Origin of the sequence: Micromonospora sp. NPDC049559 (genome assembly GCF_040676675.1) — a bacterium.
GTDB lineage: Bacteria > Actinomycetota > Actinomycetes > Mycobacteriales > Micromonosporaceae > JBFAPK01.
The window spans coordinates 1-41584 of sequence record NZ_JBFAPK010000057.1; the positions used below are offsets into that span (position 1 = coordinate 1).

The following is a 41584-nucleotide window of genomic DNA, read 5'->3' on the forward strand; positions in this document are numbered from 1 at the left end:
GCCAGGGCGGCGGTCGTCTCGGCGAGCCGTTCGGGGTCGTCGGTGGGCCGGAACGACGCGACGAAGAGCACCGCCGCGTCGGTCAGCTCGGCGGCCGGCCGGGGGAGCGCTCGCCGGGATGCCGCCCGACCCGACGCCGCCGGCGGGCGCGCCGCCCGGTCCGGCGCCGAAGGTCGCAACGCCGCCGGGGGCGAAGCCGGCCGGGGGAGCGCTCGCCGGGGCCGGTGCCGGCGGGGTCGGGGCGGCCGTGGCCGTCCGGCCCCGGCTCACCGCGGCCCCCAGGAGCAGGCCGATGCCGCCCGCGTGCCAGACCCCCAGCAGGGCTCCCACGCCGATGCTGATCGGCCCGAACTGGCTCGCCGAGAGGTGCCGGTCTGTGATGATCCAGGGGACCGCGATCTGCCAGGCCGACGTCATCAGCGTGCCGATCAGCAGCATCCCGATGCCGGCGACGGCGAGCGAGAAGGGCCGCCCGGGCCGGTTCCGGCGGCGTACGACGACCAGGACCAGCCCCGCCAGCAGTACCAGCATCATCGGCGACTGCACGACCAACTGCGTGGCCAGGGCGCTCAGTTCCAGCACTCTTTCTCCGTTCTGTCCCGTGCTCGGTGACCCGTCCGGCCGGGGGTGTCGTACCGGGCGCGCCGCGCCCGCGGCCGGCACCGCCGAGTGGCCGGGGTCACCGTACCGAGGGGATGCCACGGGCGCGGAACCCGGGCGCGGCGCGCCGTGCCCACCCGCTGGGACCGGCGGCTGTGCGAGGCCGCGTACGGTCCGGGCCAGGGCCTAGCATGTGCCGATGAGCCTGACCTTCGTTACCGAGCCGGTGCGGGTACGGGCGCCGGCGACCAGTGCGAATCTCGGGCCGGGCTTCGACGCGCTGGGCCTCGCGCTCGCGCTCTACGACGACGTGACCGCCCGGGTGGCGCCGGCCGGCTGCCGGGTGCGGGTGACCGGCGAGGGCGCCGAGGAGCTGCCCGGCGACGACACCCACCTGGTGGTGCGGGCGATGCGGGCCACCTTCGACGTGCTCGGGGGCCAGCCGCGCGGCCTGGTGGTGGAGTGCGTCAACCGGATCCCGCAGGCGCGCGGCCTCGGCTCCTCCTCGGCCGCGATCGTCGCCGGGGTGCTGCTGGCCCGCGCCCTGGTCCGCGACGGCGAGCGGCTGCTGGACGAGGCGGCGACGCTGCGGCTCGCGGCGCGGCTGGAGGGCCATCCGGACAACGTCGCGCCCTGCCTGCTCGGCGGCTTCACCATCGCCTGGACCGAGGGGGAGCGGACGGCTGCTCGGCCCGAGGGGGAGCGGGCGGCCGGGGTCGCCGGTGCCGCCGGGGCCGCTGTGGCGCCCGTGACGGAGGGGACCGTTGGGACGCCGGCCGTCTCGCTCGCCTCGCCAGCGGGGGCCGCCGGGGCGCGGGCGGTCTCGCTCGCGCCGGCGGCGGGGGTGCGGCCCGTGGTCTTCGTACCCGTGGAGCGGGGGCTGACCGCCCATGCCCGGGCGGCGTTGCCGGCGTCCGTGCCGCATCCGGACGCCGCCCGCAACGCGGGACGCGCGGCGCTGTTGGTGCACGCGCTCACCGCCGCTCCCGGGTTGCTCTATCCGGCCACCGAGGATCACCTGCACCAGCGGTACCGCGCAGCGGGCATGCCGGGAACGTACGCGCTGGTCACGGCGTTGCGTACGGAGGGAGTGGCCGCGGTGGTGAGCGGCGCCGGACCCACGGTGCTGGCGCTCTCCGAACTGCCCGAGGGATTCGAACCGGGAATGGGTTGGACCGCCCTGCCGTTGCCGATAGACGTCAACGGTGCCCGGGTCTATGGGGGTAGACTGGGACACGCCGAGCGGGACCCTGTTGCCGCAGGTCGGAAGAGTTGATTACGCTCTAGACTTAGCACAGCCGCGAAGCACCGCGATCTCTGCGGGTCGGCGCACCCCCGAAGCTTTCGGCGGTTAGCGCGTCTCACCCCTGCCTAGGCCCACGCCGCACCGCAGTTCTCCACAGGTCGCCGCAGACGGCGAGACCTGCTCACCGATGTCTGGTGAGTCGGGAAACCGACCGGCTGCTGTGTTACAGACTCCCGCGACGCGTCATGCGAGGCGGGTGCACCGAGGCCGCCCGGCCACCTAGCTTCCAGTCCCGGGCAGCCCCGGCCTATCGAGGGAAGGAATCCATTGAGCGACACCACCGACGTGACGTCGGATGTTTCCAACGTCGCTGGCGAAGCCACCGCAGGTCCCGCCCGCCGTCGGCGGACCGGCACCGGTCTGTCGGCGATGCTGCTGCCAGAGCTGCAGAGCCTGGCCGCGTCGCTCGGCATCTCCGGTACGGCCCGGATGCGCAAGGGCGAGCTGATCGCCGCCATCTCCGAGCGGCAGGGCGGCAACGCCGCGGCCGCCGGTAGCGCCCCGCGTCCGCGTGCAGAGGTCGCGGCAGCCGCCGCTCCGGCTCGGGACGAGGTACGCGCCGAGGTGCGCGACAGCGGGGACCGGGCGGAGGTCGATCGGCGCGGTGCCGACGCGGCCGCAGTGCAGACCGCGGAGCCGACCGAGGCCGTCGAGGGGCGCACCCGCGGATCCCGCCGGTCGCGGAGTTCGGTCGCGACGGCCGAGCCGCGTACCGACGAGGCGCCGGCGGCCACCGAGCCGGCCGAGCGGAACGAGCGCGGCGAGCGCGGCGAGGGCCGCAACGGCCGGGAGCGGGGCGAGCGCGGTGAGCGCGGCGACCGGGGCGAGCGCGCGGAGCGCGGCGACCGGAACGAGCGTGGTGGCCAGCGCGACAACCGCGACAACCGGGACAACGACGGCGAGGACGACGGCGAGGGCGGCGGACGCCGCAGCCGGCGCAGCCGGTTCCGGGACCGTCGGCGTGGCCGGGGCGAGCGCGCCGAGGGCGGCGAGAGCGGCCGGGAGCCGCAGGTCAACGAGGACGACGTCCTCGTACCGGTGGCCGGCATCATCGACGTGCTCGACAACTACGCGTTCGTGCGCACCACCGGGTACCTCTCCGGCCCGAACGACGTGTACGTCTCCATGTCGCAGGTGAAGAAGTACGGCCTGCGCCGCGGCGACGCGGTCACGGGCGCGGTACGGACGGCCCGCGAGGGCGAGCAGCGGCGGGACAAGTACAACCCGCTGGTCCGGCTCGACACCATCAACGGGATGGACCCGGACGAGGCCAAGCGGCGCCCGGAGTTCTACAAGCTGACCCCGCTCTACCCGCAGGAGCGCCTGCGGCTGGAGACGGAGCCGCACATCCTCACCACCCGCGTGATCGACCTGGTCATGCCGATCGGCAAGGGCCAGCGGGCGCTGATCGTCTCCCCGCCCAAGGCGGGTAAGACGATGGTGTTGCAGGCGATCGCGAACGCGATCACCCACAACAACCCGGAATGTCACCTGATGGTGGTGCTCGTCGACGAGCGCCCCGAAGAGGTGACCGACATGCAGCGCTCGGTCAAGGGCGAGGTGATCGCCGCGACGTTCGACCGGCCGCCGCAGGACCACACCACGGTCGCGGAGCTGGCGATCGAGCGGGCGAAGCGGCTGGTCGAGCTGGGTCACGACGTGGTCGTCCTGCTCGACTCGGTGACGCGGCTCGGCCGGTCGTACAACCTGGCCGCGCCGGCCAGCGGCCGGATCATGTCCGGCGGTATCGACTCGACCGCGCTCTACCCGCCGAAGCGGTTCCTCGGCGCGGCGCGCAACATCGAGAACGGCGGCTCCCTGACCATCCTCGCCACCGCGCTGGTGGAGACCGGATCCATGATGGACACGGTCATCTTCGAGGAGTTCAAGGGCACCGGCAACGCGGAGCTGAAGCTGGACCGGAAGATCGCCGACAAGCGGGTCTTCCCGGCGATCGACATCCACCCGTCCGGCACCCGCAAGGAGGAGATCCTGCTGGCGCCGGAGGAGTTGGCGATCACGCACAAGCTGCGCAAGGTGCTGCACTCGCTGGACTCGCAGGCGGCGCTGGATCTCCTGCTGGACCGGCTCAAGCAGTCCCGGACCAACATCGAGTTCCTGATGCAGATCGCCAAGTCGACACCGGGGGAGTAGTCCGCCGGGTGACCACGCCGGAGGGGCGTGGACCGGATCGCCGTTCGCGATCGGGTCCGCGCCCCTTCTGCCGTCCGCCCCCGCCACCCGCCCCCGCCCCGTCGATCTAGGGCAAATCCACGTGATTGGAGATCAGCTAACGCGGATTTGCCCTAGATCGACGGGGCGGGGGCCGGGGTCAGAAGTCGCCCTCGGCGACCTGGAAGACCGTCAGCCCGAGGTCCCGCCACATGCGGACCACCTGCTGGCGGTCGTCGAAGACCCCGACCACCCGGTAACGGTCCCGGATCTCCCGATCGAAGATCTCGCGCTTGACGACGGAGTCCTTGCGCCGGTCGCCCTCCGCCCGCATGTAGAGCGCGAGGTACGGCACCCCCACGTGCAGGTCGAGCCACGCCTCGGTCGTCTCCCGGCAGGAGTCGTCCCGCCCGGAGCAGAAGACCACGCCGTACCCGGCGGAGTGCATGGCCCGTACCGCCGCGATCACCGACTGGTTCGGCAGGTCCTCGCCGACCCGGCTCATGTCGTACGGGCTGCGCCCGTGCATCAACGCGACCGTGCCGTCGATGTCGACCAGCACCACCTCCGGCGCGTCGCCGGGCGGGGTGTAGACCCGCGCCGGCCCGCCCGGCTGGACGTACGGGACGGGCAGCGGCAGACTCCGGCCGGCCAGGTACCGCTCGTGCATCCGCCGGATCGCCGCCTCGCCGACCCGGTCCTCTTCCGGCCGGTCGGCGTCCCGGCGGACGCACTCGTCGACCGGTACGTCGGTGAAGTCGTGCACCTCGAAGCTGGCGCCGAAGCGCGCGGCCAGCTCGGCCCACTCCCGTACCGTCTTGGCGCGCAGGTTGGTGTCGTCCACGCAGACGTCCACCCGCGCCCGCAGCAGCGCCTCGACCTGCGCGCGCTGGGCGGTGGTGACCTGCCCCTCGGCCCACTGGGTGAAGAGCCGCTCGCCGTGCAGCATGCGCCGCAGGTCGTCCCGGTTGACCCGGACCACGCCCGGCTGGAGCTTGCGGGCGAAGGTGGTCTTGCCGGAGGCCGGCAGGCCGCGGGTGACGATCAGTCGGGTCATCAGGAGTCCTGCTCGGAGTCGTACGGGGTCAGCTCGGCGGCCGGACGGACCTGGCGCCAGAGCAGCGGCCGGTAGTCCTTGCCGTCCAGCCGCAGGAAGAGGGCCTTGCGGTCCGGGTAGCTCCGGACCCGCTCGGCGAAGTCCCGCCGGCTCCAGCCCGCCGGCAGGGTGCCCAGGATCTCACCGTACGCCGCCTCGATCCGGGCGGCGTGCGCCTCCACGGAGGCGGTCAGCTCCTCGGCCACCCCGCGTACCCAGGCGTGGAACTCGTCGGGCAGCGGCTCGGCGAGCGCGTCGAGGCTGCCGCCGCTGACGAGGACGTCCCAGACGGCGCGGGCGTTGAGGCCGGTCACCAGCCGGTGCAGCCGCAGGTACTCGGCGTACTTGATCTTCACTCGCTGGTCGGTGTCCGGCCAGTGCACCACCAGCCCCTCCCGGTTCGGGCGGGGCGGGGCCGCGAGCGCCTCGGCCAGCGTGCCGTACGGCAGCCGCTCGACCACCGGACCCGGCCAGTCCGGCACGGCCTCCGGGCCGTACGTGCGGCCGGTGGCGATCTCGACGGCGCCCAGCAGCACCAGGTCGTCCAGGCCCTGGTAGTCGAGCACGATCCGGTTCGCCGGGTAGATCACCTCGGTGAGCACGGTGAGGCCCGGCGGCGGCGCGAATCCGGCGTACCGCTCGCGCAGCAGCCGGGTCGCGTGCCGCGCCTGGGCGGAGGCGAACGACCCGCGGGTGGCCACCGCGAGGCCGTCGCGGGCGGGGTAGAGGATGCCGAGCGAGCCGTCGGACTTGTCCGTCACCACGGCCGGCGCCTGCCAGCGCGGCAGCGGCGCGCCGGGCTGGTCGTGGTTGAAGAACTTCGGGAAGGGCCGCGCCAGGACCGCCCCGGTCACCTCGTCGACGATCAGGCCGCGGCAGGCGAGGGTCACGGGCGTCCAGGCGTTCGTGTACGTGCACGCCTCGGTGTAGTTGTAGATCAGCAGCGGTGCGTCGGGATGGCGCTGGGCGCGTACGAGACCGGCCGCGACGGCCTCGGCCAGGGCGGCGGGATCGAGTACGGCGTGCAGCGGGGTCACCGGGGTGAGGGCGGCGGTCACGGGGCATGCCTTCCGGCGGGGCGGGAATGCTGTCGGGGTTGATCACGTTATCCATGCCGGACCAGGAGTGTCAGCCCGATTTCGTCCGGGCCGGCGCCCTCTGGCAGACTGGCCAGTCGGCCACCGGTTCCGGTTCACGCCAGAGTTCGGCACGCGATCGTGACGAGCGGTGACGGCGACCCGGCGACCACCGCAGAGAGGACCGAAGCGACATGAAGCCCAACATCCACCCCGAGTACGTCACCACCGAGGTCTCGTGCTCGTGCGGCAACACCTTCACGACCCGCAGCACGGCCAAGGGCGGGCAGATCCACGTCGAGACCTGCAGCGCCTGCCACCCGTTCTACACCGGCAAGCAGCGTGTCCTCGACACCGCCGGTCGGGTCGCCAAGTTCCAGCAGAAGTACGCGAACGTCCAGGCCAAGAAGGCCAAGTAGCAACTCCGACGGCGCCCGTGTCCGGTTTCGCACCGGACACGGGCGCCGTCCGTATGGCGGCGGGTTTCGGGTGTCGGCGCTTTCCGCCCAGGACGGGTGCCGAGCCACCCAGGGCGGGTGTCGAGTAGGGCGAGGGAGTACGAGCGTGAGCGAGCGGGTCAACCGGCCCCGGGCCGGCGGCGAGCGGACCGGGGCGCGGCGATGAGCAGCGAGCGGCTCGCCGCGCTCCTGGAGGAGTACGCGGAACTGGAGAAGCGGCTCGCCGATCCGGCGATCCACGCCGACCAGAACACCGCCCGCCGGGTCGGCCGGCGCTTCGCCGAGCTCACCCCGATCCACAAGGCCGCCGGCGAGTTGGACCAGGCCCGGGCCGACCTGGCCGCCGCCCGCGAGCTGGCGGCTGAGGACCCGTCCTTCGCCACCGAGGCGGAGACCCTCGCGGCCGGACTGCCGGCGCTGGAGCAGCGCCTCGCCGAGCTGCTCATGCCGCGCGACCCGCACGACGCCAAGGATGTGATCGTCGAGATCAAGGCGGGCGAGGGCGGCGAGGAGTCGGCGCTCTTCGCGGGCGACCTGCTCCGGATGTACCTGCGCTACGCCGAGCGGCGCGGCTGGGTCACCGAGGTGCTGGACGCGCAGGACTCGGACCTCGGCGGGGTCAAGGACGTCTCGCTCGCGGTCAAGACGCGCGGCGTCCCGGAGGGCGGCAACGGCGTCTGGTCACGGTTGAAGTGGGAGGGCGGCGTGCACCGGGTCCAGCGGGTTCCGGTGACCGAGTCGCAGGGGCGCATCCACACCAGCGCCGCCGGGGTGCTGGTGCTGCCCGAGGCCGAGGAGGTCGACGTCACCATCGACCCCAACGACCTGCGCATCGACGTCTACCGTTCGTCCGGTCCGGGCGGGCAGTCCGTCAACACCACCGACTCGGCGGTACGGATCACCCACCTGCCGACCGGGATCGTGGTCTCCTGCCAGAACGAGAAGAGCCAGCTGCAGAACCGGGAGCAGGCGATGCGGATCCTGCGTGCCCGGCTGCTGGCCGCGGCCCAGGAGCAGGCCGACGCCGCGGCCTCCGACGCGCGCCGCTCGCAGGTGCGTACCGTCGACCGCTCCGAGCGGATCCGCACCTACAACTTCCCGCAGAACCGGATCACCGATCACCGGATCGGCTACACCGCCTACAACCTGGACCTGGTGCTCGCGGGCGACCTCGACGGGGTGCTCGACGCGCTGAGCGAGGCGGACCGGTCGGCGCGGCTCGCCGGGGAGACGGAGCTGGCCCGCCGCTGAGCCGGGCAGGGACGTACCGCGCGGCCGGGTAGCGGTCGGGCGCGCGGCTGGGTGGCGGTCCGCACCGCCGAGCCGGGTAGCGGTCTGGCGCGCCGGTCCGCGCCGCCGAGCGGGGTCTCGGCGCGGGGGTGCCTCGGCCCGGCGCGCTCAGGAGGCGAGGCGGGGGCGGGCCTTGGCCCGGAGCATCTCCCGGTCGGCCAGCTCGAAGGCGGTACGTAGCCCGCCCGGCCCGGCGACCTCGGCGAAGCCGACGGTGACGCCGACCGGCGTACCGGGGACCAGCGACTCCCAGTCCTCCGCGTGCACGGCCGCCGTGATTCGCCGGCTCACCTCCGCGGCCTCGGCCATGCCGGCGCCGGGCAGCACCACCACGAACTCGTCGCCGCCGTAGCGCGCCACGAAGTCGCCCCGGCGCATCACCCGGTTGATCACGCCCGCCACCCGTTGCAGTACCAGATCGCCGGAGTGGTGGCCGTGGGCGGTGTTCACGGCCTTGAACCCGTCCAGGTCGCAGACCCCGAGCGCGGCGCGTTCGCCCCGGCCCACCATCGCCGCCACGTACCGTTCCAGCCGGCGCCGGTTGGGCAGGCCGGTGAGCGGATCGGTCAGCGCCTCACCCTCGTACCGGGCCGCCTCGCGGCGCATCTCCTCGTGGTCGAGCCGGGCGGCGATCCCGTCCACGTAGACGTCGCGCAGCCGGTCCAGCCGCTGGGCGGCGAGCCGGAAGGCGTGCCGGTCGGCCGCGTGCGCCGCCGCGTGGTCGCCCGCCCGGGCGTAGGTCAGGCTCAACAGCCGGGCGTGCTCGGCCGCGCCGAGCGTCTCCGCGCCGACGGTGGCGGTCCGCAGCCGGGCCATCGCCTCGATCGGTCGCCCGCCGGCGATGGCGAGGCAGGCCGCACCGAGCAGGCGCATGTCGCGTACCCGGGAGCTGTCCCCGCCCCGGGAGAGCAGGGTGGCCGGCTCGGCGCCGGCGGCGGACTCCCGCGCGTCGCCGAGCGCGGCCCGGCGGGCCACCGAGTAGCCGTACGCGGCGAGGCCGCTGGGGCGCAGCCGGTCGGTGGTCCCGCTCTCCAGGAAGCGTTCGAGGTCGCTGCCCATGTCGCGGAGCACCCGCAGGCAGCCGTCGCTGTCGCCGTTGTGGTCGAGCGCGACGGCGTTGCGCAGCCGGATCCCGGGCGCCGCGAACGTCTCCTCCGGGATGCCGGCGGCGAGGCCGAGCTGGCGGGCGCGTTCGATCGCGCTCAGCGCGTAGCCGTGGAAGCTGAGGTACGAGTACGCCATGGCGAGGTCGTGCCAGCCCCAGGCGGTCTCCCGGTCCGGGTCCTCGACCGCGCCGAGCGCCCGGGCGCCCTGGACCAGGTGGGTGACGCAGCGGTCGAGCGCGCCCTGGTGGTGCGCGGCGAGCGCGGCCAGCGCGTGCAGGTGCCCGTGCAGGTACGGCTCGGTGAGGTCGCGGGCGGCGTCGAAGGCCTGCTCGACGGCGGTGGTGAACTCCGCCGTGCGGCCCAGGTTGATCACCGCGGAGAGCCGCTGGAGCAACGCGTCGGCCCGCGTGTACGGGTCGTCGGAGGTCTTCAGCACCTGGTCGAGCAGGAGCGACGCGTCGGCGGACCGGCTGCTCTCCTGGAGCGCACGGGCCTGCCGGAGGACATCGGCCTGGTCGACGACCCGGTCGAGCCAGCTCACGCAACCTCCTGAAGATCCGGCGAGCCAGAGCGTGCGGTACCCACGGGGCGACGGTGCCGGCCGCCGTCCATGATTATGTCGTGACCCGTATCGTCGAACAGCCCGCCGAAGGGCCGAAAAGGCAGCGGCCGCAGGGGCCGGTGGCCCGCTCGGCCGAGGTGCTGGCCAGGGCCGGGATCGGCCCGGCGCGGGTGGAGGCGGAGCTGCTGGCGGCGCACGTGCTGGCGGTGCCCCGGGGCCGGCTCTTGCTCGCGGACGGCTTCACGCCGGAGCAGCTCGCCGGCTACGAGGAACTGGTCTCCCGCCGGGCGCGCCGCGAGCCCCTGCAACACCTGCTCGGTTCGGCGGCCTTCCGGTACCTGGAGCTGGCGGTCGGGCCGGGCGTCTTCGTACCGCGCCCGGAGACCGAGCTGCTCGCCGGCTGGGGGATCGACCGGGCCCGGGAGGTGCTGGCGGAGCGGGGCGAGGTCACCGTGGTCGACCTGTGCAGCGGTACGGGGGCGATCGCGCTGTCGGTGGCGCACGAGGTACCGGCCGCGGCGGTGACCGCCGTCGAGCGGGCCGCCCCGGCGCTGGAGTGGCTGCGCCGCAACGCCGCCGAGCGGGCGGCCGCCGGCGACCGGCCGGTCGAGGTGGTCGCCGCGGACGTGACCCGGCCCGGGCTGTTGGCGGGGCTCGCGGGGCGGGTCGACGTGGTGCTCTGCAACCCGCCGTACGTCCCGGAGGGAACCGTCGTGGGACCGGAGGTGGCCGGGTACGACCCGGCGGACGCCGTCTTCGGCGGCCCGGACGGGCTGGCGGTGATCCGGCCGCTGGTCGACCGGGTGGCCGAGCTGCTCCGCCCCGGCGGCGCGTTCGGCGTGGAGCACGACGACACCCACGGCGAGGCGGTACCGGCCCTGCTGGGGGTGGGCGGGCGGTTCGTCGGGATCGAGGAGCGGCACGACCTTGCCGGTCGTCCCCGGTTCGTCACCGCCGTCCGGGCCGGCGCGCCCACCGCGTGACCGGGTCGCCGCGCGGGCGTGGCAGACTGACTTCCCGTGATGCTCTATGACTGTCGGTCCCTCGCGGAGCGGGACCGTGGCATCGCCGCGGCGATCGAGGCGGTCAAGAACGGCGAGCTCGTCGTCCTCCCGACCGACACGGTGTACGGCATCGGGGCCGATGCCTTCACCCCGTACGCGGTCACGGCGCTGCTGAACGCGAAGGGTCGCGGCCGCAACGTGCCGCCCCCGGTGCTGGTGGGCTCCCGGCACACCCTCGACGGACTGGTCTTCTCGCTCCCGCCGGTCGCCCGCGACCTGGTCGAGGCCTTCTGGCCCGGCGCGCTCACGGTGGTGGTCGAGCACTCGCCGAGCCTGCAGTGGGACCTCGGCGACACCGGAGGCACGGTGGCGGTGCGGATGCCGCTGCACCCGGTCGCGCTGGAGGTGCTCCGGGAGACCGGTCCGATGGCCGTCTCGTCGGCCAACAAGCACGGTCAGCCGGCCGCGGTCACCGCCGAGGAGGCCCGCGACCAGCTCGGCTACTCGGTGCGTACCTACCTGGAGGCGGGGCCCTGCCCCGACCCGGTGCCCAGCACGATCGTCGACGTCACCGGCGAGGTGCCGCGGGTACTGCGGGCCGGCGCGATCCCGTTGCAGAAGCTGCGGGACGTCGTGCCGGACATCCAGGGCCAGGAGTCCTGAGTGCCGCCCTTCACCGTCCTGCACGTCTGCATGGGGAACATCTGCCGCTCCCCGATGGCGGAGCGGCTGCTCGCCCTCGCGGTACTGCGCCGGGTGGAGCGGCTCGCGGGCGAGGGCGGGCCGGCCGGCGGCGCCCCGGGCGGAACCGAGCCGGCCGACCTGGCCGAGACGCTGGTGCACAGCCACAGCGCCGGTACCGGTGGCTGGCACGCGGGCGAGGAGATGAACCCGCCCGCGGCCCGGCAGGTCCAGCGGCGCGGGGGCGACGTGACCGGCTTTCTCGCCCGCAAGCTGCGCTCCGACCAGATCGACGCCGCCGACCTGGTGCTGACGGCCACGGCCGACCAGCAGGAGTACGTGCTGGCGCTGCGGCCCGACGCCGCCGACCGGACCTTCGTGCTCGGCGAGTTCGGCCGGTTGCTCGCCGCGCTGGACCCGGCGGCGCTGCCGCCGGCGGAGCCGACCCCCGAGGAGGTCTACGCGCGCGGGGTCGCCCTGGTCGCGGCGGCGGCCGCGGCCCGGCAGGGCGAGTCGCCGCTGCCCGGGGACGACCTCGACGACCCGTGGGGGCGGGGCGACCAGTGTTTCACCCGGGTGGCCGACGAGATCGAGACCACCGTGCAGCCGCTGGCGGCCGTGCTCCTGCCCTGACCGGGTCGCCGCCCGGCGGCAACCCGCCCGCGCGGGGAGCGTGCCGCTGGGTGCGGCTGTGACGGTCCTGTGTACCGGCCCACAATCTGCTGGTTATTGCGCAGAAAGCGGGCGCAAGGCGGCCATTCTCGGGCACTGTTGACGAGTTCTCACCTTGGAACCCGTCCGAGAGGTGACGCATGTCCGCCCGATCCCGCTCCGGCAAGCTGGCCACGCTGCTCCTGACCGGGGCGCTGGCCGGCCTGGTCGTGGCCGCCGTCGCGCTCCCGGCCAACCTGCTGGTGGGGCGGGGGCTGAACCTGATGAGCATGGCGTACGAGGACCTGCCGAGCGACCTGAAGACGCCGCCGACGGCGCAGCGCTCGTACCTCTACGCCAACGACGGCAAGACCCTGGTCACCTCCTTCTACACGGAGAACCGGACGGACGTGCCGCTGGACGCCGTCGCGCCGACCATGCGGCAGGCGATGGTGGCCGCCGAGGACACCCGCTTCTACCAGCACGGCGGGGTCGACCTGCGCAGCGTGGTCCGGGCCCTGGTGGCCAACCGGGGCGGCGAGGTACGCCAGGGCGCCTCGACCCTGACCATGCAGTACGTCCGCAACGTGCTCAAGACCGACCCGAACCTGACGCCCGAGCAGCGGGAGGCGGCCACCGCCACCACGTTCGGCCGCAAGGTCCAGGAGATGCGGTACGCGCTGACGCTGGAGAAGGAGCTCTCCAAGGACGAGATCCTGAACCGCTACCTGAACATCGCCTACTTCGGGGCCGGGGCGTACGGCATCTCGGCGGCGAGCGAACGCTACTTCTCCAAGCCACCGGGTCAGCTGACCCTTGCCGAGTCGGCGACGCTCGCCGGGCTGGTGCAGTCCCCGGACACCGACGACCCGATCGACAACGACCCGGCGGCGGCGCTGGGGCGCCGGTCGTACGTGCTGGACCAGATGGCTCGGATGAAGGTGATCTCGCCGGCCGACGCGGAGCGGGCCAAGGCCGGGCCGCTCGGACTGCACCCGAAGAACGAGCCGAGCGGCTGCGCCGCCACCGGCGTCGAGCACCCCGACTGGGGCTTCTTCTGCGACTACTTCGTGCAGTGGTGGGACACCCAGCCGGCCTTCGGCAAGACGGTGGCCGAGCGGGAGCAGGCGCTGCGGCAGGGCGGCTACACGATCGTCAGCTCGCTCGACCCGGACATCCAGGCCAAGGCCGTGCAGCAGGCGCTGACGGTGTACGGCTACAACAACAAGCGGGCGGTACCGATGGCGGTGGTGCAGCCCGGTACCGGCCGGGTGCTGTCGCTCGCGGTGAACCGGCACTACAGTCTCGACCCCAACCCGAAGGGGCAGAAGACCTACCCGAACACGGTCAACCAGCTCGTGGCCGGTGGCGGCACCATCGAGGGGTACCAGGCGGGCTCGACGTTCAAGATGTTCACCATGCTCGCCGCGCTGGAGGCCGGCGCGCCGCTGAACACCGGCTTCGACTCGCCGTCGCGGCTGCTCACGAACTACCCGGTGAGCGGGCCCGCGAGCTGCGGCGGTTACTGGTGCCCGTCGAACGCCAACCCGTCGTGGATGGACGGGTACCGCACCATGTGGACGGGCTTCGGGCGCTCGGTCAACACGTACTTCGTCCAGCTGGAGCAGCAGGTCGGCGCCGACAAGGCGGTGGCGATGGCGCAGCGGCTGGGGATCAGGTTCCGTGCCGCGAACGACGCCAAGCTGGCCCGGGACGGGGCGCGCGGCTGGGGCGCCTTCACCCTCGGCGTGGCCGCCACGACCCCGCTCGACCTCGCCAACGCGTACGCGACCGTGGCGGCCGAGGGGACGTACTGCGCGCCGCTGCCGGTCAACTCGATCACCGACTCGGCCGGTCACGTCGCCGCCGCCGGCAACCCGTCCTGCAAGCGGGTGCTCGAACCGGACATCGCCCGGGCCGCGACCGACGCCGCCCGCTGCCCGGTGGGCGACCAGTCGACGTACCGCACCTGTGACGGCGGCACCGCCACCCAGGTGCACGACATCATGGGCGGGCGCCCGGTGGCCGGCAAGACCGGCAGCTCGGAGGAGAACGCGACCGAGACGTTCGCGATGTTCACCCCGCAGCTCGCGGCGGCGGCCATCGCGGCGAACCCGGACGACCCGGGCGACCACGTCGGGTCGGCGATCCAGCTCAACGTGGTCGACGCGGTCGCCCGTACGCTGGCCGCCGCGCTGAAGGGCGAGCCGCAGGTGGACTTCAAGTCGCCGAGCATGGCCACCGCGTTCGGGCTGAACTGAGCCCGGTCGGGACACCACCTAGACTCGTCGCTGTGAACCCGACCAGCACCGACACCTTCTGGGGGCCGGACTTCGAGCAGCTGCGGGCGACCGACCCGGAGATCGCCTCGGTGGTCCTCGGCGAGTTGGACCGCCTCCGCGGCGGCCTGCAGCTGATCGCCAGCGAGAACCTCACCTCGCCCGCGGTGCTGGCCGCGCTCGGCTCGACCCTGACGAACAAGTACGCCGAGGGCTATCCCGGCCGGCGCTACTACGGCGGTTGCGCCGAGGTCGACCGGGCCGAGGAGATCGGCGTGGCGCGGGCCCGCGAGCTCTTCGACGCCGAGCACGCCAACCTGCAGCCGCACTCGGGCGCGAGCGCCAACCTGGCCGCGTACGCCGCGCTGGTGCAGCCGGGGGACACGGTGCTGGCGATGGACCTGCCGCACGGCGGGCACCTGACCCACGGCAGCCGGGTGAACTTCTCGGGTCGGTGGTTCGCCACGGTCGGCTACCACGTCCGGCAGGACACCGAGTTGATCGACTACGACGAGGTGCGGGACCTGGCCCTCGAACACCGGCCGAAGATGATCATCTGCGGCGCCACCGCGTATCCGCGTCTGATCGACTTCGCCCGGTTCCGGGAGATCGCCGACGAGGTCGACGCGTACCTGATGGTCGACGCCGCGCATTTCATCGGGCTGGTCGCCGGGCGCGCGATCCCCTCTCCGGTGCCGTACGCCGACGTCGTCTGTGCCACCACCCACAAGGTGCTGCGCGGCCCGCGCGGCGGCATGATCCTCTGCCGCGAGTCGCTGGCCGAGCGGATCGACAAGGCGGTCTTCCCGTTCACCCAGGGCGGTCCGCTGATGCACGCGGTCGCGGCGAAGGCGGTCGCGTTGCGCGAGGCCGCGCTGCCGGAGTTCCAGGCGTACGCCGCCCAGGTGGTCCGCAACGCCCAGGCGCTCGCCGCCGGGCTGGCGGCCGAGGGGATGCGTCCCGTCTCCGGCGGTACCGACACCCACCTGACCCTGGTCGACCTGCGCGAGCTGGGGGTGACCGGGCGGCTCGCCGAGGAGCGCTGCGACGCCGCGCGGATCACGCTGAACAAGAACGCCATCCCGTACGACCCGCAGAAGCCGATGACGGCCTCGGGGATCCGGGTCGGTACCGCGAGCGTCACCACCCAGGGGATGCGGGAGCCGGAGATGCGCCAGATCGCCACCCTGATCTCCCGCGCGGTGCGCACCGATCCGGCCGGGCCGGGCGGTACCGAGACGCTGGCCGACCTGGCCAGCGAGGTCGGCGAGCTGGTGGCGCGCTTCCCGGTGTACCCGCGTGGCTGAGCGCGCGGGCACCGACGTGCGGGCCGCCGGCTCGATCGACCCGGCGGCGTCGGACGACCGCCGGTGGAGATTGCGACATTTGCCGGTTCTACTGGGCGTGTCGGGCGTCGCGCTGGTCGTGGCGGCCGTTCTCGGCGGACTGCTCGCCGGCGGCGTCGGCGCGGTCGGGGCCCCGATCGGCGTCGCGATCGTCACTCTCAGCTACACGCTCTCCACGCTCGTGATCGCCTGGGCCGACTCGGTCAACCCGCAACTGGTGCTCGCCGTCGGGCTCGCCGCGTACGCCACGAAGTTCACCCTGCTCGGGGTGATCATGAGCGTGGTGGCGTCCTCCGGCTGGGCGGGGTTGGTGCCGCTCTGCCTGGGTGTGGCCGCCGGCGTGGTGCTCTGGACCGGTACCCACATCTGGTGGATCAGCACCGTACACGCCCGGCGCGTCCGGGGCGGAGAAATGTCGCGCTGACGCGCCGCGTTGACCAGCGCTTGTCCCACGATCCGGACGGCACTCAGAAAACTGTCAGTGATCGGTCATTTCTTGAGTGGCCGAAGCGGAGTAGCGTGCCCCAGAGACGACGCGACCGCCCGAGGCCCACACAACTTAGGTTGTGCGGGGGGCGAGTCACAGCCTCATCTTCCCGGCTGATATCGTTCGCCCCGTCATGGCCGGTGACCAAACCCCCCAACCCGCTGGCACTCCGGACGACGTTCCGCCCGGTGCCGGTCAGGGCTGGACTGCGCTCGCGTACCTGATGACCGGGATGTTGTTCTGGGGCTTCATCGGCTGGCTGGTCGACCGCTGGTTCGACACCGGGGGCGTTGCCACCGGGATCGGAACGGTGGTCGGTGCGGCCGCGGGCATCTACCTGGTTGTCCGCCGGCTCGGCACGCCGAACTAGGGAAGGGACGCGGTGATCGGACAGGCGCTCGCTCTCAAGAGTGAGGTTCCGTTTCCACCTAGCGTGGAAGATTTCTACCTGCCCAGCATCCTGCCCTGGGGTGAGCACAACAACTACTGGGTCACCAAGATCACCGTCCTGGTCTGGCTCGCGGCCGCGGCGATCATCATCTACTTCCTGCTGAGCTACCGGAACCCGCAACTGGTCCCGACCAAGAAGCAGTGGATCGCCGAGTCGATCTACGGCTTCGTCCGGAACAACGTCGCGGTCGACATGCTCGGCCACCGGGGCGTGGCCTTCGCGCCGTACTTCACGACGCTCTTCTGCTTCGTGCTGCTGACGAACTTCTTCAGCATCCTGCCGGTGGTGCAGATCTCGCCGAACTCGCACATCGCCTTCCCGACGGTGCTCGCGGTGATCAGCTACGTGCTCTTCATCTACGTGGGCATCCGGCATCACGGGTTCGTCAAGTTCTTCCGCAACGCGCTGATCCCGCCGGCGCCGTGGTTCATCCTGCCGCTGCTGATCCCGATCGAGTTCTTCTCGACCTTCATCGTTCGGCCGATCACGCTGGCGCTGCGTCTCTTCGCGAACATGTTCGCCGGGCACATGATCCTGCTGGTCTTCACGCTCGGTGGCTTCGTACTGCTCAACTCGGAGAGCCTCTTCATCAAGCCCGCCTCGGTGGTCTCCTGGGCGATGTCGATCGCCCTGACCTTCCTCGAGCTGCTGGTGATCGTCCTGCAGGCGTACGTCTTCGTGGTGCTGACCGCGAGCTACGTGCAGGGCGCGCTCGCCGACGAGCACTGATCCACAACCGCACCATCGTTGCCGTCCCGCGTGACAGTCACGCGAGATAACCAGGAGGAACCAACTAATGGAACTCGCCGCAGTTAGTGGCAGCCTCGCCGCCATCGGTTACGGCCTCGCCGCCATCGGTCCCGGCATCGGCGTCGGCCTGGTCTTCGCCGCCTACATCCAGTCGACCGCGCGTCAGCCCGAGTCGTCCCGGATGACCCTGCCGTACGTCTGGATCGGCTTCGCCGTCATCGAGGCGCTGGCGCTGCTCGGCATCGCGTTCGGCTTCATCTGGGCCCAGGGCCAGTAACCTCCGCGACTTTCCGAACGGGAGGTGTCAATGCTCAACACCGCCATCAACCTCGCCGCCGAGGGCGGCAGCCAGGAACACAACCCGATCATCCCGCTCTGGCAGGAGATCGTGGTCGGCTCGATCGCCTTCGCGCTGCTCTGCTTCGTGCTGATGAAGTTCGTCTTCCCGCGCATGGAGCAGACCTTCCAGGCCCGGGTCGACGCGATCGAGGGTGGCATCAAGCGGGCCGAGGCCGCCCAGGCCGAGGCGAACAAGCTGCTGGAGCAGTACCGCGCCCAGCTCGCCGAGGCGCGTACCGACGCCGCCAAGATCCGCGACGACGCGCGGGCCGACGCCGAGGGCATCCGGCAGGACGTCCTGGCCAAGGCGCGCGAGGAAGCGGACCGGATCATCGCGGCCGGCAAGGAGCAGCTCGCCGCCGAGCGGCAGACCATCGTGCGCGAGCTGCGCACGGAGGTCGGCACGATCGCGGTCGACCTGGCCAGCCGGATCGTCGGTGAGTCCCTGGCCGACGAGGCGCGCCGTCGGGGCACCGTCGAGCGGTTCCTCACCGACCTCGAGAGCGCGGGGGCCCGCTGATGCAGGCCGCCAGCCGGGAGTCGTACGGGGCCGCCGCGGAGCGTCTCAACGCGTACGCCCAGGGCGCCGAGCCGTCGGCGATCAGCACCACGGCCGACGAGATCCTCGCCTTCGCCGGACTGCTCGGGCGGGAGGCACGGCTGCGCCGGGCGCTCTCCGACCCGGCCCGCAGCGGCGAGGACCGGGCGGGCCTGCTCGGCAACCTGCTCGGCGGCAAGCTCAGCGCGGACGCGGCGCAGCTGCTCTCCCAGCTCGTCGTCGGCCGCTGGTCGGCGCCGGGCGAGCTGCTCGACGCCGCCGAGCGGCTCGGCGTGGAGGCGCTGCTCGCCAGCGCCGACCGCGCCGGCGACCTCGGCGAGGTAGAGGACGAGTTGTTCCGTTTCGGCCAGGTGGTGGCCGCGGACCTGGAGCTGAGCAACGTGCTCTCCGACCAGGTCGCGCCGGCCACCCAGCGGGCCGAACTGGCCAGGACGCTGTTGGTGGGCAAGGCCAAGCCGATAACGGTACGGTTGGTGGAGGTAGCCCTCACCGGCTTCGGTGGGCGCTCGTTCTCCGGGGCGCTGACCCGGCTCGTGGAGTTGGCCGCCGACCGCCGGAACCGGCAGGTGGCCTACGTCACCGCGGCGGCGCCGCTCGGCGAGGAGGAGGAGCGTCGCCTCGTCGCGAAGCTCTCCGAGCTGTACGGCCGCGAGGTCACCGTCAAGCAGACGGTGGATCCCGGGGTGCTCGGCGGACTCAGCGTGCAGGTCGGTTCCGATCTCTACGACGGCACGGTCCTGCGCCGGCTCACCGACACCCGTAACGCGCTCACGGGACGCTGACGAGCGCGCCGACCCACTAGTCGTACCTGACCTGCCGCTCTGAGGTAACTCCGGGCCCTGAATAGAGGAAGCAGAGGATGGCCGAGCTGACCATCTCGTCGGAGGAGATCCGCGGCGCCCTTGAGCGCTACGTCTCCTCCTACTCGCCCGACGTCTCCCGTGAGGAGGTCGGCACCGTCGCTGACGCCGGCGACGGCATCGCCCACGTCGAGGGCCTGCCCTCGACCATGACCAACGAGCTGCTGGAGTTCGAGGACGGCACGCTCGGTGTGGCGCTGAACCTCGACGTGCGCGAGATCGGTGTCGTGGTGCTCGGCGAGTTCGCCGGCATCGAGGAGGGGCAGCGCGTCAAGCGGACCGGCCGGGTGCTCTCGGTGCCGATCGGCGACGCGTTCCTCGGCCGCGTGGTGAACGCGCTCGGCCAGCCGCTGGACGGCCTGGGCGAGATCGCCAACGAGGGGTACCGCGAGCTGGAGCTGCAGGCGCCGAACGTGATGGCGCGGCAGAGCGTCAGCGAGCCGCTGCAGACCGGCATCAAGGCGATCGACGCGATGACGCCGATCGGTCGGGGCCAGCGGCAGCTGATCATCGGTGACCGCAAGACCGGTAAGACCACGGTCGCGCTGGACGCCATCCTGAACCAGCGGGAGAACTGGCGCTCCGGGGACCCGAAGAAGCAGGTCCGCTGCATCTACGTGGCGATCGGCCAGAAGGCCTCCACCATCGCCTCGGTGAAGGGCCTGCTGGAGGAGCAGGGCGCGATGGAGTACACCACCATCGTCGCCTCGCCCGCCTCCGACCCGGCCGGCTTCAAGTACATCGCCCCGTACGCCGGCTCGGCCATCGGCCAGCACTGGATGTACAACGGCAAGCACGTCCTGATCGTCTTCGACGACCTGACCAAGCAGGCCGAGGCGTACCGCGCCGTGTCGCTGCTGCTGCGCCGCCCGCCGGGCCGCGAGGCGTACCCGGGTGACGTCTTCTACCTGCACTCCCGCCTGCTGGAGCGCTGCGCGAAGCTCTCCGACGAGATGGGCGCGGGCTCGATGACCGGTCTGCCGATCATCGAAACCAAGGGCAACGACATCTCCGCGTTCATCCCGACGAACGTCATTTCGATCACCGACGGCCAGATCTTCCTGGAGACGGACCTCTTCAACCAGGGTGTCCGTCCCGCGATCAACGTCGGTACCTCGGTCTCCCGGGTCGGCGGTGCCGCCCAGGTCAAGCCGATGCGGAAGGTCGCCGGCCGGCTCCGGCTGGACCTGGCCCAGTTCCGTGAGATGGAGGCGTTCGCCGCCTTCGCCTCCGACCTGGACGCGGCCTCCCGCCGCCAGCTGGAGCGGGGTGTCCGCCTGGTCGAGCTGCTGAAGCAGCAGAACTACTCGCCGCTGCCGGTCGAGGAGCAGGCGGTGTCGGTCTGGGCCGGCACCGAGGGCAAGCTCGACGACGTACCGGTGGGCGAGGTGCGCCGCTTCGAGTCGGAGTTCCTCCAGTTCATCCGGCACCAGTACGCGGAGACCCTGGCCACCATCGCGGGCAACACCTGGGACGACGACGTCGTCGCCAAGCTCGACGAGGCGATCGGCCGGTTCAAGCAGGTCTTCCTCGGCAAGGAGGACGAGGTGCGGGTGAACGAGGCCGCCGCCGAGCCGCTCCAGGGCGAGGAGAACCGCGAGACCGTGACCCGCTTCCGCGACGGGGCGACCGACCGCCCGACCGAGCAGTAGGGCTGATCGATGGCGGCCCAGGTTCGCGTTCTTCGCCAGCGGATCCGCTCGGCGAAGGGGATGAAGAAGATCACCAAGGCGATGGAGCTCGTGGCGACGAGCCGCATCGCCAAGGCCCAGGCCCGGGTGGCGGCGTCCCTGCCGTACGCCCAGGCCATCACCGGTGTGCTCACGGCGCTGGCGTCGAACGCGCGCATCGACCACCCGCTGCTCACTCCGCGGCAGCGGGTGCGGCGGGCGGGCGTCGTGGTCGTCACCAGCGACCGCGGCCTGGCCGGCGGTTACAGCTCCAACGCGATCAAGGCCGCCGAGTCGCTCCTGGCCCGCCTCAAGGAGGACGGCAAGGAGCCGGTGCTGTACGTGGTCGGCCGTAAGGGCGTCGGGTACTACCGGTTCCGCCAGCGGCCGATCGAGGCGAGCTGGACCGGCTTCTCCGAGCAGCCGACCTTCGCCGACGCCCGGACCGTGGGCGAGACGCTGATCAAGGCGTTCGGCCACGGTGCGGACGACGAGGCCGGCGACGGCGGGATCGACGGCGTCCGGGGCGTGGACGAGCTGCACATCGTCTACACCGAGTTCAAGTCGCTGATGACGCAGCTCCCGGTGGCCAAGATCATTGGCCCGATGGAGGTCGAGGACCGGCCCCGCTCCGAGGGCCTGCTCCCGGCGTACGAGTTCGAGCCGGAGGCCGAGGCGCTGCTCGACGCGCTGCTGCCGAAGTACATCAACACCCGCATCTACGCGGCGTTGATCGAGTCGGCGGCGAGCGAGTCGGCGGCGCGGCGGCGGGCGATGAAGGCCGCGACCGACAACGCCGAAGAGATGATCGAGACCTACACGCGCGAGATGAACTCGGCCCGGCAGGCCGGGATCACCCAGGAGATCAGCGAGATCGTCGGCGGCGCTAACGCGTTGGCCGCGTCGGGAAGTGAAGTGTGATGACTGTAACCGCAGGCGAAACCAAGACCGCGACGGGCCGTGTGGTCCGGGTCATCGGCCCGGTCGTCGACGCCGAGTTCCCGCGCGACGCGATGCCCGAAATCTTCAACGCGCTGCACGTCGATGTCGACCTCTCCGGCGGCCGGAAGACCCTGACCCTGGAGGTCGCCCAGCACCTGGGCGACAACATGGTCCGGGCCATCTCCATGCAGCCGACCGACGGTGTGGTCCGGGGCGCCGAGGTGCGCGACACCGGGGCGCCGATCAGCGTCCCGGTGGGTGACGTCACCAAGGGCCACGTCTTCAACGCCATCGGCGAGGTGCTGAACCTCAAGCCGGGGGAGAAGTTCGAGGTCAACGAGCGCTGGCAGATCCACCGCAAGGCGCCGGCCTTCGCGGACCTGGAGCCGAAGACCGAGATGCTGGAGACCGGCATCAAGGTGCTCGACCTGCTCGCCCCGTACGTCAAGGGCGGCAAGATCGGCCTGTTCGGCGGCGCGGGCGTGGGCAAGACGGTGCTCATCCAGGAGATGATCATCCGGGTTGCCAACAACTTCGGTGGTACCTCGGTCTTCGCCGGCGTGGGGGAGCGGACCCGTGAGGGTAACGACCTCATCGCCGAGATGACCGAGTCCGGTGTCATCGACAAGACCGCGCTGGTCTACGGCCAGATGGACGAGCCGCCGGGCACCCGGCTGCGGGTGGCGCTCTCCGCGCTGACGATGGCGGAGTACTTCCGCGACGTCCAGAAGCAGGAGGTGCTGCTCTTCATCGACAACATCTTCCGCTTCACCCAGGCCGGTTCGGAGGTCTCCACCCTGCTCGGCCGGATGCCGAGCGCGGTGGGCTACCAGCCGACCCTGGCCGACGAGATGGGCGAGCTGCAGGAGCGGATCACGTCGGTCCGGGGCCAGGCGATCACCTCGATGCAGGCGATCTACGTTCCGGCGGACGACTACACCGACCCGGCGCCGTCGACCACGTTCGCGCACCTCGACGCGACCACCAACCTGGAGCGGTCGATCTCCGACAAGGGCATCTACCCGGCGGTGGACCCGCTGGCCTCCTCGTCGCGGATCCTCGCCCCCGAGTTCGTGGGCATCGAGCACTACACGGTCGCCTCCGAGGTGAAGCGGATCCTGCAGCGCTACAAGGACCTGCAGGACATCATCGCCATCCTCGGTATCGAGGAGCTCTCCGAGGAAGACAAGGTGACGGTCCAGCGGGCCCGCCGGATCGAGCGGTTCCTGTCGCAGAACACCTACGCGGCGGAGCAGTTCACCGGCGTGAAGGGCTCGACGGTTCCGATCAAGGAGACCATCGAGGCGTTCAAGAAGATCAGCGAGGGTGAGTACGACCACTTCCCCGAGCAGGCCTTCTTCATGTGTGGCGGGCTCGACGACCTGGAGCGTAACGCTCGGGAGCTGTCGAAGAGCTGAGCGTCACGGATACGTGACGAAGGGGTCAGGCCGGCACAAGCCGGCCTGGCCCCTTGCCTTTCCGCTAGCACATTTTCCCAGCTCACGAGGGTGTTTTCCCAGTTCAGCGAGGTACCGTCGGCTCCGGTCCACCGCCGGTCGTGTCCAGCGTCGCCACGTCCGCGCCCCCAGCGTGGGCCGGCCCGCCGCCGCGGGCGCGACGACGGGAAGTGGGTTCTACCGTGGGCAAGCGCAGCACCGTGACGCCGGGACGTACCCGGAGGTCGACCGTACCGAGGTGGGCTCAGGTCTGCACCGCCTTCGGCGCGCTGCTGGTACTGCTCAGCGGCGGGATGCTGGCGACCTCCCACGCGCTGATCGCCCGGTACGCGGGCAGCGTCCGCCAGGCCGACCTCTTCGGCGACCAGGCGGCCGGCGCCCCGGTCCAGCACGCGGACATCAAGGGGCCGCTGAACATCCTGCTGGTCGGCATAGACCCGCGGGCCGGCCAGGTGAACGAACCGCCCCGGTCCGACTCGATCATCATCGTGCACGTCAACCCGGGCCTCGACTCGGCGTACCTCTTCTCCATCCCGCGTGACCTGCGCGTCGACATCCCGGCCTTTCCGAAGGCGAACTACCGGGGCGGCACCGACAAGATCAATGCCGCCATGGCGTACGGCAGCCGCGTGCCCGGTCAGGCCGCGCCCGACCCGGCCCGCGGCTTCGAGCTGCTCTCCCAGACGGTCAGCGACTACACCGGGATCAGCCACTTCGACGCCGGCGCGATCGTCGACTTCACCGGCTTCCAGAAGATCGTGGACGCGATGGGCGGCGTCGACATGTACATCGACAGCAACGTGAAGTCCGAGCACCGCCAGCCGGACGGCAGCTACCGCACCCCGAACCCGAAGGGCGAGGGGTACATCGGCCCGCAGGCCACGTACACCAAGGGCAACGCCCACCTCAAGGGCTGGCAGGCGCTCGACTACGTCCGGCAGCGGTACGGGCTGCCGCACGGCGACTACGACCGCCAGCGGCACCAGCAGCAGTTCATCAAGGCGATGGTGACCCAGGCGATGAGCCGGGACGTGGTGACCAACCCGCTCAAGCTCGACGCGGTGCTGCGGGCGGCCGGCAAGTCGCTGATCTTCAACGGCCGGGGCAACAGCATCGTCGACTACGCCTGGGCGCTGCGCGACCTCCGCTCCGACTCGATCCAGATGATCAAGCTGCCCGGGCAGGGCATCGGCACCGGCTCCAGCTACCAGGGGGAACGGCTGCTCGCGCCGACCGACGACTTCTTCGCCAGTCTCGAAACCGGCACCACCGACCAGTTCCTCGCCGCACACCCGGATTTCGTCAACAAGGAGAAGTAATCTACCGGGAACCCGGTGTGCATCCCGCCACCCGCGTTGGGACGGTGACGAGGGCCCGATTAGACTCGGCCCAACCCCGCCGCCCCGAAGGAGACAGCGTGGCACAGCTACAGGTCGAGCTGGTATCGGTCGAGGAGAAGGTCTGGTCCGGCGAGGCCGACATGGTCGTCGCCCGGACGACCGAGGGTGAACTCGGGGTACTGCCGGGTCACGCGCCGCTGCTCGGGCAGCTCGCCGAGCCCGGCCAGGTGCGCATCAAGCTCGCCGGTGGCCAGCAGCTCACCTACGACGTGACCGGCGGGTTCCTCTCCGTCACCGGCGAGGGCGTAACCGTGCTGGCCGAGAGCGCCACCCCCGCCGACGGTTCCGCGACGCGCTGACCGGGTCCGTCGATGAAGGTCTTGGAAGGGATCGGAATCGGCGTACTCATCCTGCTCGCCGCGCTGGCGGTGCTCTTCGTCCGCCGTGCCTGGGTGACGAGAAGGGGCGGGATCATCCGGCTCAGCGTCCGGGTCTCGACGCTGCTCGACGGGCGGGGCTGGTCACCGGGCTTCGGTCGCTTCACCGACGACGAACTGCGCTGGTATCGGATGTTCAGCTTCGCCATCCGGCCGAAGCGGGTACTCGCCCGCACCGGGCTCGCGGTGGAGCGGCGGCGGCTGCCCGAGGGCCAGGAGCGGCTCTCCATGCCCGCCGACTGGATCATCCTCCGCTGTACCAGCCATCAGGCTCCGGTCGAGATCGCCATGGCGCAGTCCACGCTCACCGGGTTTCTCTCCTGGCTAGAGGCCGCCCCGCCCGGGGCGGCCTCGCCGCGTCTGGCACACGACTGGCCCGCCGCCTGAGCGGGCCCCGGACACGCCCTACCGCGCCCGCTGGAGTTCCGGCCGTCCCGCCGCCGACGAGGGCCGGGCGTCCGCAGGTACCGGTCGCCGACAGTGGTAGACCACGGCCGGCGGCAGGTTCGCCCAGACCGTACGCCCCAGCGTCACCTCCTCGAAGCACGCCTCCATGACCCGGCGGGCCCGCCGGGCCAGCGGCGTCCAGAGCCCGTGCCGGTACGCGAAGGTGGTGAGAGCGCCGTACGGTGCCAGGGTGGCCGCGACCGCCCTGAGGATCAGGTCCTGCCGCTGCGGTGGGAAGACCGCCCAGGGCAGGCCGCTGACGACGGCGTCCGCCGCGCCGATCCCCCGCGCGGCGAGCACCTCGCCCAGTTTTCCGGCGTCGCCGTGGACCACCTCGACCCCGGGGAAGCGCCCGCGCAGCCGCTCGGCGAAGCTCCGGTTCAGCTCGATCGCCACGTGCCGCCCCCGCCCGCCCAGCCGTCGCTGGATGGCGCCGGTGAAGGCACCCGTACCCGGGCCCAGCTCGACCACGACGGGCGAACCGGTACCGGCGATCGGCACGGTGACCAGGCGGGCGAGCGTCGGGCCGCTGGGGGCGATGGCGCCGGTGGCGAACGGGTGGCGGGCGAGCTGGGCCAGGAACGCGGCCGCATCATCGATCATGCGGTGGACGCTAGGGGCGCCCGGACACCGCCCCGGTCGTTCCGCCGGCCCGTGTTCCGGCCGATCGGAGGAGGTCGGGCGGCCGGTGGCAGGATCGGGCCGCGCCCGGCCGCTACGTATGGTTGCGCGGTGACACGCGCGCGATACGGCTGGGTCCTGCTGCCGTTCGGCCTGGCCACGCTGGGGCTCGCGCTCAGCGGCAACCTGCTCGGCTGGGCCGCCGAGCCGACCGGTTCGGCCGGGACGGGGCTGGCTCCCCTGGCCGGGGTCGCCCTGACCGCCGTACGGCGCTGGCCGTTCCCGGTGCTGCTGACGGAAGTCCTGCTGCTCCTGCTCACCGACGCGCTCGCCCCGTCGGCCAGCGACATGGCGCAGTTGGCGATCGGCGTCGCGCTCGGCTTCGTGGCGTACACGGCCGGCTGGCCGCGTACCGTGGCCGCGTTCGTGCTGGCGTGCGCCGCGACCGGGAGCAACTTCGACCCGGCGATGCTGGAGGGCAAGCAGGGCGTGGTCCGGGTGCTCAGCCTGCTGGCCTTCGCGGCGGTACCGGTCGCGTTCGGCCGCTACCTGCGCGCGGTACAGGACGCGGCCCGGGTCGCCGCCGAGCGCGCCCGGGAGGCCGAGGAGCGCCGTGCGGTCGAGCTGCGCGCGGTACGGCTGGCCGAGCGCAGCAGCATCGCCCGCGAGCTGCACGACATCGTCGCCCATCACGTCGCCGCCATCGCGCTGCGGGCGGGCGCCGCGCAGTACGCCGTGCGGCACACCGGTGCGGTCGACGACGCGGTACGGGCCCTCGGCGAGCTGCGCGGCACCGCCAGCCAGGTCCTCGACGAGCTGCGGGAGCTGCTGGAGGTGCTGCGCGACCCCGACGCGCTCGACCCCACCGGGTCCGGCGGCACCGCCCCCGGCGACCCGACGCCCGGCGGCGGCGCCGGGTCGCTGACCCTGGTGGAGCCGGAACAGATCGTCGCCGACGCCGAACGGCGGGTCCGGGCCGCCGGGCTTACCGTCCGGATGGAGCTGGCCGAGGAGGTCGCCGCCGCGCCGCTGGTGGTACGGACCACGGCCGCGCGGGTGATCCAGGAAGGGCTGACCAACACGCTCAAGCACGCCGGGCCCGGTGCGGGCGTGACGGTGCGGGCCCGGCCCGACGCCGGCGACCTGCTGGTCGAGGTCGTGGACGGCGGGCCGGCCCGCCCGCCGGGCGAGGAGCCGGTCGCCGTCCCGCGCGCCACACTGCCGCCCTCGGGGCACGGACTGGTCGGGCTGAACGAACGCGTCGGCCTGCTCGGCGGTGTGCTGACGGCCGGCCCGGACGAGGCCGGCGGGTGGCGGCTGCGGGCCCGGCTGCCGATCCGGGCCGCCACCGACCCGGCCGCCGTGGACGCGGGCGGTTCGGACGCGGGTGGCGTCGATGCCGGCGCGGGTGGTTCGGACGCGGGTGGCGCCGATGCCGGCGCGGGTGGTTCGGGCGCGGGTGGCGTCGATGCCGGCGCGGGCGGCGACCGGCCGGGTGGACGGCTCTCCAAGTCGGGCGCGGTGCGGCCGTGATCCGGGTCCTCGTCGTCGACGACCAGGCGCTGGTGCGCGCCGGGGTCGCGCTGCTGCTGCGTACGGCCGGCGGGTTCGAGATCGTCGGCGAGGCCGGGGACGGCCACGAGGCGGTACGGCTGGCCGGCCGGCTGCACCCCGACGTGGTCCTGATGGACCTGCGGATGCCCCGTACCGACGGGATCGAGGCGACCCGCCGGATCGTGGAGCGGCACCCGGCGGTACGGATCCTGGTGCTCACCACCTTCGCCGACGACGCCAACATCTACGGGGCGCTCGACGCGGGGGCCATCGGCTACCTGGTCAAGGACGGCGCGCCCGAGGACCTGATCGAGGCGGTGCGCCGGGCCGCCCGGGGCGAGCCGCTGCTGGCGCCGGCCGTACTGGCGCGGATCGTCAACCGCGCGCTGCACGCGCACCGCAGCGACCGCGAGCGTCGCGACGGCGTACGGCCGGCGGCGGGGCGGTCGCTGAGCGCGCGGGAGCGGCAGGTGCTGGCCCTGGTCGGGGCCGGGCTCTCCAACGCCGAGATCGCCGCGCGGCTGCACCTCGGCATCACCACGGTCAAGACGCACGTCTCCGCCGCCATGGAGAAGCTGGACCTGCGCAACCGGGTGCAGGCCGCGGTGGTCGCCCACCGGATCGGCCTGGTGGACGACGACTTCCGTCCCGTGGCCGACCTCGGCCCCGGAGGCGACCCCGAGCCCACCGCCCCCGTTCCCTAGGGGATCGGCCGGCCAGCCGGAGGAGCCGGACCGGCCGGCCGCAGGACGCCGGGCGGAGTGGCCGGGGGAGATCGTTGCCGGGTGGACTTCACCGCGCGTTTCCTCGACTGGCTCGCGGGGCTACCGGCCGGGTGGCTCTACCTCGCCGCCGCGGCCGTGCTCGCCACCGAGGTCGGGCTGCTGGCCGGGCTGGTCATGCCGGCCGCCAGCACCATGCTCACGGTGGGCTTCCTGGCGTACGCGGGACGGCTGGACCTGACCACCGCGCTGGTCGTACTGACGGCCGCCGCGCTCGTCGGCGACCACGTCGGCTACCTGGAGGGGCGGCTGGTCGGCCCCCGGCTGCGCCGCGGCTGGCTGGGCCGGCGCGTCGGCGACCGCCGGTGGGACCGGGCGGAGGCGCTCGTGGCGGCGCGGGGCGGGCGGGCCGTCCTGCTCGGCCGCTGGGTGGCGTTCGTCCGCACCCTGGTGCCCCGCGTCGCGGCGGTGGCCGGGGTGCCGTACCGGCGGTTCGCCCTCTTCAACGCCGCGGGCGTGCTCGTCTGGGTCCCCGGTACCGTCCTGGCCGGCTACCTCGCCGGGGCCTCGTACTCGCGCCTCACCGGCCTGGCCGGTGTCGCCGGGGCGGTGCTGGCGGGCGGCGCGGGGCTGGCCGGGGTGGCGATGTGGTGGCGGCGCCGGCGCGCCCGTGCCGCCGCCTCCCGGGGCGGGCCGTGCGCGGGACCGGTACGCCCGCGCCGCTCGCCGCTGCGTTCGCGCTCCTGGCGGGGCCGGCCGGCCCGGAACCGCCGGCCGCATCCCGCCGGTCGGGCCCGGCACCGGGAGCCGGCCGACCGCTGACCCGGCCGGGCATCCGACCCGGCCGACCGCCGACCCGGCTTAGCATCCGACCCGGCCGAGCGGTGGTCCGGGTCCAGCGCCGATCAGGCCGACCGCGGCCCGGGGGTCGAGGCGACCAGTTCCACCTCGTACCCCGAGCCGTCGGCGAGGTACGCGGCGTACGTCTCCGGCCCGCCCGCGTACGGGTGCCGGTCGGCGAAGAGCAGCGACCACCCGTACCCGGGGGCCCGCCCGACCAGCCGGTCCACGGCGGCGGGCGGACCGGCGTGGAAGGCGAGGTGGTTGAGGCCCGGCGCGCGCCGGTCGTGGGTCCGCGACGAGAGCGCGGGCGACTCCTCCAGGACCAGGTAGGTGGGGCCGAGCCGCCAGGACCGGCCGGCCGGCCACTCCTGGAAGAGCTCCCAGCCCAGCTCGGTGAGGAGCCAGCCCCAGCTGCGGCGGGCCAACTCCAGGTCGGGCACCCAGACCTCCACGTGGTGCAGCCCGCCGGGCCGCCCGGCCTCCGAGTCGTCCGGCGCGGCCTCGCCCGGCCCGGGGTCGTCCGGTCGATCAGGTGTCAACGCTGCCCGCCGGGCACCCATAGCACATCGCCCGCCGGATTTGCCGTTCTTGCCAGGATAAAGAGCAGATCTGAGAGGCGGTTGAGATACTTTGCCGGGAGGGGGCTGGTTCGTTCCGGTTCATGATTGACCAGCGCCCACGCCGCACGCTCCGCGCGCCGCGCGACCGTTCGCGCCACGTGCAGGAGCGCCGCGCCCGGAGTACCGCCCGGCAGGATGAAGGAGTCGAGCTTGGCCAAGCGCGCGTTGTACTCGTCGCACCAGCCCTCAAGACGGGTCACGTACTCCTCGGTCACCCGCAGCGGCGGGTACGCCGGCTCGGGCTCGACCGGGTTGGAGAGGTCGGCGCCGACGTCGAAGAGGTCGTTCTGGACGGTGGCGAGCACGGCCCGCACCGCGTCGTCGAGCTGCCCGAGCGCCAGCGCCGCCCCGATCGCCGCGTTGCACTCGTCGACGTCGGCGTACGCGGCGATGCGGGGGTCGGTCTTCGCCACCTGCTCGTTGTTGCTCAGCCTGGTCGTGCCGGCGTCGCCGGCCCTGGTGTAGATCCGCGTGAGGTGGACGGCCATGACGCACAGCGTACGGATGTCCGCCCCGACGGCGCTCACTCGGCCGGCCGAGAGCGGGGCGATCGACCCGGCGGTGGCCGACGACCGGTGGCCGACCGAGGCCGCCTCGGCCGCGGCGGGCGACGCCCAGCCGGGCGACGTGGACGTGATCCGGGTCAACGGGGGTGCCCGGCTCGCGGGGGAGGTCCACGTCACCGGCGCGAAGAACTCCGCGCTGAAGCTGATGGCCGCCGCGCTGCTGGCGCCGGGCCAGAGCGTGATCACCAACGTGCCACGGATCACGGACATCGCGATCATGGGGGAGGTGTTGCGGCGGCTCGGCTGCGAGGTCTCGTTCGGGCCGGACGAGCCGGCGACACCCACCGGGCCCGGCACGGCGGGAATCGACCTGGCCGGCGGCGCGCGCGTCGCGGGCGCTCCGACGCCGGGTGAACGGGCCCGGTCCCGGTCGGTGACGATCGAGGTACCGGCCGAGCCCGGCGCCGAGGCGGACTACGACCTGGTACGCCGCCTGCGCGCCTCGATCTGCGTGCTCGGGCCGCTGCTGGCCCGGCGCGGGTACGTGCGGGTGGCCCATCCCGGCGGTGACGCGATCGGCTCGCGTGGCCTGGACATGCACGTCTCCGGGCTGGCCCGGATGGGCGCCGAGATCGCCGGCGAGCACGGGTTCGTGATCGCGTCGGCGCCGGACGGGCTGCGCGGGGCGACCATCTGGCTGGACTTCCCGAGCGTCGGCGCGACCGAGAACCTGGTCATGGCGGCCGTGCTCGCCCGGGGCGTGACGGAAATCGACAACGCGGCCCGGGAGCCGGAGATCGTCGACATCTGCGCGATGCTCACCCAGATGGGGGCCCGGATCGAGGGAGCCGGCACCTCGACGATCCAGATCGAGGGCGTACCGGAGCTGCGGCCCGTACGGCACGCCACCATCGGGGACCGGATCGTGGCGGGTACCTGGGCCTTCGCGGCGGCGATGACCCGGGGCGACGTGACCGTGCACGGGGTGAGCCCGGGCTTCCTGGAGATCGCGCTGGACAAGGTCGTCAACGCGGGTGGGCTGGTCGAGACGCGGGCGGACGCGTTCCGGGTGCAGATGGACCGGCGGCCGAGCGCGGTGGACGTGGTGACCCTGCCCTTTCCCGGCTTCGCCACCGACCTGCTACCGATGGCGATCGGGCTCGCGTCGGTCAGCGAGGGCGCCTCGCTGATCACCGAGAACATCTTCGACGGGCGCTTCATGTTCATCAACGAGATGGCCCGGCTCGGCGCCGACATCAAGACCGACGGCCACCACGCCGTGGTACGGGGACGGGAACGCCTGTCGGGCGCCCCGGTGCGGGCCACCGACATCCGCGCCGGTGCCGGGCTCGCCATCGCGGCGCTCTGCGCCGACGGTACGACGGAGGTGTCGCACGTGCACCACATCGACCGGGGTTACCCGGACTTCGTGGCGGACCTGCGTACGCTCGGCGTCCAGGTCGAGCGGCTCGCCACCCCCGGCGAACGGGACTTCACCCTCTGACCGGCCCCGTCGCTCCCGCCCCGGCCTGACTTCCGCCCCGGCCCGGCCTGTCGCTCCGCCGCCCCGCCCCGGCCTGGCTCGTCGTCTTGGCCCGGCCCGGCCTGTCGCTCCGCCCCGACCCGGCCTGGCTCGTCGCCTTGGACCGGCCCGGCCTGGCTCGTCGCCTTGGCCCGGCCCGGTCTCGGCGGCCGACTGAGGATTCGTTCAGGCGTGCCCGTTAGGCTGCTCTCCGGGTATTCCGCAGCGTGAGGAGAGACAGATGGCGGGTCGACTGGCCGTTGTCGGGGCCGGACTGATGGGTGCGGGAATCGCGCAGGTGGCGGCGCAGGCGGGCTGGCGGGTGACGCTGCGGGACCTGGACGACGCCGCCACCAAGCGCGGCCTCGACGGCATCCGTACCTCGCTGGAGCGGTTCGCGGCCAAGGGCGTGATCGGGGCCGACGAGGTCGAGGCGACGCTGGGCCGGATCACGCCGACCACCGAACTGGAGGCGGCGGCCGACGCGGACGTGGTGGTCGAGGCGGTCTTCGAGCGCCTGGACGTCAAGCACGAGGTGTTCCGCGGCCTCGACAAGATCTGCCGGCCGGACGCGGTGCTGGCGACGAACACCTCGGCCATCCCGGTCACCCAGATCGCGGCGGTGACCGAGCGACCCGAGTCGGTCGTCGGTACCCACTTCTTCTCGCCGGTACCGATGATGAAGCTCTGCGAGCTGGTGCGCGGCTACAAGACCAGCGACGAGACGCTCGCCACCGCGCGCGCCTTCGCCGAGGAGATCGGCAAGACCTGCGTGGTGGTCAACCGGGACATCGCCGGCTTCGTCACCACCCGGCTCATCGCCGCGCTGGTCGTCGAGGCGGTCAAGCTGGTCGAATCCGGCGTGGTGTCGCCGGAGGACCTGGACACGGCCTGCCGGCTCGGCTTCGGCCACGCCATGGGTCCGCTGGCCACTACCGACCTGACCGGCGTCGACGTGCTGCTGCACGCGACGAGGAACATCTACACCGACACGGCGGACGAGAAGTTCTTCCCGCCGGAGCTGCTCCAGCGCATGGCGACCGCCGGTGACCTCGGCCGCAAGACCGGCAAGGGCTTCTACACGTACTGACCCGCTCGCCCGCCGGCCCGGCCCACTCGTCGATCTAGGGCAAATCCACGTGATTGGAGATCAACTCACGTGGATTTGCCCTAGATCGCGGGGGAGAGGCGCGGGGCGCGGGGCGCCGGGGGAGAGGGGCGATCAGCCGTCGCGTTTGGTGGTCCAGCGGAAGGTGCCGAGGCAGAGCAGCAGCCCGAGTACGCACCAGGCGGCGAGCACCAGCGCGACCCGGCCCAGCTCGAACGAGCCGCCCGGCTCCTGCGCCCCGAACGAGGCGGGCAGGAAGACCGAGCGCAGTCCCTGGCACATCCACTTCAGTGGGAAGAGCGCGGCCACCTGCTGCATCCACGTGGGCAGCTGGGTGAAGGCGATGAACACCCCGGAGATGAACTGAAGCACCAGCGCCACCGGGGTGGCCAGCGCCGATCCGCTGCGGGCGGTACGGGCCAGCGACGAGAAGGCGATGCCGCAGAGCGTACAGGCGGTGATGCCGAGCGCGGAGACCCAGCCGAAGGTGAGCCAGTGGCCGGCCGTACTCGGCAGCTCCAGGCCGAAGAAGATCGCGGCGACCGCGAGCAGCAGCACCGTCTCGGCCACGCCGATCACGATCACCATGATCACCTTGCCGGCGAAGTAGACCCACTTCGGCATCGGGGTGCCGCGCAGTCGCTTGAGCACGCCGCGGTCGCGCTCCATCGGGATCTGGATCGCCAGGCTCTGGAAGCCCACCGTCATGAGGCCGGTGGCGATCATGCCGGTCACGAAGTACTGGGTGAACTTCACCCCGCCGTCGAGGTCGTAGTTGAAGATCGAGGCGAAGATGAAGATCATGATGACCGGGAAGAGCATGGTGAAGACCACCGACTCCCGGCTGCGCAGGAACTGCGTGACCTCCAGCCGCCCCTGGCGCAGGCCGAGCGCGACCGGGCCGACCCGCCGGGCCGGCGCCGGTGCCGCCACCGGCACGTTCGTCGTCGTCGCGCTCATCGCTGTCCGATCATTCGCAGGTAGACGTCTTCCAGGGTCGGGCGGGTCACCGTGAGCCCGGGTACCTCGCCGCCGTACCGCGCGGCCAACTCGGCGACCAGCGCCGTCGGCGTCGCGCTCTCCCACCGCTCGACCGCGCCCTCCGGGGTACGCCAGGAGACCGTCGCCAGCGCCTCGTGCCGGTCGCCGAGCCGGTCCGGCGTCGACACCTCGACCAGCCGCCCGCCCGTGATCACCCCGACCCGGTCGGCCAGCGCCTCGGCCTCGTCCAGGTAGTGGGTGGTGAGCACGATCGTGGTGCCCGCCGCGGCCAGGTCCCGGATCAGGTCCCAGAACTCGCGCCGCGCCTCCGGGTCGAAGCCGGTGGTCGGCTCGTCCAGGAAGAGCAGCTCGGGCTGGCCGACGATGCCGAGCGCCACGTCGAGCCGGCGCTTCTGCCCGCCGGAGAGGGAGTGGGTACGGGCCCGTGCCTTCTCGGTCAGCCCGACCCGGGCGATCACCTTGTCCGGGTCCTCGGGGGCGGCGTAGAAGCCGGCGAAGTGGTGCACGACCTCGGCCACGGTGAGGTCGTCGAACTCCCCGGTGCCCTGCAGCACGATGCCGACCCGGTTGCGCCACGCCTGGCTCGGCCTGGCCGGGTCGACGCCGAGGACGCTGACCTCGCCCGCGTCCCGCTGCCGGAAGCCCTCCAGGATCTCCACGGTCGTGGTCTTGCCGGCGCCGTTCGGGCCGAGCAGGGCGAAGACCTCGCCCCGGGCCACCTCCAGATCGAGGCCGCCCACGGCGACGTTGTCGCCGTACGCCTTCCGTAACCCCCGTACGGAGATCGCGAGCTGGTTCTCCATGGCGTCAATCATTCTCCATGGCGACCACTATCCGCGTCGTCACCCGGTGTGATGCGACCGGGGCCCGGGCCTGTGCGCGGCGGTGTGCGGTTTTTCACCGACTGAGGTAACTGGTCGGTAACTTAGACTCCGGAGATGGGAGACAGGGTCTTCGACGGGCGGCTCCCTCAGCCGGATCGTCCCTGGGTGATGCGCACCTACGCCGGGCACTCCTCGGCCACCGCCAGCAACGCGCTGTTCCGCCGCAACCTGGCCAAGGGGCAGACCGGCCTGTCGGTCGCCTTCGACCTGCCGACCCAGACCGGGTACGACCCGGACCACGAACTCGCCGCCGGCGAGGTCGGCCGGGTGGGCGTACCGGTCTCGCACCTGGGCGACGCCCGCGCGCTCTTCGCGGGGATCCCGCTCGCCGAGGCGAACACCTCGATGACGATCAACGCGACCGCGATGTGGCTGCTCGCCCTCTACGTCGTGGTCGCCGAGGAGCAGGGCGCCGAGCCGCAGGGGCTCGCCGGCACCACCCAGAACGACATCGTCAAGGAGTACCTCTCCCGGGGCACCCACATCTTCCCGCCCGGCCCGTCGCTGCGGCTGACCACCGACATGATCGCCTGGACGGTACGGCACGCCCCGCGCTGGAACCCGGTCAACGTCTGCTCGTACCACCTCCAGGAGGCGGGCGCGACCCCGGTCCAGGAGGTCGCCTTCGCGCTGGCCACCGCGATCGCCGTGCTGGACGCGGTGCGCGACTCGGGGCAGGTCCCCGCCGACCGGCTCGGCGACGTGGTGCAGCGGATCTCCTTCTTCGTCAACGCCGGCGTGCGCTTCGTCGAGGAACTGGCCAAGATGCGCGCCTTCGCCCGGCTCTGGGACGAGATCACCGCCACCCGGTACGGCGTGACCGACCCGAAGGCCCGCCGGTTCCGGTACGGCGTGCAGGTCAACTCGCTCGGGCTCACGGAGGCGCAGCCGGAGAACAACATCCAGCGCATCGTGCTGGAGCTGCTCGGCGTGACGCTCTCCCGGGACGCGCGCGCCCGGGCCGTGCAACTGCCCGCCTGGAACGAGGCGCTCGGCCTGCCCCGCCCCTGGGACCAGCAGTGGTCGCTGCGGATCCAGCAGGTGCTCGCGTACGAGTCGGACCTGCTGGAGTACCCGGACCTCTTCGACGGGTCGCGGGTGGTCGAGGCGCTGGTGGAGAGCATCGCGGCCGGCGCCCGTACCGAGCTGGACCGGATCGCGGAACTGGGCGGTGTGGTGGCCGTGGTGGAGAGCGGCTACCTGAAGTCCGCGCTGGTCCGCTCGATGGCACGGCGGCGCGGGCGGATGGAGGGCGGCGCGGACGTGGTCGTCGGGGTCAACCGGTTCACCGAGACCGAGCCCTCGCCGCTGACCGCCGCCGGTGCCGAGGCCGTGCAGCGGGTCGACCCGGCGGTGGAGGCGACGGTCGTGGCGGCGGTACGCGAGTGGCGGGCCGGCCGTGACGCGGCCCGGGTGGGGGCGGCGCTGGAGCGGCTGCGCCGGGACGCGGCCGGCACCGCCAACCTGGTGCCGGCCACGCTGGAGTGCGTCCGGGCCGGCGTCACCACCGGCGAGTGGGCCGGGGCGCTGCGGGAGGTCTTCGGCGAGTACCGGGCCCCGACCGGCCTGGCGGGGGGCTCCGGTACCGACCCCGGGCGGCTCGCCGCGGTCCGGGACCGGGTCCGCGACACCGCCCGCGAACTCGGCGCCGGGCGGCTGCGGCTGCTCGTCGGCAAGCCCGGACTGGACGGGCACTCCAACGGCGCCGAACAGATCGCGGTACGCGCCCGCGACGCCGGGTTCGAGGTCGTCTACCAGGGCATCCGGCTCACTCCGGCGCAGTTGGTGACCGCGGCGGTGGAGGAGGACGTCGACCTGGTCGGGCTCTCGGTGCTCTCCGGGTCACACCTGGCCGCCGTACCGGCGGTCCTCGACGGCCTGCGCGCGGCCGGCCGGGGCGACCTGCCGGTCGTGGTCGGCGGCATCATCCCGGCCGCCGACGCGGGCGAGCTGCGCGCGGCCGGCGTGGCCCGGGTCTTCACGCCGAGGGACTTCGCGCTGAGCGAGATCGTCGACGAGCTGGTCACGGTGATCCGGGAGGCCAACGGCCTGACCCGGTAGACCCGGTCGCGGCGGACGCCGCCGCCGACGGATGGGGCTGGAACAGCGTCGAGGCCCAGGGCCTTCGACGCAGTCCCTGAATCAGCTGTCCGCGATACCGGACCGGGCGCCCAGCGCGGCCAGGTCCGCCGCCGCCGTACCGGCAGCCCAGCCCGCCTCGTCGCCGCCGCCCCGGATCGCCCGCGTCACCATGTCGGGGAACATCTCGTCGACCGCCTCGCGCACGCGGTCGTCCCGGGCCGCCAGCACCGGCAGCAGCCGGTCCGCCCCCTCCTCCTCGACCGCCGCCCGGCTCGCCTCGTCGGCGGCGCCGCGCAGCCGCTCACCGATCCGCACCGCGTACGCGTGCAGGAACGACTGCCGGAACGACCGCTTGCTCGACCCGCCGCCGGAACCGGTCCGGGGACCGTCGTGCACCATCGCCGCCGTCGCCTGCACCAGCAGCGAGGTGTAGAGCAGCTCCACCGACGCGGAATCGGCCGGATAGCCGAAGACCGTGGCGAACCCCAGGTCGGCCGACCAGACCGACCGGCACCGGTTCGCCTCGGCGACGTGCTGCAACAGCAGCGCCTTCGGCGGCTCGTACGGCGCCTCGACGCCGACGCGTACGGCGATCGGCTCCGCCGTGCGTGGACCCGGCCCGGCGTCGAGCAGCGCGCGGTCGATGCTGTGCCGCGTCATCAGCTCCTGCGCCTTGGCCGAGAGCGCCTCGGCCTCCTCCGGGAACTCGGTCGACTCGGCCTTGGCCAGCAGCCCGCGTACCCGCCCGAGCAGCCGCTCGTCCGCCGGCCCGGCACCGCCGGCCCCCGCGGCACCGGGCGCCCCGGCCCGGGCGGTGCCGGCCGGGCGGGCGGTGCCGGGCAGCGGGGCGATCACCCCGATCTCCGGCAACCCCACCAGCAGCGCCAGGCAGCGCACCGCGTCGCGCAGCGCCTCCGAGCGGTCCAGGCCCTGACGCCGCGCCCAGCCGCTCACCCGGTGGTCGCCGAAGCCCTCCCAGACCGCCACGCCCAGCTCGCGCAGCTGCGCGTGCCACCGCTCGTCCACCGTCGCGGCCGCGTGACCGCGCAGACTGGCCGCCACCTGCTCCAGCAGGAACGCGGCCGGTCGCTTGCCCACCTTGCGCCGGGTCACCCGGATCAGCTCCGCCGGCATCCAACCCCGCGCCCAGACCTGCGCCATGACGTCCCGGACCGCCAGGTCGTAGCGCCGGTCGACGGTCTCCGGCGGGCTCACGGTCAACCGGTCCAGCAGTGGTTCGATCCGGTCGAGCTGGGGCTCGACGAACGCGAAGACGGTCTCCCGCAGCAGGTCGTCGGTCCGTTTCTCGGCGCTGGGCTGGCCGAACGGCCCGAGCCCGAACGGATCGGAGGCCGCCGCCGCCTCGTCGCGGCGGCGCTGCCGCTGCTCCCGGGCCTTCTTCTTGGCCGCCCGCCGCTGCTGGTTGCGTACGCCCATGGTCCGCCGTCCTGTTGGTGAAGGTGCCCGAGGTGCCCGAGGTGCCCGAGGTGCCCGAGGTGCCCGACCCGACCCGACCCGACCGGGCCGGTCGGTCAGAAGAGGGTGAGTTCGTCCCGTTCGATGCCGCGCAGCTTGTCGTAGTCGACCACCACGCAGCGGATGCCGCGGTCCTCGGCGAGTACCCGCGCCTGCGGCTTGATCTCCTGAGCCGCGAAGATGCCGCTGACCGGCGCGAGCAGCGGGTCCCGGTTGAGCAGCTCCAAATAGCGGGTGAGCTGCTCCACGCCGTCGATCTCACCGCGCCGCTTCACCTCGACGGCGACCGTGGCCGCCGCGCCGTCGCGGCAGAGCAGGTCCACCGGGCCGATCGCGGTCATGTACTCCCGCCGGATCAGCGTGAAGCCCTCGCCGAAGGTCGTGGGGTTCGCCGCCAGCAGCTCCTGCAGGTGCGCCTCGACGCCGTCCTTGCGCAGACCCGGATCGACGCCGAGCTCGTACGAGGTGTCCTGGAAGATCTCCTCCAGGGTGATCCGCAGCTCCTCGCCGGCCTTGTTGACCACGCGCCAGACGCCGGGCGCCTCCTCCAGCCGGCACGGCGGGCTCATCCAGTTGAGCGGCTTGTAGGCCCGGTCGTCGGCGTGGATGGAGACCGATCCGTCGGCCTTCACCATCAACAGCCGGGTCGCCGGCGGCAGGTGGGCCGAGAGCCGTCCGACGTAGTCCACTGAGCATCGCGCAATCACCAACCGCACCGGACGAGGGTAGCCGAGTCGCCGGCGCTCGCCGGTCTGCGCCACTGGCGTGGCGGTGAGATGCTGGGCGGGTGCTGGAAGCCCTCACCGGAACCGGCCTCGCCGCATCGGCGGGGTTGAACGCCTACATCCCCCTGCTCGCCCTCGGCCTGCTCGACCGGTACACCGGACTGATCGACCTGCCGGCCTCCTGGCAGTGGCTCAGCAACGGCTGGGTGGTCGCGATCCTGGTGGTGCTGCTCGCCGTGGAGGTCGTCGCCGACAAGGTCCCGATGGTCGACCACGTCAACGACGTGGTGCAGACGGTGATCAGGCCGACCGCCGGCGGGTTGGTCTTCAGCGCCGGCTCCAGCTCCCAGACGGTGACCGTGACCGATCCGGGGCAGTTCTTCTCCTCGCGGCAGTGGGTGCCGATCGTCGCCGGCCTGCTGATCGCGCTCTCGGTGCACGGGGTGAAGTCCGCGGCCCGACCGGTGATCAACGCGACCACGGTCGGCTTCGGCGCGCCGGTCGCCAGTACGGCCGAGGACGCGACCAGCGTCGTCATGTCGGTCGTCGCGATCATCCTGCCCGCCCTGGTGCTGGTCTTCCTGCTCGGATTCGTGATCCTCTTTTTCTGGATCGTGCGGCGACGCCGGGATCGCCGGCGCGAGCGGCAGGCGGCCCGGGCCGCCGGGTTCCGCGTCTGACGTCCGGCGTCGCCGCACGCCCGACCGGGCCACCTCGCGGAGCCGCCGCTCCCGCTTCATTCGTCGGCGGCGACCGCGGCCGTCCCGCGGCGGGACACGGTCGCCAGCAGCTCGCTGACCTGTTCGCGGTAGTAGCCACGCAGCGCGATCTCGAACCGGGCCTTGGAGATTTTTTCCAGGGCCGCGCACCGGGCCTCGGGCCCGTCGCGCAGCAGCGTCTCCCGCAGGTCGCGGATGAGCCGGTTGACCGAGGCGATGTCGTACCCGCGCGGGGCGACGGTGAAGTCCACCGCCGGGACCCACTTCCCCTGCAGGGCGCGGACGTCGGTGAAGCGCTCACCACCGTGGCGGGCCAGCGCTTCCGCCACCTCGTCGGGCGATTCGCGTACCTCGTTCAGGTCGAGCAGCCGTACGGCCGGGCGGCCGTCGATCGGGTGGCGGGCCGTCCGTGGCAGCCGGGCGGCGGCGGATCCGGCGGCGGGAACCAGGAGCGGCAGCGGCACCCCGGGGGCCAGCGGCTGGTCCCCCCAACTGGCCAGCGGCTGGTTCAGTACCAACGCGTCGATGTCGGGCCAGGGCAGTGACTGGTCGACGCCCCGGTGCCGTACCGCCAGCCCGGCCGGACCGATGGCGAACCGGAACGACCTCGACCCGAACCCCAGAATTCCGCGCCTGCGCAGCTCCACGTCGCCTCCACCCGCTCGGTCCGCCCGGTGGGCCTCACGGTAGGAGACGGCGGTAATCCGCCGCGTGGCGCGCGGGGCCGCCGGAGGCATCGAGCCGGCGACCGTGGGTCAGGCTCCGGTGCGTACCGCGATCAGCGACTTGGCCATCCCGGCGAGCCGCTCGGTGCGGATCTGCGAGTCGGGGAAGTAGTACCGCATCTGCGTCCGGTCCAGCAGGTCGGTCCAGAGCACCCGCTCCAGGGCGGCCCGGTAGTCCCGGTTGGGGGTGTGGGTCAGCGGCCAGCGGCGGGCCAGTTCGGTACGGACCCGGACAGCCAGGAACTGCATGCCCGGGGCGATCCAGTGTGGCTCGATCGGGAAGTAGCGGTACGGCGTCTGCACCCAGTGCGCGTCGGCGAGCGTGTGCACCGACTCGGCGAAGCGCAGCCGCCGCTCGTGCCCGCCGACGTGCTCCAGCACCGAGTTGGAGAAGACGAGGTCGTAGCGGCGGTTGGCCAGCCGGGCGGGCAGGGCGCAGGCGTCGACGTGGTCGACCTCGGCCCACTCGGGCACCTCGGCCGGCGGCGTTTCGAGGTTCAGCACGTGTACGTGCTTCGGTCGTACCGCGGCCCGCGTCCAGGTCTCCAACCGGCCGCCGAGGTCGACGACGGACATCTGCGCCAGGGCCGGGAACGCCTCGGCCAGCCACCCCGATCGGCGGGTACGCCGTCGCTCGCCCCAGGAATTCTCGCCGTCCACCAGGAGGAATCGCAGTGCGTGTACATCCACTGGACGCAGGGTAGTTGTACTCGTGGTCGCTATCCAGTCGACGTGCGGACGACTTGCCCAGTTGGCCGCCCGCGGCGCGGCGCCCGGTCGGGGCGGCCCGGCGCGCCGGCGTCGCGCTCAGCGCCCGTACATGACCTTGATGGCCTTGACGATCCGGGCGACCTGCGCGGGGGTGCGTTCGAAGGTCATCGTGGGCAGCGGCGAGCGGCCCCGGCGGCGGGTGACGGACTTGGCCCGGGCGAACTCGCGCAGCCCGTCGTCGCCGTGGATGCGGCCGAAGCCGGAGTCGCCGACGCCACCAAAGGGCAGGGTGGACATGCCCACGAAGCTCAGTACGGAGTTGATGGCGACCATGCCGGTGCGCAGTTGGCGGGCGATGGTGGTGGCGTTGCGTTTGGCGAAGACGGCGGCGCCGAGGC

Annotated in this window: 40 protein-coding genes and 2 pseudogenes; 28 read left to right on the forward strand and 14 right to left on the reverse strand. The window is 72.7% G+C overall.

The window, feature by feature from the left end; genetic code table 11:
• Positions 1–582 (reverse strand): annotated as a pseudogene (locus tag AB0J86_RS36550) (hypothetical protein); the annotation flags it as partial.
• A 217-nt stretch (positions 583–799) separates the two neighbouring features.
• On the opposite strand from AB0J86_RS36550, the gene thrB reads away from it, so the two are divergent.
• Both thrB and rho read left to right on the forward strand, forming a co-directional pair.
• On the forward strand, positions 800–1876 hold the full coding sequence (thrB, locus tag AB0J86_RS36555; protein WP_363862695.1) for a homoserine kinase: 1077 nt from the start codon (positions 800–802) through the stop codon (positions 1874–1876).
• A gap of 297 nt (positions 1877–2173) precedes the next feature.
• Positions 2174–4060: a transcription termination factor Rho gene (gene rho / locus AB0J86_RS36560; RefSeq protein WP_363862698.1), complete on the forward strand. Its 1887-nt coding sequence runs from the start codon at positions 2174–2176 to the stop codon at positions 4058–4060.
• A gap of 178 nt (positions 4061–4238) precedes the next feature.
• Here the strand turns inward: rho and AB0J86_RS36565 are convergent, their stop codons facing one another.
• Together AB0J86_RS36565 and AB0J86_RS36570 are read right to left on the reverse strand one after the other, a co-directional pair.
• Entirely contained in the window at positions 4239–5135 is an 897-nt protein-coding gene (locus tag AB0J86_RS36565) for an AAA family ATPase (protein WP_363862701.1), read from the reverse strand.
• Positions 5135–6232 carry an RNA ligase gene (locus AB0J86_RS36570; RefSeq protein ID WP_363862704.1) on the reverse strand — a complete coding sequence of 366 codons (1098 nt, stop codon included), beginning with the start codon at positions 6230–6232 and terminating at the stop codon, positions 5135–5137. Before AB0J86_RS36570 ends, AB0J86_RS36565 begins: the two co-directional genes overlap by 1 nt.
• Positions 6233–6444: 212 nt before the next feature.
• Between AB0J86_RS36570 and rpmE the strand changes: the two genes are divergently transcribed.
• Both rpmE and prfA read left to right on the forward strand, forming a co-directional pair.
• Positions 6445–6669 (forward strand): 50S ribosomal protein L31, encoded by a 225-nt coding sequence (gene rpmE / locus AB0J86_RS36575; protein WP_363862707.1) that lies wholly within the window; start codon positions 6445–6447, stop codon positions 6667–6669.
• A gap of 201 nt (positions 6670–6870) precedes the next feature.
• The gene (gene prfA, locus AB0J86_RS36580) at positions 6871–7959 is read left to right on the forward strand and encodes a peptide chain release factor 1 (RefSeq protein WP_363862710.1); all 1089 of its coding nucleotides are present in this window, start codon (positions 6871–6873) and stop codon (positions 7957–7959) included.
• A gap of 147 nt (positions 7960–8106) precedes the next feature.
• On the opposite strand, the gene AB0J86_RS36585 is transcribed toward prfA, so the two are convergent.
• Positions 8107–9645 (reverse strand): GGDEF domain-containing protein, encoded by a 1539-nt coding sequence (locus AB0J86_RS36585; protein ID WP_363862713.1) that lies wholly within the window; start codon positions 9643–9645, stop codon positions 8107–8109.
• Between the two features lie 80 nt (positions 9646–9725).
• On the opposite strand from AB0J86_RS36585, the gene prmC reads away from it, so the two are divergent.
• From prmC to AB0J86_RS36670, 17 genes and pseudogenes are all read left to right on the forward strand, one after another.
• Entirely contained in the window at positions 9726–10649 is a 924-nt protein-coding gene (gene prmC / locus AB0J86_RS36590; RefSeq protein WP_363862716.1) for a peptide chain release factor N(5)-glutamine methyltransferase, read from the forward strand.
• Positions 10646–11333 (forward strand): annotated as a pseudogene (locus AB0J86_RS36595) (L-threonylcarbamoyladenylate synthase). Before prmC ends, AB0J86_RS36595 begins: the two are co-directional and overlap by 4 nt.
• Complete coding sequence (locus AB0J86_RS36600; RefSeq protein ID WP_363862719.1) at positions 11334–11984, forward strand: phosphotyrosine protein phosphatase; 651 nt, start codon at positions 11334–11336, stop codon at positions 11982–11984.
• Between the two features lie 179 nt (positions 11985–12163).
• Positions 12164–14263: a transglycosylase domain-containing protein gene (locus AB0J86_RS36605; RefSeq protein ID WP_363862722.1), complete on the forward strand. Its 2100-nt coding sequence runs from the start codon at positions 12164–12166 to the stop codon at positions 14261–14263.
• Between the two features lie 32 nt (positions 14264–14295).
• Positions 14296–15588, forward strand: a complete 1293-nt coding sequence (gene glyA, locus AB0J86_RS36610) for a serine hydroxymethyltransferase (RefSeq protein ID WP_363862725.1) — start codon at positions 14296–14298, stop codon at positions 15586–15588.
• A 34-nt stretch (positions 15589–15622) separates the two neighbouring features.
• A complete protein-coding gene (locus tag AB0J86_RS36615; RefSeq protein ID WP_363862809.1) occupies positions 15623–16051 on the forward strand; it encodes a hypothetical protein in 429 nt (142 codons plus the stop codon).
• Positions 16052–16247: 196 nt separating this feature from the next.
• Entirely contained in the window at positions 16248–16484 is a 237-nt protein-coding gene (locus AB0J86_RS36620) for an AtpZ/AtpI family protein (RefSeq protein ID WP_363862727.1), read from the forward strand.
• A 12-nt stretch (positions 16485–16496) separates the two neighbouring features.
• Positions 16497–17294, forward strand: a complete 798-nt coding sequence (gene atpB / locus AB0J86_RS36625; RefSeq protein ID WP_363862730.1) for a F0F1 ATP synthase subunit A — start codon at positions 16497–16499, stop codon at positions 17292–17294.
• Positions 17295–17361: 67 nt separating this feature from the next.
• Positions 17362–17592 carry a F0F1 ATP synthase subunit C gene (locus tag AB0J86_RS36630; RefSeq protein WP_363862733.1) on the forward strand — a complete coding sequence of 77 codons (231 nt, stop codon included), beginning with the start codon at positions 17362–17364 and terminating at the stop codon, positions 17590–17592.
• A gap of 30 nt (positions 17593–17622) precedes the next feature.
• A complete protein-coding gene (locus AB0J86_RS36635) occupies positions 17623–18174 on the forward strand; it encodes a F0F1 ATP synthase subunit B (protein ID WP_363862736.1) in 552 nt (183 codons plus the stop codon).
• Positions 18174–18995: a F0F1 ATP synthase subunit delta gene (locus tag AB0J86_RS36640; RefSeq protein WP_363862739.1), complete on the forward strand. Its 822-nt coding sequence runs from the start codon at positions 18174–18176 to the stop codon at positions 18993–18995. The genes AB0J86_RS36635 and AB0J86_RS36640 overlap by 1 nt, the downstream gene beginning before the upstream one ends.
• Before the next feature lie 77 nt (positions 18996–19072).
• Positions 19073–20725 carry a F0F1 ATP synthase subunit alpha gene (gene atpA / locus AB0J86_RS36645; RefSeq protein ID WP_363862742.1) on the forward strand — a complete coding sequence of 551 codons (1653 nt, stop codon included), beginning with the start codon at positions 19073–19075 and terminating at the stop codon, positions 20723–20725.
• A gap of 9 nt (positions 20726–20734) precedes the next feature.
• Entirely contained in the window at positions 20735–21664 is a 930-nt protein-coding gene (locus tag AB0J86_RS36650) for a F0F1 ATP synthase subunit gamma (RefSeq protein WP_363862745.1), read from the forward strand.
• Positions 21664–23103 (forward strand): F0F1 ATP synthase subunit beta, encoded by a 1440-nt coding sequence (gene atpD, locus AB0J86_RS36655; protein WP_363862748.1) that lies wholly within the window; start codon positions 21664–21666, stop codon positions 23101–23103. The genes AB0J86_RS36650 and atpD overlap by 1 nt, the downstream gene beginning before the upstream one ends.
• Positions 23104–23324: 221 nt before the next feature.
• The gene (locus tag AB0J86_RS36660; RefSeq protein ID WP_363862751.1) at positions 23325–24461 is read left to right on the forward strand and encodes an LCP family protein; all 1137 of its coding nucleotides are present in this window, start codon (positions 23325–23327) and stop codon (positions 24459–24461) included.
• A 98-nt stretch (positions 24462–24559) separates the two neighbouring features.
• Positions 24560–24841, forward strand: a complete 282-nt coding sequence (locus AB0J86_RS36665; RefSeq protein ID WP_363862754.1) for a F0F1 ATP synthase subunit epsilon — start codon at positions 24560–24562, stop codon at positions 24839–24841.
• 12 nt (positions 24842–24853) lie between these two features.
• The gene (locus tag AB0J86_RS36670) at positions 24854–25306 is read left to right on the forward strand and encodes a DUF2550 domain-containing protein (RefSeq protein WP_363862757.1); all 453 of its coding nucleotides are present in this window, start codon (positions 24854–24856) and stop codon (positions 25304–25306) included.
• Positions 25307–25324: 18 nt separating this feature from the next.
• Here AB0J86_RS36670 and AB0J86_RS36675 read toward each other — a convergent pair whose 3' ends face one another.
• Positions 25325–25969, reverse strand: a complete 645-nt coding sequence (locus tag AB0J86_RS36675; protein ID WP_363862761.1) for a methyltransferase domain-containing protein — start codon at positions 25967–25969, stop codon at positions 25325–25327.
• Positions 25970–26098: 129 nt separating this feature from the next.
• Between AB0J86_RS36675 and AB0J86_RS36680 the strand changes: the two genes are divergently transcribed.
• The 3 genes from AB0J86_RS36680 (at position 26099) to AB0J86_RS36690 (ending at position 29085) form a co-directional block, all read left to right on the forward strand.
• Positions 26099–27520, forward strand: coding sequence for a histidine kinase (locus AB0J86_RS36680; protein WP_363862764.1), 1422 nt, complete (start codon positions 26099–26101; stop codon positions 27518–27520).
• Positions 27517–28245: a response regulator transcription factor gene (locus AB0J86_RS36685; protein ID WP_363862767.1), complete on the forward strand. Its 729-nt coding sequence runs from the start codon at positions 27517–27519 to the stop codon at positions 28243–28245. The genes AB0J86_RS36680 and AB0J86_RS36685 overlap by 4 nt, the downstream gene beginning before the upstream one ends.
• Positions 28246–28326: 81 nt before the next feature.
• A complete protein-coding gene (locus tag AB0J86_RS36690; RefSeq protein ID WP_363862770.1) occupies positions 28327–29085 on the forward strand; it encodes a DedA family protein in 759 nt (252 codons plus the stop codon).
• 83 nt (positions 29086–29168) lie between these two features.
• Here AB0J86_RS36690 and AB0J86_RS36695 read toward each other — a convergent pair whose 3' ends face one another.
• Together AB0J86_RS36695 and AB0J86_RS36700 are read right to left on the reverse strand one after the other, a co-directional pair.
• Positions 29169–29567 carry a VOC family protein gene (locus AB0J86_RS36695; protein WP_363862812.1) on the reverse strand — a complete coding sequence of 133 codons (399 nt, stop codon included), beginning with the start codon at positions 29565–29567 and terminating at the stop codon, positions 29169–29171.
• 74 nt (positions 29568–29641) lie between these two features.
• Complete coding sequence (locus tag AB0J86_RS36700) at positions 29642–30214, reverse strand: cob(I)yrinic acid a,c-diamide adenosyltransferase (protein WP_363862773.1); 573 nt, start codon at positions 30212–30214, stop codon at positions 29642–29644.
• On the opposite strand from AB0J86_RS36700, the gene murA reads away from it, so the two are divergent.
• Positions 30213–31736 (forward strand): UDP-N-acetylglucosamine 1-carboxyvinyltransferase, encoded by a 1524-nt coding sequence (gene murA, locus AB0J86_RS36705; protein ID WP_363862776.1) that lies wholly within the window; start codon positions 30213–30215, stop codon positions 31734–31736. The two genes, AB0J86_RS36700 and murA, sit on opposite strands and share 2 nt — an antisense overlap.
• 259 nt (positions 31737–31995) lie before the next feature.
• A complete protein-coding gene (locus AB0J86_RS36710) occupies positions 31996–32844 on the forward strand; it encodes a 3-hydroxyacyl-CoA dehydrogenase family protein (RefSeq protein ID WP_363862779.1) in 849 nt (282 codons plus the stop codon).
• Positions 32845–32976: 132 nt separating this feature from the next.
• Here the strand turns inward: AB0J86_RS36710 and AB0J86_RS36715 are convergent, their stop codons facing one another.
• Entirely contained in the window at positions 32977–33822 is an 846-nt protein-coding gene (locus AB0J86_RS36715) for an ABC transporter permease (protein WP_363862782.1), read from the reverse strand.
• Positions 33819–34667, reverse strand: a complete 849-nt coding sequence (locus AB0J86_RS36720; protein ID WP_363862785.1) for an ABC transporter ATP-binding protein — start codon at positions 34665–34667, stop codon at positions 33819–33821. Before AB0J86_RS36720 ends, AB0J86_RS36715 begins: the two co-directional genes overlap by 4 nt.
• 135 nt (positions 34668–34802) lie before the next feature.
• Here AB0J86_RS36720 and AB0J86_RS36725 point away from each other — a divergent pair, with 135 nt between their 5' ends.
• Positions 34803–36809, forward strand: coding sequence for a protein meaA (locus AB0J86_RS36725; protein WP_363862788.1), 2007 nt, complete (start codon positions 34803–34805; stop codon positions 36807–36809).
• A gap of 81 nt (positions 36810–36890) precedes the next feature.
• Here AB0J86_RS36725 and AB0J86_RS36730 read toward each other — a convergent pair whose 3' ends face one another.
• Both AB0J86_RS36730 and nucS read right to left on the reverse strand, forming a co-directional pair.
• A complete protein-coding gene (locus AB0J86_RS36730) occupies positions 36891–38267 on the reverse strand; it encodes a DUF2786 domain-containing protein (RefSeq protein WP_363862791.1) in 1377 nt (458 codons plus the stop codon).
• A gap of 95 nt (positions 38268–38362) precedes the next feature.
• Complete coding sequence (gene nucS / locus AB0J86_RS36735) at positions 38363–39022, reverse strand: endonuclease NucS (RefSeq protein ID WP_363862794.1); 660 nt, start codon at positions 39020–39022, stop codon at positions 38363–38365.
• Between the two features lie 71 nt (positions 39023–39093).
• On the opposite strand from nucS, the gene AB0J86_RS36740 reads away from it, so the two are divergent.
• Positions 39094–39711 carry a DUF4126 domain-containing protein gene (locus AB0J86_RS36740; protein ID WP_363862797.1) on the forward strand — a complete coding sequence of 206 codons (618 nt, stop codon included), beginning with the start codon at positions 39094–39096 and terminating at the stop codon, positions 39709–39711.
• Positions 39712–39767: 56 nt separating this feature from the next.
• On the opposite strand, the gene AB0J86_RS36745 is transcribed toward AB0J86_RS36740, so the two are convergent.
• From AB0J86_RS36745 to AB0J86_RS36755, 3 genes are all read right to left on the reverse strand, one after another.
• Complete coding sequence (locus AB0J86_RS36745; RefSeq protein ID WP_363862800.1) at positions 39768–40397, reverse strand: hypothetical protein; 630 nt, start codon at positions 40395–40397, stop codon at positions 39768–39770.
• A gap of 108 nt (positions 40398–40505) precedes the next feature.
• Positions 40506–41165: a class I SAM-dependent methyltransferase gene (locus tag AB0J86_RS36750; RefSeq protein WP_363862803.1), complete on the reverse strand. Its 660-nt coding sequence runs from the start codon at positions 41163–41165 to the stop codon at positions 40506–40508.
• A gap of 117 nt (positions 41166–41282) precedes the next feature.
• Positions 41283–41584 (reverse strand): aldehyde dehydrogenase family protein (locus AB0J86_RS36755; RefSeq protein WP_363862806.1); only part of this gene is annotated, 302 nt, incomplete at its 5' end.

Coding starts and splice junctions, on each gene's coding strand:
- thrB (WP_363862695.1), top strand. CDS start 800: ATGAGCCTGACCTTCGTTACCGAGCCGGTGCGGGTACGGGCGCCGGCG.
- AB0J86_RS36565 (WP_363862701.1), bottom strand. CDS start 5,135: ATGACCCGACTGATCGTCACCCGCGGCCTGCCGGCCTCCGGCAAGACC.
- rpmE (WP_363862707.1), top strand. CDS start 6,445: ATGAAGCCCAACATCCACCCCGAGTACGTCACCACCGAGGTCTCGTGC.
- prfA (WP_363862710.1), top strand. CDS start 6,871: ATGAGCAGCGAGCGGCTCGCCGCGCTCCTGGAGGAGTACGCGGAACTG.
- AB0J86_RS36605 (WP_363862722.1), top strand. CDS start 12,164: ATGTCCGCCCGATCCCGCTCCGGCAAGCTGGCCACGCTGCTCCTGACC.
- AB0J86_RS36620 (WP_363862727.1), top strand. CDS start 16,248: ATGGCCGGTGACCAAACCCCCCAACCCGCTGGCACTCCGGACGACGTT.
- AB0J86_RS36630 (WP_363862733.1), top strand. CDS start 17,362: ATGGAACTCGCCGCAGTTAGTGGCAGCCTCGCCGCCATCGGTTACGGC.
- AB0J86_RS36635 (WP_363862736.1), top strand. CDS start 17,623: ATGCTCAACACCGCCATCAACCTCGCCGCCGAGGGCGGCAGCCAGGAA.
- AB0J86_RS36640 (WP_363862739.1), top strand. CDS start 18,174: ATGCAGGCCGCCAGCCGGGAGTCGTACGGGGCCGCCGCGGAGCGTCTC.
- atpA (WP_363862742.1), top strand. CDS start 19,073: ATGGCCGAGCTGACCATCTCGTCGGAGGAGATCCGCGGCGCCCTTGAG.
- AB0J86_RS36650 (WP_363862745.1), top strand. CDS start 20,735: ATGGCGGCCCAGGTTCGCGTTCTTCGCCAGCGGATCCGCTCGGCGAAG.
- atpD (WP_363862748.1), top strand. CDS start 21,664: ATGACTGTAACCGCAGGCGAAACCAAGACCGCGACGGGCCGTGTGGTC.
- AB0J86_RS36670 (WP_363862757.1), top strand. CDS start 24,854: ATGAAGGTCTTGGAAGGGATCGGAATCGGCGTACTCATCCTGCTCGCC.
- AB0J86_RS36675 (WP_363862761.1), bottom strand. CDS start 25,969: ATGATCGATGATGCGGCCGCGTTCCTGGCCCAGCTCGCCCGCCACCCG.
- murA (WP_363862776.1), top strand. CDS start 30,213: ATGACGCACAGCGTACGGATGTCCGCCCCGACGGCGCTCACTCGGCCG.
- AB0J86_RS36700 (WP_363862773.1), bottom strand. CDS start 30,214: ATGGCCGTCCACCTCACGCGGATCTACACCAGGGCCGGCGACGCCGGC.
- AB0J86_RS36710 (WP_363862779.1), top strand. CDS start 31,996: ATGGCGGGTCGACTGGCCGTTGTCGGGGCCGGACTGATGGGTGCGGGA.
- AB0J86_RS36715 (WP_363862782.1), bottom strand. CDS start 33,822: ATGAGCGCGACGACGACGAACGTGCCGGTGGCGGCACCGGCGCCGGCC.
- AB0J86_RS36720 (WP_363862785.1), bottom strand. CDS start 34,667: ATGGAGAACCAGCTCGCGATCTCCGTACGGGGGTTACGGAAGGCGTAC.
- AB0J86_RS36725 (WP_363862788.1), top strand. CDS start 34,803: ATGGGAGACAGGGTCTTCGACGGGCGGCTCCCTCAGCCGGATCGTCCC.
- AB0J86_RS36730 (WP_363862791.1), bottom strand. CDS start 38,267: ATGGGCGTACGCAACCAGCAGCGGCGGGCGGCCAAGAAGAAGGCCCGG.